Origin of the sequence: Pacificibacter marinus, from assembly GCF_018860665.1 — a bacterium.
Lineage (GTDB): Bacteria > Pseudomonadota > Alphaproteobacteria > Rhodobacterales > Rhodobacteraceae > Celeribacter > Celeribacter marinus_A.
Genome location: NZ_JAHKPK010000062.1, coordinates 1 through 57,671, shown reverse-complemented (window position 1 = coordinate 57,671; position 57,671 = coordinate 1). Strand labels below are relative to the sequence as shown.

The 57,671-nt window shown below is 53.3% G+C and carries 46 protein-coding genes (1 of these 46 running past the window's edge); 22 read left to right on the top strand and 24 right to left on the bottom strand.

Going from position 1 to position 57,671, the window contains the following annotated elements:
* The 3 genes in view from KO497_RS17270 to KO497_RS17260 are tightly spaced (at most 37 nt apart) and all read right to left on the bottom strand, a layout consistent with a single transcriptional unit that may run on beyond the window.
* A protein-coding gene (locus tag KO497_RS17270) for a fumarylacetoacetate hydrolase family protein (protein WP_215945207.1) crosses the window boundary here: on the bottom strand, window positions 1-717 show its 5' portion. The gene continues 435 nt to the left of window position 1, outside the view; only the first 717 of its 1,152 coding nucleotides appear in the window; its start codon is at window positions 715-717; its stop codon lies beyond the left edge, outside the window.
* Between the two features lie 10 nt (window positions 718-727).
* Complete coding sequence (locus KO497_RS17265) at window positions 728-2,107, bottom strand: FAD-binding oxidoreductase (protein ID WP_215945206.1); 1,380 nt, start codon at window positions 2,105-2,107, stop codon at window positions 728-730.
* 37 nt (window positions 2,108-2,144) lie between these two features.
* Entirely contained in the window at window positions 2,145-2,744 is a 600-nt protein-coding gene (locus KO497_RS17260) for a LysE family translocator (protein WP_215945205.1), read from the bottom strand.
* 173 nt (window positions 2,745-2,917) lie between these two features.
* Here KO497_RS17260 and KO497_RS17255 point away from each other — a divergent pair, with 173 nt between their 5' ends.
* Window positions 2,918-3,679 (top strand): SDR family oxidoreductase, encoded by a 762-nt coding sequence (locus tag KO497_RS17255; protein ID WP_215945204.1) that lies wholly within the window; start codon window positions 2,918-2,920, stop codon window positions 3,677-3,679.
* A gap of 49 nt (window positions 3,680-3,728) precedes the next feature.
* Complete coding sequence (locus tag KO497_RS17250) at window positions 3,729-4,652, top strand: NAD(P)-dependent oxidoreductase (protein WP_215945203.1); 924 nt, start codon at window positions 3,729-3,731, stop codon at window positions 4,650-4,652.
* A 61-nt stretch (window positions 4,653-4,713) separates the two neighbouring features.
* On the opposite strand, the gene KO497_RS17245 is transcribed toward KO497_RS17250, so the two are convergent.
* On the bottom strand, window positions 4,714-5,412 hold the full coding sequence (locus KO497_RS17245; RefSeq protein WP_215945202.1) for an RraA family protein: 699 nt from the start codon (window positions 5,410-5,412) through the stop codon (window positions 4,714-4,716).
* Window positions 5,413-5,446: 34 nt separating this feature from the next.
* Window positions 5,447-5,926, bottom strand: a complete 480-nt coding sequence (locus tag KO497_RS17240; RefSeq protein WP_215945201.1) for a hypothetical protein — start codon at window positions 5,924-5,926, stop codon at window positions 5,447-5,449.
* A 141-nt stretch (window positions 5,927-6,067) separates the two neighbouring features.
* On the opposite strand from KO497_RS17240, the gene KO497_RS17235 reads away from it, so the two are divergent.
* Window positions 6,068-7,849, top strand: a complete 1,782-nt coding sequence (locus KO497_RS17235; protein WP_215945200.1) for an IlvD/Edd family dehydratase — start codon at window positions 6,068-6,070, stop codon at window positions 7,847-7,849.
* A gap of 12 nt (window positions 7,850-7,861) precedes the next feature.
* Entirely contained in the window at window positions 7,862-8,596 is a 735-nt protein-coding gene (locus KO497_RS17230) for an SDR family oxidoreductase (RefSeq protein ID WP_215945199.1), read from the top strand.
* A gap of 61 nt (window positions 8,597-8,657) precedes the next feature.
* Here KO497_RS17230 and KO497_RS17225 read toward each other — a convergent pair whose 3' ends face one another.
* The 5 genes from KO497_RS17225 to KO497_RS17205 form a co-directional block, all read right to left on the bottom strand.
* Window positions 8,658-9,557: a DMT family transporter gene (locus tag KO497_RS17225; RefSeq protein WP_215945198.1), complete on the bottom strand. Its 900-nt coding sequence runs from the start codon at window positions 9,555-9,557 to the stop codon at window positions 8,658-8,660.
* 226 nt (window positions 9,558-9,783) lie between these two features.
* Window positions 9,784-11,289: a UxaA family hydrolase gene (locus tag KO497_RS17220; RefSeq protein ID WP_252729769.1), complete on the bottom strand. Its 1,506-nt coding sequence runs from the start codon at window positions 11,287-11,289 to the stop codon at window positions 9,784-9,786.
* A gap of 127 nt (window positions 11,290-11,416) precedes the next feature.
* Window positions 11,417-13,045, bottom strand: coding sequence for a TRAP transporter large permease (locus KO497_RS17215; protein ID WP_215945197.1), 1,629 nt, complete (start codon window positions 13,043-13,045; stop codon window positions 11,417-11,419).
* A 1-nt stretch (window position 13,046) separates the two neighbouring features.
* Window positions 13,047-13,817 (bottom strand): TRAP transporter small permease subunit, encoded by a 771-nt coding sequence (locus KO497_RS17210; RefSeq protein ID WP_252729768.1) that lies wholly within the window; start codon window positions 13,815-13,817, stop codon window positions 13,047-13,049.
* A gap of 141 nt (window positions 13,818-13,958) precedes the next feature.
* On the bottom strand, window positions 13,959-14,972 hold the full coding sequence (locus tag KO497_RS17205; protein ID WP_215945195.1) for a TRAP transporter substrate-binding protein: 1,014 nt from the start codon (window positions 14,970-14,972) through the stop codon (window positions 13,959-13,961).
* A 232-nt stretch (window positions 14,973-15,204) separates the two neighbouring features.
* Here KO497_RS17205 and KO497_RS17200 point away from each other — a divergent pair, with 232 nt between their 5' ends.
* Window positions 15,205-15,861 (top strand): GntR family transcriptional regulator, encoded by a 657-nt coding sequence (locus KO497_RS17200; RefSeq protein ID WP_215945194.1) that lies wholly within the window; start codon window positions 15,205-15,207, stop codon window positions 15,859-15,861.
* Window positions 15,862-16,289: 428 nt separating this feature from the next.
* On the opposite strand, the gene KO497_RS17195 is transcribed toward KO497_RS17200, so the two are convergent.
* Window positions 16,290-17,282, bottom strand: coding sequence for a LysR substrate-binding domain-containing protein (locus KO497_RS17195; RefSeq protein WP_215945193.1), 993 nt, complete (start codon window positions 17,280-17,282; stop codon window positions 16,290-16,292).
* Between the two features lie 506 nt (window positions 17,283-17,788).
* Between KO497_RS17195 and acs the strand changes: the two genes are divergently transcribed.
* The 7 genes from acs (at window position 17,789) to KO497_RS19225 (ending at window position 26,890) form a co-directional block, all read left to right on the top strand.
* Window positions 17,789-19,756, top strand: coding sequence for an acetate--CoA ligase (gene acs, locus KO497_RS17190; RefSeq protein ID WP_215945192.1), 1,968 nt, complete (start codon window positions 17,789-17,791; stop codon window positions 19,754-19,756).
* Window positions 19,757-19,919: 163 nt separating this feature from the next.
* Entirely contained in the window at window positions 19,920-20,177 is a 258-nt protein-coding gene (locus KO497_RS17185; RefSeq protein ID WP_215945191.1) for a DUF4212 domain-containing protein, read from the top strand.
* A 3-nt stretch (window positions 20,178-20,180) separates the two neighbouring features.
* On the top strand, window positions 20,181-21,905 hold the full coding sequence (locus KO497_RS17180) for a sodium:solute symporter family protein (protein ID WP_215945190.1): 1,725 nt from the start codon (window positions 20,181-20,183) through the stop codon (window positions 21,903-21,905).
* 103 nt (window positions 21,906-22,008) lie between these two features.
* A complete protein-coding gene (locus KO497_RS17175) occupies window positions 22,009-23,829 on the top strand; it encodes a DUF294 nucleotidyltransferase-like domain-containing protein (protein WP_215945189.1) in 1,821 nt (606 codons plus the stop codon).
* A gap of 13 nt (window positions 23,830-23,842) precedes the next feature.
* On the top strand, window positions 23,843-24,364 hold the full coding sequence (locus KO497_RS17170) for a hypothetical protein (protein ID WP_215945188.1): 522 nt from the start codon (window positions 23,843-23,845) through the stop codon (window positions 24,362-24,364).
* 38 nt (window positions 24,365-24,402) lie between these two features.
* A complete protein-coding gene (locus KO497_RS17165; RefSeq protein ID WP_215945187.1) occupies window positions 24,403-24,798 on the top strand; it encodes a response regulator in 396 nt (131 codons plus the stop codon).
* Window positions 24,788-26,890: a 3'-5' exonuclease gene (locus tag KO497_RS19225; protein ID WP_252729767.1), complete on the top strand. Its 2,103-nt coding sequence runs from the start codon at window positions 24,788-24,790 to the stop codon at window positions 26,888-26,890. The genes KO497_RS17165 and KO497_RS19225 overlap by 11 nt, the downstream gene beginning before the upstream one ends.
* Here the strand turns inward: KO497_RS19225 and KO497_RS17155 are convergent.
* The 10 genes from KO497_RS17155 to KO497_RS17110 form a co-directional block, all read right to left on the bottom strand.
* Entirely contained in the window at window positions 26,879-27,499 is a 621-nt protein-coding gene (locus KO497_RS17155; RefSeq protein WP_215945186.1) for an NUDIX hydrolase, read from the bottom strand. The genes KO497_RS19225 and KO497_RS17155 overlap by 12 nt on opposite strands.
* Before the next feature lie 20 nt (window positions 27,500-27,519).
* On the bottom strand, window positions 27,520-28,689 hold the full coding sequence (locus KO497_RS17150; RefSeq protein WP_215945185.1) for an HlyD family efflux transporter periplasmic adaptor subunit: 1,170 nt from the start codon (window positions 28,687-28,689) through the stop codon (window positions 27,520-27,522).
* A complete protein-coding gene (locus KO497_RS17145) occupies window positions 28,689-30,851 on the bottom strand; it encodes an ATP-binding cassette domain-containing protein (protein ID WP_252729774.1) in 2,163 nt (720 codons plus the stop codon). Before KO497_RS17145 ends, KO497_RS17150 begins: the two co-directional genes overlap by 1 nt.
* Before the next feature lie 671 nt (window positions 30,852-31,522).
* Complete coding sequence (locus KO497_RS19510) at window positions 31,523-32,794, bottom strand: TolC family protein (protein ID WP_215945184.1); 1,272 nt, start codon at window positions 32,792-32,794, stop codon at window positions 31,523-31,525.
* Between the two features lie 144 nt (window positions 32,795-32,938).
* Window positions 32,939-36,001: an Ig-like domain-containing protein gene (locus KO497_RS17135; RefSeq protein WP_215945183.1), complete on the bottom strand. Its 3,063-nt coding sequence runs from the start codon at window positions 35,999-36,001 to the stop codon at window positions 32,939-32,941.
* Window positions 36,002-36,336: 335 nt separating this feature from the next.
* A complete protein-coding gene (locus KO497_RS17130) occupies window positions 36,337-38,784 on the bottom strand; it encodes a heavy metal translocating P-type ATPase (RefSeq protein ID WP_215945182.1) in 2,448 nt (815 codons plus the stop codon).
* A gap of 421 nt (window positions 38,785-39,205) precedes the next feature.
* Window positions 39,206-39,553, bottom strand: coding sequence for an L-rhamnose mutarotase (locus tag KO497_RS17125; protein WP_215945181.1), 348 nt, complete (start codon window positions 39,551-39,553; stop codon window positions 39,206-39,208).
* 34 nt (window positions 39,554-39,587) lie between these two features.
* The gene (locus KO497_RS17120) at window positions 39,588-40,739 is read right to left on the bottom strand and encodes a mandelate racemase/muconate lactonizing enzyme family protein (protein WP_215945180.1); all 1,152 of its coding nucleotides are present in this window, start codon (window positions 40,737-40,739) and stop codon (window positions 39,588-39,590) included.
* A gap of 160 nt (window positions 40,740-40,899) precedes the next feature.
* Window positions 40,900-42,180 (bottom strand): ABC transporter substrate-binding protein, encoded by a 1,281-nt coding sequence (locus KO497_RS17115; RefSeq protein WP_215945179.1) that lies wholly within the window; start codon window positions 42,178-42,180, stop codon window positions 40,900-40,902.
* 59 nt (window positions 42,181-42,239) lie between these two features.
* Window positions 42,240-43,331, bottom strand: a complete 1,092-nt coding sequence (locus KO497_RS17110) for an ABC transporter ATP-binding protein (protein ID WP_215945178.1) — start codon at window positions 43,329-43,331, stop codon at window positions 42,240-42,242.
* 205 nt (window positions 43,332-43,536) lie between these two features.
* Between KO497_RS17110 and KO497_RS17105 the strand changes: the two genes are divergently transcribed.
* From KO497_RS17105 to KO497_RS17080, 6 genes are all read left to right on the top strand, one after another.
* Window positions 43,537-44,424, top strand: coding sequence for a carbohydrate ABC transporter permease (locus KO497_RS17105; RefSeq protein WP_215945177.1), 888 nt, complete (start codon window positions 43,537-43,539; stop codon window positions 44,422-44,424).
* A gap of 6 nt (window positions 44,425-44,430) precedes the next feature.
* On the top strand, window positions 44,431-45,255 hold the full coding sequence (locus KO497_RS17100; RefSeq protein ID WP_215945176.1) for a carbohydrate ABC transporter permease: 825 nt from the start codon (window positions 44,431-44,433) through the stop codon (window positions 45,253-45,255).
* A gap of 147 nt (window positions 45,256-45,402) precedes the next feature.
* On the top strand, window positions 45,403-46,074 hold the full coding sequence (locus KO497_RS17095; RefSeq protein WP_215945175.1) for a GntR family transcriptional regulator: 672 nt from the start codon (window positions 45,403-45,405) through the stop codon (window positions 46,072-46,074).
* Window positions 46,075-46,421: 347 nt separating this feature from the next.
* The gene (locus KO497_RS17090) at window positions 46,422-47,543 is read left to right on the top strand and encodes a helix-turn-helix domain-containing protein (RefSeq protein WP_215945174.1); all 1,122 of its coding nucleotides are present in this window, start codon (window positions 46,422-46,424) and stop codon (window positions 47,541-47,543) included.
* A gap of 109 nt (window positions 47,544-47,652) precedes the next feature.
* Window positions 47,653-48,876, top strand: a complete 1,224-nt coding sequence (locus KO497_RS17085) for a DUF1566 domain-containing protein (protein WP_215945173.1) — start codon at window positions 47,653-47,655, stop codon at window positions 48,874-48,876.
* Window positions 48,877-48,950: 74 nt separating this feature from the next.
* The gene (locus KO497_RS17080; protein ID WP_215945172.1) at window positions 48,951-49,481 is read left to right on the top strand and encodes an RICIN domain-containing protein; all 531 of its coding nucleotides are present in this window, start codon (window positions 48,951-48,953) and stop codon (window positions 49,479-49,481) included.
* Window positions 49,482-49,803: 322 nt separating this feature from the next.
* On the opposite strand, the gene KO497_RS17075 is transcribed toward KO497_RS17080, so the two are convergent.
* The 3 genes from KO497_RS17075 to KO497_RS19550 all read right to left on the bottom strand — a co-directional run bounded on the left by KO497_RS17075 (window position 49,804) and on the right by KO497_RS19550 (window position 51,977).
* The gene (locus KO497_RS17075) at window positions 49,804-50,232 is read right to left on the bottom strand and encodes a GNAT family N-acetyltransferase (RefSeq protein WP_215945171.1); all 429 of its coding nucleotides are present in this window, start codon (window positions 50,230-50,232) and stop codon (window positions 49,804-49,806) included.
* Window positions 50,229-51,314 carry a ribosome small subunit-dependent GTPase A gene (gene rsgA, locus KO497_RS17070; protein ID WP_215945170.1) on the bottom strand — a complete coding sequence of 362 codons (1,086 nt, stop codon included), beginning with the start codon at window positions 51,312-51,314 and terminating at the stop codon, window positions 50,229-50,231. The genes KO497_RS17075 and rsgA overlap by 4 nt, the downstream gene beginning before the upstream one ends.
* Window positions 51,315-51,692: 378 nt before the next feature.
* Window positions 51,693-51,977 carry an integrase core domain-containing protein gene (locus tag KO497_RS19550; RefSeq protein WP_215945169.1) on the bottom strand — a complete coding sequence of 95 codons (285 nt, stop codon included), beginning with the start codon at window positions 51,975-51,977 and terminating at the stop codon, window positions 51,693-51,695.
* A 174-nt stretch (window positions 51,978-52,151) separates the two neighbouring features.
* Between KO497_RS19550 and KO497_RS17060 the strand changes: the two genes are divergently transcribed.
* The 4 genes from KO497_RS17060 to KO497_RS17045 form a co-directional block, all read left to right on the top strand.
* Window positions 52,152-52,718 (top strand): ImuA family protein, encoded by a 567-nt coding sequence (locus KO497_RS17060; RefSeq protein WP_215945168.1) that lies wholly within the window; start codon window positions 52,152-52,154, stop codon window positions 52,716-52,718.
* Window positions 52,690-54,132, top strand: a complete 1,443-nt coding sequence (locus tag KO497_RS17055) for a Y-family DNA polymerase (RefSeq protein ID WP_215945167.1) — start codon at window positions 52,690-52,692, stop codon at window positions 54,130-54,132. The genes KO497_RS17060 and KO497_RS17055 overlap by 29 nt, the downstream gene beginning before the upstream one ends.
* A complete protein-coding gene (locus KO497_RS17050; RefSeq protein ID WP_215945166.1) occupies window positions 54,129-57,392 on the top strand; it encodes an error-prone DNA polymerase in 3,264 nt (1,087 codons plus the stop codon). The genes KO497_RS17055 and KO497_RS17050 overlap by 4 nt, the downstream gene beginning before the upstream one ends.
* Before the next feature lie 76 nt (window positions 57,393-57,468).
* Window positions 57,469-57,671 (top strand): transposase (locus KO497_RS17045; protein ID WP_215945165.1); only part of this gene is annotated, 203 nt, incomplete at its 3' end.

Genomic DNA, 57,671 nt, shown 5'->3' with positions numbered 1-57,671 from the left:
ACCCAAAAGCAAAGCAGAGCGCCCTTCAACATCGCGCAGGTTCACGTCATTGCCCAAGGTCGCGCCCACAACTTTACCCGTCGATGTGACAGCTAAAACGATTTCGGGTTCGGGATTGTTCCAACTCGACATCGGATGCAAACCAACAGAAGCGCCCCAGCCTACGGCTCCCATAGGCTGCGATTTGGTGAAAACCTCTGCGTCAGGGCCAATGCCCACTTCCAAATACTGTGACCACAGGCCTTCGGCTTGCAAGATCGTTTTGATCTCCATCGCCTTGTCAGACCCCGGCACGATACCCGACAGGCTATCCCCGATACGGGCTTTGACGCGCGTGCGAATTTCTTCGGCGCGATCTGCATTGCCTGCGGCCTGCTCTTCGATCACGCGCTCGACCATGCTTTCGGCAAAGGTGACGCCAGAGGCTTTGATCGCCTGCAAATCAGTCGGTGCCAAGAAATGCAACGCCGTGTCGCCCGCACCTTCTACAGAGCCTTTAGCAACATCACTCAATGTCGCAATAACTTCGCCTTTGGCCGCACGCACGAAAGCAAGCAGATCGTCACGCTCCAAAAGATCGCGCATGGTGGGCGCATCTTTTGACGTGATGTCGATCACCGCATCGCCGCGCAAGACAACAACACAAGGACCGATATTTGGGCGCCAAACGCGGCCTACGAATGTGGCGTCAGGCGTTGGGTTTGAAAAAGGTATCATAGATTTACTTTCACAGATCTACGGCAGGAAAAATCTTGCCAGGGTTCAGGATGTTATTGGGGTCCAACGCAGTTTTTACGGCACGCATAAATGCAACAGCAGGCCCATGCTCGGCCTCCATATATTTCGCTTTGCCAAGGCCAATTCCGTGTTCGCCAGTCACAGTGCCACCAAGGCGAAGCGCAAGCTCACACAGATTGTCGCTGAAGGCTTTGACCCGCGCGAGTTCCTCTGCATCTTCAGGATCGACACCAATGCCACAGTGGAAATTTCCGTCTCCAACATGGCCGACAAGTGTCGAGGTCAACCCCAAACGCAGGCTGCTGTCTTTGGCTTCCATCACGGCTTCGGCCAGTCGTGAGATCGGCACGCAAACGTCGGTGGACATCAAATGCTTGCCCGGGCTTAGCGCCCGTGATGCGTAATGGGCTTTGTGGCGCATCGCCCAAAGGGCTGTGCGTTCTTCAGCTTTAGACGTCCATGAAAAGGCCTGCGCTGAAAACTCGGCTGCGATATCGCCAAAGCCTTCCGCCTGTTCGGCAACAGATGAAGGTGAGCCATGGAATTCAACAAACAGATGCGGTTTCTCAGGCAGATCGCTTTTAGAATACATGTTAAAACCACGCACCATAACGTCATCCAACAACTCGATACGCGCCATCGGAATGCCCGATTGAATGGTCAAAATCACAGTATTCACAGCGTCTTCGATGCTATCAAAGTAACAGGTCGCAGCGGACATCGCCTCTGGGACACCGTGCAGTTTGACGGTCAGTTCTGTGATGATGCCGAGCGTGCCCTCGGACCCAATCAACAGATGGGTGAGATCATATCCAGACGACGTTTTGCGTGCGCCTGTGCCGGTACGAATGATTGACCCATCGGCCATCACGGCCTCGAGCGCCAAAACATTGTCACTCATGGTGCCGTATCTGACAGCCGTCGTACCAGAGGCGCGCGTCGCGGCCATGCCTCCAATCGATGCATTCGCACCGGGATCAACAGAAAAGAACAACCCCGTATCGCGCAAATGCGTGTTCAACTCTTCACGCGTCAATCCGGGTTGAACCGTGACGGTGAGGTCCTCGTCATGCACCTCTAGAACCTTGTTCATTTTAGAGAAGTCAAGCGTCACACCACCTTGGACTGGCAAGTGTTGACCCTCCAAACACGTCCCTGCGCCGTAAGCCACAATCGGGCAGGCGTGGGTGTTACACAGCTTGACGATCTGCGACACATCTTCGGTGTTCTCAGGGAAAACAACGGCATCAGGCGGCGTATGGGGAAAGTATGTTTCATTCTCGCCATGCTGTGCGCACACGGCGTCAGACGTCACCAAACGATCTCCCAAAAGTCGTTCAAGCGCCTTGAGAGCAGATTGAATTGTCATATGAAAGTCCTTGTCATGGCGCAGGTCAAAGGATGCATCACCCTATCCCGCGCATTGAAAGTATGGCCAGTGCAACGACCAACAACATGGAAGCCGCCATGGCGTAATTGATTCTGCGCTGGGTCTTTTCAGCCAAATCCAACCGGTGCAAAACAACCCCTGCATAGAGCCAGCCCAGATGAATCGGTATCCACAGCATCGCGATTAAGGCAAGCTTGACGCCCGCCTCCAAAATCAAGTTGTCGGGAATAAATGCAAAGCCCGAAAAGAACGCGATATTGACGCTATAGGCCTTGGGGTTGATAGCTTGCAATAGAATTCCTTGCCTTATGCCGGGCGCGTTTTGGGCCTCGATAAAGGCTATTTTCGATCCTGCAAAAGCAATTTTGGCTGCGAGATACGTCAGATAAACCACTGAGCACACCAATAACACTGTGCGCACGGCGGGTTGGGACAACAGCACAGCGGCGATGCCTGAAATGGCAGCCAATGCCACAAGGTTTGAGCCAATGAACAAGCCCACGACATAACGCAGACCAACACGGAACCCGAAAGCAGCGCCCACACCTGCGGCCGACAAAACGCCAGGTCCAGGTGTGACAATAAGGAAAAAGACTGCGCTTAGAAAAATCAGCATTTTGTAACAACCGACGTAAAATTGTTTTCCATGAGCGCCCTCTCTTGCAAAGTCAAAAACGGACTTCGCACATGCCTTGCATAACCCTCAAAATGGTATACCATTTTTGAGGAGCATCAAGACCAAGTTGCAACTTTACAAATAATAACTCACTCAAAGGACATCACACCCTTATGAAACTGTTCGATCTCACCGGAAAAACCGCCCTTATCACTGGCTCGTCAATGGGCATCGGCTTCGCGCTTGCACGCGGGCTATGTGAAGCAGGGGCGCAAGTGATCCTCAACGCGCGTGGCGCAGACAAACTTGACGCCGCAGCAGCAGAATTGCGCGCCGAGGGCCACACTGTTTTCACTCTGCCGTTTGACGTCACAGACCATGCTGGCGTTGCTGCTGCAGTTGACGGCTTTGAAGCAGACCACGGCCCTATCGATATCTTGTTCAACAATGCAGGCATGCAGCACCGCACACCATTGCATGAATTTCCCGCAGATAAATTTGAACAGCTGATGAAGACCAACGTGACATCTGTGTTCAATGTTGGCCAAGCCGTCGCCGTGCACATGATCAAACGCGGCACCGGTAAAATCATCAACATCGCGTCTGTTCAAACCGCGCTCGCGCGCCCCGGCATTGCCCCCTACACCGCCACAAAAGGCGCGGTTGCCAACCTGACCAAAGGTATGGCCACAGACTGGGCTCCGCTTGGATTGAACTGCAACGCCATCGCACCGGGGTATTTCGACACGCCACTCAATGCGGCGCTTGTGGCGGATCCTGAGTTCAGCTCATGGTTGGAAAAACGCACACCGGCTGGACGTTGGGGCCAGATCGAAGAGCTTGTGGGCGCGGCTGTGTTCTTGTCGTCCAATGCATCGAAATTCGTAAACGGACATACACTATTCGTCGATGGCGGCATCACAGCCTCGCTTTAAGCGAATATTACGACGATCCATTTCACTGATCCTTTGGGAGGAGGAAACGATGACAGAGAAACCAACAGTAGGCTTTATTGGTGTCGGCTTGATGGGCCACGGTATGGCGGCCAATATTCTTAAAGGCGGCTACCCGCTGTACATTAAGGGCAATAGCAACCGCGAACCCATTGATGATCTTGTCTCGAAGGGGGCCGTCGAAATCACCAGCCCCAAAGAAATGGCAGCGTTGTGCGATGTCATTCACTTGTGCCTGCCAAACAGTGATTCCGTTGAAGCCGTCATTCGCGGCGACGATGGCATTTTGGCTGGCGGTAAGGCAGGACTGATTGTTGTGGATTCGAGCACAGCCAACCCAACCTCGACGGTCATATTGGCCGAAGAACTGGAAGCCGCAGGAATGCACATGGTCGACGCACCTTTGGGTCGCACGCCGAAAGAAGCCGAAGCCGGCATGCTGGATGCCATGGTCGGCGCCGATGATGCGATCTTTGCCAAGGTCTTGCCCATCATTGACTGCTGGGCGGGGATCATCAACCACGTGGGCCCTGTGGGATCGGCGCATAAAATGAAACTCATCATGAATTTCATATCCATGGGCTATGCCGCCCTTTATGCCGAAGCCCTCAGCATTGGCGTCAAATCGGGTGTCACACCGCAGGTCATCAATGATGTGATCGGTGCATCGCGTTTGTCGAACGGATTCTTTGAAACCTTCATGGGATGCGCTGTTGGACGTGACATGGACATCCATAAGTTCTCGATCACCAACGCCTCAAAAGACGTGCATTATGCCTCCGCTATGGCTTCCAGCACACGCACATTGAACCCTGTCGGCGAAGCGGTGAAATCCTATTACACCTATGTCGAAGCCAACGGGCACGGTGCCGATTATGTGCCGCATCTGGCAGATCATGTCGCAAAAATGAATGGCTTTGATTTGGCCGAAGCCGTCCGAAAAGGCGCAAAATAAACACGCCGTTTCAAACCATAAAAACGCCGCCCCAACATATTGCATGGGGCGGCGTTTTGCATCAGTCGACGTATTTTACTTGATCGCTATCGAGCATATCCAGAATGTCTTGCGGCACTTTCAGTCCCTCTTCGACCTTTTGATCAAGCTCAGCTTCAAGCGCTTTAATATCGACAAGGCGCGCGATCACTGCGTCGATTTCGGCGAAAGGCACCACAACCACACCATCACGGTCGGCAACGATCATATCGCCTGTCTCAACCTGGCGCCCGCCAACATGAACGCCAAATCCAACCGTGCCTGGACCAGTGATCATAGGTGAATTGGGGGTCAGCCCCGTACACCAACACGGCAATCCGACCTTGGCCACGCCTTCAAAATCACGCATGGTACCATCGGTAACATAGGCCACAGCGCCGCAGTTTTTAGCCATGCCGATGACTCGATCCCCGACAGTGGCGCTGCCTTGAAAGCCATCAACACTCCCCACCAGAACATCCCCTGCTTGAATAAAGCTCAACGCAGCAAGTGTTGCCAGAACATCCCCCGGACCATTATAGGCAGTCAATGCAGGCCCTGCGGCTACGAAAGGCAGACCTTCAGCAACGCCCAGTGCCTGAATGCTGTGATGCATCGCGCCAATACCGTCCATAGCATCTGCGACAAAACCAGTGGGAACACCTTGAAACGCATCGATCTGTGCCTGACTGGGGCGCGGGTTCAGTCGTTTTATTTTCAGTTTTGCAGGTTGCTCAAGCATAAATAGATCCTTTATTTCAATCTACGGCGTTTAATCATTTCAAATTTTCAGATTGTGCGAACAGCTTGGCAAAGACCAACCCGTTGGCCGTCGCATCACAACGTGCCGCTGCGACTTGCGTCTGCTCGGTCGGTGCGTCTTGCAACATCGACAGCTCTGTCATCCGCTGGCATTGCAATTTGTTTTGCAACAGATCGAATTTCACTTCGATGCCAGCGATAGCGGCTATATCTTCGCCGCCTTTCTCTAACACAAGGTCCATGCGCGCGCTGATATACTGCGTCCATGTTGTTTGCGCCTCAAGAAAACACTGCAATGCAGCTTGCGGCGCATCTGCTGTGAACTGAATACAAGCTCCAAGCGCTTCGTTTACGCAGGCAATGACGGGACTGCCATTTTGCATCTGCGTTGCCAGACAGGTTTCAACCTGACTTTGCGATTGCAGCATTTCGTCTGCACTCAGTGGAGCGGTAGGGGCAAGATAAATTGCCGCGATCAAAGCCAGTCGTTTCATTTGATATCCCGATCTTCAATTGACGCAAGTGTCATCCATAATTGCTCTTGCATTTGGTATACCAAATCGCGATGCTATGCAAAGCAACAATAATTACGTGGCCTATTTTCGGGTCAAGGAATCACGACGGAGGGGCAAAAGATGAGCAATACGAGGGCAGGAAAAAGGTTCAGATCACAAGAATGGTTTGATAACCCGAACAACCCAGGCATGACGGCGCTCTATCTAGAACGCTATCAAAATCAGGCCTTTACCGTCGAAGAGCTGCAAGACGAACGCCCGATTATCGGTATCGCGCAATCTGGTTCAGACCTTGCGCCATGCAACAAAATCCATGTGTTTTTGATGGATCGGATCAAAGCTGGCATCCGTGACGGCGGCGGCATCCCGATGGAATTTCCTGTCCACCCGATTCAAGAAACAGGCAAGCGCCCGACAGCCGCACTTGATCGCAACCTGTCCTATTTGGGCCTTGTCGAGGTCTTACATGGCTATCCAATTGATGGCGTTGTTTTGACCACGGGCTGCGATAAAACCACGCCCGCGATGTTGATGGGAGCGGCTACGGTTGATATTCCCGCCATCGCTTTGAACGGCGGTCCGATGTTGGACGGCTGGTGGAAAGGCGAACGCGCGGGCTCGGGCACGATCATCTGGGAAAGCCGCCGATTGCTCGCTGAAGGCAAGATTGATTACGAAGAATTTATTGAACGCGCCTGTTCATCTGCCCCCTCGCTTGGGCACTGCAACACCATGGGCACGGCTTCCACGATGAATGCGATGGCCGAAGCATTGGGCATGTCTTTGACCGGAAACTCTGCCATTCCTGCGCCGTTCCGCGAGCGTATGAACATGGCTTACGAGACGGGCAAACGCATTGTTGGCATGGTTTTGGAAGACCTTAAACCCTCTGACATCATGACGCGCGAAGCATTCGAGAACGCAATTGTCACCAACTCTGCCATCGGTGGTTCCACCAACGCGCCGCCGCATTTGCAAGCCGTTGCGCGCCATATCGGTGTCGAATTGAATGTGAAAGATTGGGAAACCGTCGGTTTTGATGTGCCGCTCTTGGTCAACATGCAGCCCGCAGGCAAATATCTAGGCGAAAGTTTTTACCGCGCAGGCGGCGTGCCGGCTGTGATGGCCGAGCTGCAAAAGGCTGGTCGCATTCATCAAGGGGCGATGACCGCCACAGGCAAGACGATGGGCGAAAACCTGAACGGTTTGGCCTCAGAAGACACCGACGTAATCAAAACCTATGATGCGCCGATGCGTGAAAACGCAGGATTCATGGTGCTTTCAGGCAATTTGTTTGACAGCGCCTTGATGAAAACTTCGGTGATTTCAAAAGATTTCCGCGAACGGTTTCTGTCAGAACCCGGCAACGAAGGCGTCTATGAAGCCCGCGCTGTGGTGTTTGAAGGACCGGAAGATTACCACAACCGAATCAACGATCCAGCCCTAGAAATCGACGAGAAAAGCATCTTGTTCATCCGTGGCGTCGGCTGTGTCGGCTATCCGGGCTCCGCCGAGGTTGTGAACATGCAGCCTCCAGACGCGATCATTCGTCAAGGCATCAATCATTTGCCAACCGTGGGCGATGGCCGTCAATCAGGCACATCTGAAAGCCCATCCATTTTGAACGCCTCGCCAGAAAGTGTTGTTGGCGGCGGCTTGGCCCATTTGAACACGGGCGACATGGTCAAACTTGACCTGAATGCGCGTGTTCTGAACGCGATGGTAGACGACGCCGAATGGCAGGCGCGCATCGATGCATGGACCCCGCCAGAACTGCGCAATCAAACACCATGGCAAGAAATTTACCGCAAAAACGTCGGGCAACTGTCTGACGGCGGCTGTTTAGAGCTGGCGACAGCCTATCAAAAAGTCGGGCAAGATTTGCCTCGCGACAACCATTAGGAGCACCTTGAAATGCAAACAATTATTGTAACAGGCGCAGGCAGCGGCGTTGGACGCGCAACTGCTCATGCTTTTTTGAACGCTGGTTGGAAAGTAGGTCTCGTGGGACGCCGCGAAGCACCCTTGCATGAGACAGCCGAAGGTTACGAGCATGCGATGGTTTTGCCATGCGATGTCACCAACGAGGCCGAAGTCGAGGCACAGTTTGGCAAAGCTTACACCGCATGGGGCCGCGTTGACGCACTGTTCAACAATGCAGGTGTCGGCATGAAAGGCGCACCAGTGGATGAGTTGTCCGTCGATGGATTCCGCACCCTGATGGATGTGAATGTCAGCGGTGCATTCATCGCAGCACGCGCCGCCTTTGGCTTGATGCGCAAGCAATCGCCACAAGGCGGTCGGATCATCAACAACGGATCGGTGTCATCTTACGTGCCACGCATCGGTTCTGCGCCCTACACGATGTCGAAACATGCCGTTCTTGGCCTGACCCGCACGCTTTCCCTTGATGGTCGCCCATTCAACATCGCTTGTGGCCAGATCGATATCGGCAACGCCCTAACAGACATGGCGCAATCCATGACCACAGGCATGCCGCAAGCCAACGGGTCGATCGAAATCGAACCGGTGATGCATGTCGATAATGTTGCGACTTCTGTGCTTCATATGGTGACTTTGCCAGAGGGCGCGAACGTACAGTTCATGACCGTTATGGCCACCAACATGCCCTACATCGGGCGCGGCTAAACCACACAACAGTTCCTCCCTGAAGCGGGCTGCGTCGTTACGATGCGGCCCGCTTTTGTATTTAGGCCATCTTGGTTCTCTCGCGTTGCCAGATGTAGATACCTGAGCCGATAATGATCAAGCCTCCCACCAGCGTCCACAGCGTTGGCCATGTGCCAAATACCAAAAAGCTGGCGGCGGCGGCCAAGAACAGTTGGATATAAACAACAGGCGACAATATCGACGCATCCGCCAAACGGTGTGCATAGGTGGCGCTGATATGGCCAAACGCGCCAAACATCCCAATAAGCCCCAAGACAATAAAATCTACGATCTGCGTGGGCCAAACCCAAATCGGTAAAGCCACAGGCGCAAGGGACAGGCTGGCCAAACCAGAGGACCAAAGCTGCATCGTTGAATTGCGTTCAATCCCCGCCAACAACCGCGTCATCACAAAATACATCGCAGCCAATGCCAAAGCACCAATGTTCAAAAACATTGCAGGATGAAAGGCCGTCCCCCAAGGCTGCATCACGACCAACACCCCGATGAAGCCCACACAGACAGCGATAACACGGCGAATGCCGACTTTTTCTTTTAACACAGGAATAGCCAAAAGCGTCACCACCACGGGGGCTGCAAACATGATCGTCGTGGTCACGGTAATCGGCAGATATTTCAGAGAAGTGAAGTTGCAAATCGTCGACCCAAATAAGAACGCGGCCCTAAAGAACTCTTTCCAAGGATTGTTGGTGCGCAAGGCATCCATGCCTTCTTTGGGAAGGAAAAGCACCAAGGACACTAAGAAATGGACAGCGTATCGGGCGAACACGACCTGAAGTGCGGGCAAGCCCGCCAAGATAAGCCATTTCGCCGAAGTATCGATGCAGGTGAAAAAGAAAATTGCGAGCGCCATCATGGCCACCCCAAGTCCAACTTTATCTTCGCGCGGGGCGATCGTTTTCAACACAGAGCGAGACATACATGCATTCCTAATCCGACGCGTTCATAGCGCGTTGTCGTTAAAACCTTCAGGCACGCGGCCTAAATTGACTGTTCTGATATTTAAACAAAAGCATAGACAGCTTTGCCTCGACCAAGATCGACACACAGTTTACGCGCCGCAGCAAATCACGCAGGCAGCTGCAACGCGCATTGGACACGCCCAATAGGCCCTTTGCAATTCGCGCATAGAGGCGTTTAGGTCATTACATCACAGCGCCGACGTTCCAAGGCACGAACTCGTAATCGCCAAGCCCTTGCGCCTCTGACTTAGACTGCCCGCCTGATGCCATACGCAACCAAGCGTCATAGATCTCGCGACCAACCTCTTCGACAGAGGCGCCTTCGGTCAAAATACGACCCGCATTGACGTCCATATCCTCAGACATGCGCGTATACATTTCGGTGTTTGACGCGACTTTGAGCGTTGGCGACGGTTTGGAGCCAAACGCAGACCCACGCCCCGTTGTGAACACCACCAAGTTACAGCCAGAAGCGATTTGCCCAGTTACAGAGGCGGGGTCATAACCGGGGCTGTCCATAAAGACAAAGCCGCGCTCAGTGACGGTTTCCGCGTATTTATAGACACCATTCAAAGGCGTTGTGCCGCCCTTGGCCGCAGCGCCCAGCGATTTTTCCAAGATGGTGGTCAAGCCACCCTTTTTGTTGCCGGGGCTTGGGTTGTTGTCCATGCTGCCTTTGTTGATTGATGTGTATTCTTGCCACCAATCGATCAGGCCAAGCAATTTGTTGGCCACATCATCGCTTGAGGCACGCGCCGTCAAAAGATGTTCCGCACCGTAAATTTCAGGGGTTTCAGCCAGCACGCCCGTGCCGCCTTGCGCCACCAGCAAATCAACAGCATGCCCCACAGCCGGGTTCGCCGTGATACCAGACCAAGCGTCAGAACCACCACATTGCAGCGCGACCATCAAATCGGACGCAGGGCATTCAGTGCGCGTGTCTTCATTGACGATCGGCAACATGGCTTCGACTTTTTTGATGCCAAGCTCGACAGTTTTGCGCAGACCGCCAACGTCTTGGATGTTCATCGATTGAAAGCGCGGACCAGGCACCAAACCATAGGCTTCGATCAACCAGTCAATCTGCATCATTTCGCAGCCAAGGCCGGCCATCAAAACACCGCCAACGTTCGGGTTTTTCGCATAACCCCAAAGCGTACGTTGTAAAAATTCAAAGCCCGTGCCATCGCCACCCATGGCACAACCTGTGCCGTGGCAAAAGGCTGCGACGCCATCAACATTGGGATAATCGGCCAATTTTTCGTCGGTGAAATGCGCGGCAATCATTTTCGCGGCGGTGGCAGAACAATTCACTGAGGTCAAAACGGCGATGAAATTACGGGTTCCAACACGGCCGTTCGCGCGCTTGTAGCCCATGAATGTATCAGGTTTAGCCACGGGCGTCGCTGGCAACATATTGGTGCCAAAAGCGTGCTCTTGGTCCACGTTGCGGAAATCCAGATTGTGAACGTGAACATGCGAGCCTTTGGCGATATCCACCGCAGCATAACCAATGATTTGCGCGTATTTGTGCACGGCATCCCCTTTGGCGATGTCCGCAGTCGCGATTTTATGCCCACGCGGGATCAGCTCGATAGCCCCTTCTTCGCCGATTTGAAGGGCACGAACAGCGGTTACGACATTGTCGCGGTCTGAAAGTCTAACAGTATTGATGGGGGCAGTTGTCATAAGAATTCGCCTGAGATTTAGGGAGGTTACAGATCATCGGTCAAAAATGTGCCGGAGCGGATGCGCCGCTCCGGCAAGGTTTGCAACATCAGATTGCACGTTTAGGTATCTGTGCGCAGTGCGCGTATCACAAAAACACTTCAATCAGTGACGGCCACATGATCAAGACAGCCAAAGCGAACAATTGGATCGCGATGAACGGCAAGAAGCCTTTGAAAATATCGACCAAAGTGATGTGCGATGGCGCGACAGATTTCAAATAGAACGCTGCAGGGCCAAAGGGTGGTGACAGGAACGAGACCTGCATATTCATACAGAATACCACACCGAACCAAATCGCCACGTTCTTAGGGTCCAACGTTCCAAACAGACCAATCTCTTCGATTGGCAGTTTCAAAACGATGGGCAAGAACACAGGCATGATCAAAAGCACGATACCAACCCAGTCCATAAACATCCCCATGATGAGGAAGATGAACATCATCACAAGAATGACACCCATGGTTGGAAGGTCAGCCCCCAAAATCAAGCTGGCAACGTAAGTCGGGCCACCGGCCAGAGTGTACGCCGCAGCCAATGCAGCCGCACCGATGGTCACCCAGATGATGGTCCCTGTCGATTTCAATGTGCGCATCAAACTGTCGTAGACGATATCAAAGGTCATCTCGCGACGCAGCGCAGAGATAGTGAACACCGCGATAACGCCCATACCCGCTGCTTCGGTAATGCCCGTAATGCCGCCATAGATGGAACCAAGAACAACACCGATCACAACAGTTGGCGCGATCAAGCCTTTGCCCATCTGCCAACCCTCATCAGTCCGTTCTTTGCCAACGATGAAGCGCATCACAACATAAGACAATGCAAATGCAACCACGATAAAGGGCAGATCACTCACCATCCCAAGGAAGATCGGATCAACGCCTTCCGCCACTGTATTTTCACCTGTGAGCGTAAAGAACATCGCACGGACAAAGATGACACCTGTGATCCACATCGAAAACTTAGCCATAAAGCCAAGGAACATCAGCGATTTTTCAGACCCGTGTGGCGCTTCGGGATCAGGCTCTGGCAGCGGTGCCAAAGATGGATTCAACCGCACTCGGACGATGATGTATATAATAAAGAAACTCGCCAACATGAAACCAGGCAGGAATGACGCCGTGAACAGCGCTTTGATCGAGGTCTCAGTGATGAGGCCGTAGAAAATCAAAACGATAGAGGGCGGAATCATGGTGCCCAAAGACCCAGAGGCACAGATCGTCCCGATGGCCAAGTTTTGATTATACCCAAGACGCAGCATCTGTGGCAAAGCGATCAGACCAAGCAGCACAACTTCGCCGCCGATGATCCCAGACATCGCCGCCATAATCACCGCCATAACAGAGGTCACAACAGCAATACCACCGCGTGTACGCGCCAGCCAAACATTAAGCGATGAATACATATCACGCGCAATGCCGGTCCGCTCCAACAAGGACGCCATAAAGATAAACAGCGGCACCGATATCAGAACATAGTTCGTCATCTGTCGATAGACGGCCTGCCCCAACACGTTGAACGGGCCACGACCAAAGTCACTGAACATCAGCTCAGGGCCGAATTTCATCACCAAAGTTGCAACGGCCAAAAAGGCAGAGGCAAAGCCAAGCGGCATACCCAGCGCCAACAGCGCAAACATGCCAAGCAAGAGCAAGAGCGAAAGCGTGCCAATATCGGTCACTTTCATCCATGCGAAGGCTTCTAAGAATTCCATATCAATCTTCCCTCAACGTCGCGCGGATATTTTCGATTTCAGTCTCATCAATATCGTCATGCGCGGCGGGCTCTTTGTGCCAATCAGCAATGAGATTGGACAAGGCTTGCAATGCAACAAGACACATGATGATCAAAATGGCAGGTTTGAGCGTCGCAGGAATGGGCGGATCCCATGCTGTGCCAAATGTTTCCATGCGCATAAATTTGAGTTTCGCTTCATCAAAGCCGCCCCAAACAAGTGCGAAGGTAAAGACCCAGATCAAAAACAACGAAATAACGTCAGCCATCTTCTTCATCCAGCGTGGCAGGATGTCATAGATGACGTAGATACGGATGTGACTGCGTTGTTGCATGGCATAAAGCCCCGCAAGCAAGAACAAAAACGATGCCATCCATAAGGACATTTCATTGGCCCAAAGCGTTGGCGTGTTGAATCCGTAACGCGAGACGACTTCGTAGAACATCACCAAAACAAGACAGACAACACCAATCATCGAGATGCGTGAACACACCAGAGACAAGATATCAAAGAACCCTTGCGGTTTTGATTCAATCGGACCGACCGTGTCGGACAGGTAAATGGCTGTTAGTAAAACCGTGCCCGAGAATGTGAACAAAATCATCTGCGCCAAAAGGACACCAGACGGGCTGAGTAGATCGTACATTGTCACGGGCTCTGCTGCGACAAAAGTCTGAATCGCCATCCACGCAAAGGTGATGGCGGCAGCTATGGCAAATCCAATCATTCCAAAACGGATTGGTTTGCGCATCGAGCCGAGCCATATGCTCTCGCTTTCCATGTGCTTAGCACCCCACTATTTAAGTTTTTGATTTTTTTGAGAAAGAGAGGGCGAACCAAATTCTATTCAGCTCGCCCAAGTATTCCATGATCTTAGATCATTATGCCTGTCTTATTCGGAAAGCAGGCCCAATTGCTTAAGGTAACCACGGTGGCTTTCGACCAACGCAATAGCTTTTGGTGACCCTTCAGCAAATGTGTCCCACGCTTTTTGAGCTGTGGTACGGAACGCAGTTTTGTCTTCATCAGACCAATCGTGCAAAGTCACGCCTTGGGTTTTCAACTTTGCAGCTGCTTCAGCGTTTAGCTTTTCATTGGAAAGCGCTGTGTGCAGTGACAATTTTTGCATTGCCGTGTCCATGATGCGGCGTTCTTGCTCGCTCATGCCGTCCCAAACAGCTTTGTTACACGCAAGGTGGTCAGATGGCATGGAGTGGAAGCCAGGGTAGTTTGCGTGCTTAACGATGTCGTACAAACCAAGACCAACGTTGTTGGCAAGACCAGACGCATCTGCGCCATCGATGATGCCAGTTTCAAGCGCTGTAAAGATTTCAGTGAAATCCATCACGATTGGAGTTGCGCCCATTTCGGTGAAAATCGCTGTTTCAAGACCTGGAGGTGAACGGAACTTCCAACCTTTCAGATCTTCAGGACCTGCAAGTGGACGAGATGAGGCAAATGATTCTTGACCGTAAAGCCACCAACCAACAAGCTGCATACCTTCGGAATTGTAGAGGGCTTGTGCCGCGTCATAGCCGCCACCGTAGTAGAGCCAAGACAACTGCTGCCAAGGTGTGTCGTAGCCGCCCATGATGTCACCAACAAACTGGAACGCTGGGTCTTTACCAGTTTGGTAGGCGCCACCAGTCATGTCACAATCAAGAATGCCGTTAACGGCCGCATCGAATGTTTCAACAGTTGCCACAACAGATGATGAATAGAACATCTCGATGGTGATCTCACCACCAGACATAGTCTGAACATCGTCAACGAATTGCGCTGCAAGTTTGCCGGATGGGTGCTCAGTCGCGTAATGCGTCTGGATACGCAGGTGTGTTTGCGCATCGGCAGCGCCAGCCAGTACAGTTGCAGCAGCGGTCGCTGTCATGAGTGTCTTAAATTTCATTGTCGTCCTCCCTATCGGCGTTTCCGCCGCGTTATCTTCACCGACAGAATCCTCAAACTGTCGTCGAGATGGTATACCATCCAGAAAGAAGCTAACGATGTCGTTCTCGACAATCAACAGAAATTTGGTATACCAAATGCAATTAATTCACTTTTCTCTGGACCAAAGATCATTAATCGCGCAACAACATTGAGCTAGCCAGAACACATAATTACCGTAGGCTATAGAAACGATGACCGATAAAGCACTGCCAGACCAAATCGCCGATAAGCTGCGCCGCGACATCCTGAAAGGTGTCCTCGCCCCTGGTCAGCAAATAAAGGAACGCGATCACGCCACCGATTTGGATGTCTCACGGACCCCAATGCGCGAGGCGATTCGCATTTTGGCCAAAGAAGGTCTTGTCCTGCTGCGCCCCTCGCGCAGCCCCATTGTTGCAGATCCGTCTTTTGAAGAGATTTCTGATGTAATTGAAGTCCTTACAGCCCTTGAGTTGCGCAGTGGCGCTTTGGCCTGCCAGAACGCAACCGATGAAGACATCACACGCATTCAAGCCATGCAAGACCACATGGACAGCTGTCAGGGCAAAATCGATCGAATCGATTTTTTCGAACTTGATATGGAATTTCACATGGCGATTGCAGCAGCCTCAAAGAACGCAGTTCTTGCGGAAACGCATAGTGCCTTTGTGCGGCGCCTTTGGCGCGCACGCTACCTGTCAGCGTCCCGCAAGGACAGTTCCGACCGCGTCAAACGCCAACATCACGACATCATGCAAGCCTTTTGCGACCGCGACCCTGAACTGATGTGCGCAAAAATCAGCGTTCACCTTGATGCACTAATCGAAAATGTAAGAGACAAATACGCCAAAGAATCCGAAAGCAAATAGCTCTACCTCAGCCATTATTAAGCTGAGCTAAACTTATAGTTAAGTCATCATGATAGACATCATGCGTTTTCTACCCTTAGATAGTAAAACGCGTCCTCCCCCGCGACACTGTCAAAAGGAAGTCACAATGGCCCTGTCATCGTGCCTTCCTCCCTCAATTCTCAGCCTTGCGCGCAGCGCTTGGAAGTTCCTGCGATAGCCCTCCGCCCCGTCAGATTTGCCCTAAAAGCTCGACAATCTGAAGTGCATCGTCGACCTCAGCGATTGGCAAGCAAATGGAAATGATTTGAATGCGCAGATCACCGCATCCGACACAACGCGCATGATCAAGGTTGACTAACCGCTGACGCGATTGCGACCTGCGTCGTAGCTTGAGCGTGGAATTGATGTAATTGACGGATCGTAGATACACTAAAAACGCTTGGGCCTTATGGACGCTTTGATCCCCAAAACACTTCAGACGGAGCCTCGATCACATCAGATATCAAACCGTGTTGATCCATAAGGCGCGCGGTCAGAACACGATGCGCATCGGCTTGCTGCGCCATCCATGACACGAATGTGACCGCAGCACGCCTTTTCATATGGCGTGCAGGGCAGACCACCCAATAGGCTGGAAATTCGATCACAGGCAAAGATGGCGTGAGTGGCACAAGATCACCGCGCTCTAATTCTTTGGCAGCAACCGCCAATGATTCAAGCACAACGCCAGCTCCATCCACAGCCATTTGCAGCGCAAGCGACGAGCGATCTAACAAAATTGACTTGATGTTCGAGCTCACCGTCAGATCATTCCGGTGTAACCAAAAATCCCATTGGCAAATGGCCCGCGCACTGTCGATCAATTGCGCGCCATCCAATAGAGCTTCGGGATCAGTGCCAAAACGCGTCTGCAAGTCATCGCGTACACTTGGGCTACACATCGGCAGCACTTGATCAGGCAAAATCGGTTTGCAATGGAATCCCCCCCAATCAGACAGACCATAGCGAATATCAAAATCCATAATCTCGCGATCAAAATCTGTCGGATCGGGGGCTGCATCAATACGCAAATCCCAACCGGGATGATTTTGAACAAAGTCCGCCAAGCGCGCCCCAAGCCACCGCTCCCCAAAACTGGGGGTCACGCGCAAATTGAGCCTGCGCGCCTCATGTTGCTTACCCAAGTGACGCTCTGCGTCTTTCAGCATGCGGATGGCTGACGCACTGGCAAGAAACAATTGTTCACCTTCTAACGTCAGGCTTGAATTTCGCCCTTCTCTGCGAAACAATTTGATGCCCAATTGCTGTTCCAGAAGTTTGATTTGCTGACTGACGGCAGAGGGGGACACCAATAGCTCTTCTGCAGCGCGCGTGACAGATTTACGTCTCGCGACAGCTTCAAAAAATACGTAACTGTTCAGACTGTTCATGCGCGCCATTATCCGCTCCAACTTGGTATACCGTTTTAAACAGGCATCACGGGCAAGGGCAACTCTTCTCGCAAAAAAGAAAGCACCCTTATCTCACCCGTTGGAAAATGCCCCCAACTAACGCCGATACGATCAAACGTCAGACACCATTCAAAGACTTTGCGCGACCATCAGCCCCCTTACAGATGAGTCGTTTTGGAACGTTTACCTATTATTGCGTGTTGCCCCAATATGTCCTCAAAACCATCGTCAGAATTGATGTTAGCGCCCCCATTTGCCCACCTAAGACCCCTGCCCGCCACAGGACCGCAGTTGAGCCACGCATAAGCAATTGTAAAATAAATATTTTTCTCAGTCCGTAAATAAAATTTACAATATACAACTCACAATAGAAAAAATATTTACAAAAAAATATAGCGCTACCAGTAAGTTACAAGACCTTTGACACCAATAGCTGTAAAAACCCTGCAAGTAGCGGCCAATCGATATGAACCGCACAGTCAGGGAGGACGATCATGACGACGAAGACTTATTCACCTGATGCCGCATTTACGGCGTCTGCTCATGTTGATCGCGCGGGCTATGAGGCGATGTATGCGGCCTCTGTGGCGGATCCTGAGGCGTTTTGGGGGGAGCAGGGCAAAATCCTAGATTGGATCGAGCCCTACACGACCGTCAAACAGACCAATTTCAACTTCGGCCAAGTCGATATCAAATGGTATGCCGACGGTGTTTTGAACGTCTCGGCCAATTGTATCGACCGCCATTTGCCCACCCGCGCGCTGCAAACCGCGATCATTTTTGAACCCGATGATCCCGATGCCGAGGCGCAGCACATCACCTACAAAGAGCTGTCGGATAAGGTCAATCGCTTTGCCAATGTGCTCTTGTCCCAAGGCGTGATGCGCGGGGATCGCGTGGTGATTTACCTGCCGATGATCCCAGAGGCCGCTTATGCCATGCTGGCTTGCGCGCGCATCGGCGCGATCCATTCTATTGTTTTCGCTGGATTTTCCCCTGATGCCTTGGCCAATCGCATCAATGATTCCGGCGCAAAACTTGTGATCACAGCCGACACAGCCCCGCGCGGCGGCCGCAAGACAGCGCTTAAATCCAACGCTGACGCGGCGCTGCTGCATTGCTCTGACAAGGTGCGCTGCTTGGTGGTCAAACACACCGGCGATCAGACCACTTGGATCGATGGCCGCGATGTGGACGTCAAATACCTGATGCAGCACGCCTCGCCTGAGTGCCCGCCCCGTCCGATGAATGCCGAAGACCCGCTGTTCGTGCTCTACACATCCGGCTCGACCGGCAAACCCAAAGGCGTGGTGCATACGTCCGGCGGCTATCTGGCCTATGCGGCGATGACCCATAAATATGTGTTCGATTACCACGACGGCGATGTGTTTTGGTGCACCGCAGATGTGGGCTGGGTCACGGGCCACAGCTATATCGTCTACGGCCCGCTGGCCAATGGCGCCACAACCGTGATGTTCGAAGGCGTGCCGACATACCCCGATGCGGGGCGGTTCTGGGCCGTATGTGAAAAACACAAAGTGAACCAATTCTACACCGCGCCGACAGCCCTGCGCGCGCTGATGGGACAAGGTAATTCCTTCGTCGAAAAATACGATCTGTCCGCTATCAAAGTGCTGGGCACCGTGGGCGAGCCGATCAATCCAGAAGCGTGGAATTGGTACAATGACGTCGTCGGCAAAGGCCGCGCGCCGATCGTTGACACATGGTGGCAAACGGAAACCGGCGGGCATCTTTTGGCGCCTCTGCCCGGGGCTATCGCCACCAAACCCGGATCGGCCACCCTGCCGTTCTTTGGCGTGCAACCGGTGATTTTGGATGCCACAACCGGCGAAGAGATCGCCACGGTTGAGGCCGAAGGGGTGCTCTGTCTCAAGGACTCATGGCCCGGCCAAATGCGCACCGTTTGGGGCGACCACGAGCGCTTTCAAGAGACCTATTTCCAGCAGTACAAAGGCTATTATTTCTCAGGCGATGGCTGTCGCCGCGATGCCGATGGGTACTACTGGATCACGGGGCGCGTTGACGATGTGATCAACGTCTCAGGCCACCGCATGGGCACCGCCGAAGTGGAAAGTGCGCTGGTGGCCCACGCCGCCGTCGCCGAAGCCGCAGTTGTCGGATTCCCCCATGAAATCAAAGGCCAAGGCATCTACGCCTATGTCACTTTGATGAACGACCAAACCCCATCCGAGGCCTTGAAAAAAGAGCTGGAAACATGGGTCCGCACCGAAATCGGCCCCATCGCCAAACCGGACTTCATCCAATGGGCACCGGGCCTGCCCAAAACCAGATCCGGCAAAATCATGCGCCGCATCCTGCGCAAAATCGCTGAAAACGACACCAGCACAATGGGCGACATCTCAACTCTCGCCGAACCCGCCGTCGTCGAGGATCTTATCAACGGGTCGATTCATAACGTGCAAGCCACGGCAGACGCATAACATTCACGCCGCCTGCATTTGCGGGCGGCACAATTGGGCTGTTTGGCGCTGAAGCGTCAAGCAGTTTGGGAGGCGGAACACGCATGATGCGGGTTTCGTAAATCGATCTCGCAGGCAGCATCAAGCCGCAACGAGATCAGGGACAAAAAGGGGAGGACCCGCAATGGCGGAGAATTCAGAAAACAACGCATATTGGTCGGCAAACCTACGGATTATTGGCGTCAGCCTTGTCATCTGGTTTGTCTGTTCATTCGGGTTCGGTATCTTGCTGCGCCCAGCTTTGGCAGGCATCAAAATTGGCGGTACAGACCTTGGGTTTTGGTTTGCACAACAAGGCTCGATCCTTGTGTTTCTCGTGCTGATTTTTGCTTACGCGTGGCGCATGAATAAGCTTGATCGCGAACACGGCGTAGAGGAATAGGATATGGATCAGTTTACACTTAACCTGCTCTTTGTTGGCGCGACCTTTGCGCTTTATATCGGCATCGCACTTTGGGCCCGTGCGGGGTCCACTGCGGAATTCTACGCGGCGGGGCGCGGTGTGCACCCTGTGCTCAACGGTATGGCGACAGGCGCGGACTGGATGTCGGCTGCGTCATTCATTTCGATGGCCGGCATCATCTCTTTCGGTGGTTACGACACCTCTGCTTATTTGATGGGCTGGACTGGCGGTTATGTATTGCTCGCCATGTTGCTTGCGCCTTACTTGCGGAAATTTGGCAAGTTCACCGTGCCTGAATTTATCGGCGATCGTTTTTATAGCCCAACAGCCCGCATCGTTGCGGTGATCTGTTTGATTACAGCTTCTGTGACTTACGTGATCGGGCAAATGACCGGTGTCGGCGTAGCGTTTTCGCGCTTTTTGGAAGTGTCCAATTCAACGGGTTTGCTCATCGGTGCCGCGATCGTTTTCATGTATTCAGTATTGGGCGGCATGAAGGGCATCACATACACCCAAGTGGCGCAATATGTTGTGTTGATCATCGCCTACACGATCCCAGCGATCTTTATTTCGCTGCATCTCACAGGCAATCCTATCCCTGCTTTGGGTCTGTTTTCAGACGCAACTGCGACCGGTCAACCTTTGCTGGAAACACTCGAGGGCCTCTTGGCTGATCTTGGCTTCAAATCCTACACCGAGCAACATGACACGACATTGAACCTATTCTTATTCACTGTGTCTTTGATGATCGGCACAGCAGGTTTGCCCCATGTGATCGTGCGCTTTTTCACAGTGCCAACGGTTGCGGATGCGCGCTCTTCTGCGGGTTGGGCATTGGTGTTCATTGCACTTTTGTATCTCACGGCCCCTGCGGTTGGTGCAATGGCCCGCGTGAACCTGATCAACACCGTTTACCCTGATGGCGTGGCCTCTACGCCTGTGGCTTATGATGAACGTCCTGACTGGATGGTGAACTGGGAAAAAACCGGTCTGCTGACGTTTGACGACAAAAACGGCGATGGCAATATCCAATACGTCAACGGCGATGCCAACGAGCTGACTGTAAACCGTGACATCATCACGCTTGCAAACCCTGAGATTGCCGACCTTCCAGGTTGGGTGATCGCATTGGTTGCCGCTGGCGGCTTGGCGGCTGCTTTGTCTACCGCTGCGGGTCTGTTGATGGCGATTTCATCAGCTGTGGCGCATGACTTGATCAAGGCGCAAATCAACCCTGGTATTTCAGAGAAAAACGAGCTGTTAGCGGCACGGATTTCGATGGGAGTTGCCATCGTGGTTGCGACCTATCTTGGCCTGAACCCTCCCGGCTTTGCCGCGCAAACGGTGGCTTTGGCCTTTGGTTTGGCTGCCTCGTCAATTTTCCCTGCCTTGATGATGGGGATCTTTTCAAAGCGCATCAACAACAAGGGTGCCGTGGCCGGTATGCTTGCAGGTTTGATCGTAACGCTTGTCTACATTTTCTTGCACAAAGGTTGGTTCTTTATTCCGGGGACAAATGCATTCACAGACGCAGAGCCGCTGTTGTTGTCGATCAAATCGACATCCTTTGGCGCAGTCGGTGCGATGATCAACTTTATCGTGGCCTTCGCAGTGTCTCGTGCAACGGATGAGCCACCTGCGGAAATCCAAGAATTGGTCGAAAGCATTCGCATCCCACGCGGTGCGGGCCAAGCTGTAGACCATTAAGAATAAGGTTGGGCCTGACCCACACAGGCCCAACCTTCCTCTCGGGGCGCGTGTTTATTAACGATGACATGCGCCCCACCCCATTTTTCCAAGGACAAACGCAATGGATATAGCTGCGCAAAATGTGATCGCGTTTTTGCAAACGGCCCATCCCTATGACGTTTTGCCGCTCGAGCGTCTGCAAGACCTTGCAGGACAGTTTTCACGCAAGACCTTTCAAGCTGGTCAGACGATTTACACCCATGATGACTTGCTTGACGGGTTATACCTGATCAAATCTGGCACGGTGGAAATCACAGAGGTTAACGGCGCGCAGCTGTCTGTCTTGCAACGTCAAAACCATTTTGGCGAACGCGGGCTTTTGCGCACTGGGCGTGCCGCCACGACCGCCGTTGCCGTGACCGATGCTGTTTTACTGATACTTTCGCGCGACGTGTTCCAAACCGAAATTGCCCGCAACCCTGAATTTGCGCGCTATTTCAATCGCGGACAGATCCGCACGGCGGCGGCACCAAGTTTGATGACCCAGCACGTGTCTGATTTGATGGCCCCAAGCCCCATCACCTGCCCGCCATCCTTAACAATCAAAGACTGCGCTCTTTTGATGCGGGACAATAAAGTATCCTCCGTCGCGGTGATTTCTGAAGGTGCGCTAAAGGGGCTGGTCACACTGCGCGACATGACCAACAAGGTTTTGGCCGCAGGTCGCAGCAGTGATGATGCGGTATCAACCATCATGACAGAAAACCCCATCAGCCTGCCGTCAAACGCGCTTTGCAGCGATGTTATTCACACGATGTTGGAGGCCAAGATTGGCCACCTGCCTATCATCGATGCAGGGCAGTTGGTGGGCATGGTTACGCAGACCGATATCACAGGGTTCTTTGGATCCTCGCAAACCCAGATGCTGTTTGATCTGTCCCAGGCCAATACAATCCAAGAGATGGCGCAGGTCACAGCCCGTTTGCCAGAATTCTTGATGCAACTGGTGGGCGCGCATTTGGCCCATGATGTGGTCACGCGAAAAATCACTGATATCGCCGACTTAGTCACCCGTAAATTGATCGCGATGTTTCAGGCGGAAAACGGTCCTGCGCCTGTGGGTTTCGCATGGGCGGCTTGCGGCAGCCAAGGGCGGCGCGAACAAACAGGTGTGTCGGATCAGGACAATTGTTTGATCATTGCCTCTGCCGCCACCGATCAGGACATGGCCTATTTTCAAACCATGGCTAGTTTCGTCTGCAAAGGCTTAGATGCCTGCGGATATGTTTATTGTCCAGGTGATATGATGGCGATGAACGAACGCTGGTGTCAAAGACTTGATGTGTGGGAATCCTATTTTGCAAACTGGATCGCCGCACCGGATGCTGAGGCGCAGATGTTGGCCTCTGTCATGTTTGACCTGCGCGTCATAGCTGGCGATGAAGACCTGTTTTTGCCCCTGCATGCCAAGGCGCTTGAAGCAGCCCGCGACAATTCAATCTTTGTTGCGCATATGATTGCAAATTCGCTCACTCACGCGCCACCATTAGGACTGTTGCGCGGTCTTGCAACGATCAAATCCGGCGAACATCGCAACCATATCGACATGAAGCACGCAGGCGTTGTGCCCGTCGTCGATCTGGGACGCGTCTATGCCTTACAAGGTGGACTGCTGGCTGTGAACACCCGCGCGCGCATCGATGAGGCAAATGAGGCTGGTATCATTTCCAAATCTGGCGGCGACGATCTCATGGCGGCCTATGACACCATAGCAACGGCGCGGCTGGCACACCAAGCCGCACAGGTGCGCAATCAAACGGCCCCTGACAACTATCTCAGCCCCTCGTCAATTCCCGCCTTTGAACGCTCGCACCTGCGCGATGCTTTCGTTATCGTACGCACTATGCAATCCTCACTCAGCGCACAGGGCGCGCGATCTTAAACAAAGGCCTCACATGCTGTTAGAATTCTTCGCCACTTTGTCACTCGGTGCAGGTGCTGCTGGGATTAGTTTACTGATTCAAAAGCTAACACGCGGCACACTGCCCCGTTGGGCCATGCCTGCTGCCGCAGGTCTTGCCATGTTAGCCTTTGCAGTTTGGAGCGAATATTCTTGGAGCGCGCGATCCATGGAGGCGCTCGACCCAGAGGCGATTATCGCCACCGAGGTGACGCAAAAACAAGTCTGGCGCCCTTGGACATTCATTGCCCCTGTCACCACCCGTTTGATTGCCTTAAACGGCGCGCATGCGGTGGACATGGACGGCACAGTGGTCGTCGACATGTATCTTTTGTCACGCTGGCAGAGCGGCGCTGTGGTGCCCGCCGCCTTTGACTGCCTATTAAACCGACGCGCAGATTTATTTAAGGGACGCGGCGAAGATATCACGACCACCTTACAATCTGCAGACTGGCTGGCTGTTGGTGCAAGCGATCCGGTCTTGCGCGCAGCCTGTGACAGGTTACGGTCAAGTTAACCGTCGCCCCCATAAGACAGACCAAGGTGATCTAGGCAATGCACATGCACGGCGCTATCGACATTCTCATCGCAGGTTCAAACGCCCCACAGAGCACCGCGATCGAATTGATATTGACCCATGAAGGCCACCGCGTGACATGTGTCTCGTCAGGCGCGCAGGCGCTCGCGCATATCAAGTCCTTGCAGCCTAATCTGGTGCTGCTCGATCCGGAACTTGCCGAGATCTCCGGGCTAGAAGTCTGCCAACGCCTGCGTGCAGATGCGGCCACTGCTGAGTTGCCCGTGGTCATGATCACCCCAGATACGCGCACTGTTTTTCAACGCAAGTTGGCCGCTTTGGGTGCAAGCGCTGTGCTGTCGCCCCCCCTCGCCCCACAAAACATCATCGATCTGGTAGCTCAATTTAACACAGGGGAATCCGATGAGGTTTGAACACTGGTCCTTGCGCCTGCGCATGTTTTTGTTCTTTGCCTTTTTGGCAAGCAGCACTGTGGCCGCTCTCTGTTTGGGTCTTGTGCTAGGGTTTAATAAACTGGGAAACCCTGAGGCTTTGGATGGTTTTGTCTTTGCTGGCATCATCGCGGGCTTTGGGACACTCGGCCTCTCGGCTTGGGTCTGGATGCTGTTTGATGAACATATTGCCAAGCCCATCGGCGCATTATCAGGCGCGTTGCTGGCCGCGACACATACCGAGCAAGACGATATGCCCACCAAAACCGGTGCGCGCTATCTGGGCGATCTTGGCATTGCCGCACAATCGGCAAGTGATGAGCTGACACGTACCCGCAAAGCCTTGGCGCAAACAGTGGCGCTTGAAACCACGCAGTTGATCGAGACCAACGAAAAGCTGGGGGCCTTGGCCGCTGAAATTCCCTTTGGGGTCTTGCTGGTGTCGGGCATGCACCGCGTCGTATTCTACAACGGTGCCGCACGTGCCATGTGCAGTGGTGACCACGACCTTGGGCTTGGGCACTGTCTGTTCGACACATTGGACAGCGCTGCGATCCTGTCGGCCTATGCGCGATTATGTGCAGGGGACGGTGGGATTGGGCATGTGATTTCAACCACTGTCAGACTTTCGAACGGCACTGATTTCCTATCCGCACGCTTGCGCTTGGTTCATGCGCCAAACGATATAGACGCGCTGCCTGCCTATGTCTTGACGCTGGATGATCTGGCGCAAGACCATCACCTGCAACAAGCCCGCCTTGATCTGGGGACGCTTGCGGTTCATCAATTTGCCCAGATGGGGGCGACGCTTCAAACCGCTCAGATGGCCCGCCAATATCTTGGGGATACCGCCGAAAGCCGCGCCCTAAACCGTGCATGTGATGACGCGTTGGCTCAGGCTGCACATGACGCCTCCGCGCTGTTGAAACAGTATCGCGACTTGGGCGATGACTGTGAAACGACAGCCTTAATGAAGGTCACAGGGCAAGACATCTGCAACGCCATCACCGCGCGCCTCAAAGACAGCGGGATCACCATCATCGCGAGCGAAAGCACGCCGCTGTTTTTCCATGTTGATCCCGACAAACTGGTCGCACTCATAAGCTATCTTGCGCTGCGATTATCGCGTGACGGAGCAAAGGCACTGTCCTTGCTGATCAGTACCGAAGACACAGGCGTGATCATTGCCTTGGGTTGGATGGGAGAGCTTCTGTACATTGATCGGCTCGAGGCCTGGCTCAATGAGCCGACAAAGATGCTCGATCCAGATATCACTGGACGTGCCTACTTAAACGACATGAACACCGATATTTGGCCAGAATTCGGAATCGGATCACGTCGTGTTGTGAAACTGCCAATCCCGCAGGCATCAATTAAAACCGGATCAAGCGGCGGCCTTGCCTATGACTTTGATCTATTAACCCAACAAACGACAGACAACACCGCAACGACACCTCTCAAACATCTCGCCTATGTGGTGTTTGACACTGAGACGACGGGGCTTTCGCCCGAAGATGGCGACGAAATTTGCCAGATCGCAGCCACGCGTATCGTCAACGGACAGATTGTGCCGGACGAACAGCTCAATACCCTTGTTGATCCTGAGCGCACCATTCCGATGGCAGCGACCAAGATTCACCACATCACAAATGAAATGATCCAAGGTCAGCCCAAGATTGATCTTGCGGGGCGTGCGCTGCACAGCTTTGCCCGCGGTTCTGTTCTAGTGGCCCATAACGCGCCGTTTGACATGGCGTTTTTGCACCGGCACGCAGACAGGATAGGCGCACCGTTTGACCACCCCGTGATCGACACTGTGCTGTTGTCCGCTGTCGTTTTCGGGCAAAGTGCTTCGCATTCGCTTGATGATATCTGCCGGCGTTTGAATGTTACCATTCCGCCGGAGCAACGCCACACGGCCCTAGGCGACACGCTTGCAACAGCCAAAGTGTTTTTGAAAATGCTTTCAATGGCAGAGGCCAAAGGGCTAACCACATTCGAAGCGCTTTTAGCTGAAATGAAACGTCACAAACGTTTGCTGCAAGACCTCAACACAGCACCGTTACCCAAGTGATGTGATCCGCCCAACGGGGTCACGATGGTCATAGAACGGTACAACTTCTGGCGGGCCTGAAATGGCGGTAAGCGCGTTGACCTCAGCCAAGACGATCCGCGTCACAAACGGCAAATCAAGCGTCAGCGCCTCGGCGACACTCACCCATTGCAAATGCACCAGCTCGTCTTCGGCGCGTGAAAAATCATCAAGATCATCCAGCACATCACTGGCATCGCAGATCAAAAAACGCGCATCAAAACGCCGTGGTCGCATGGGCGGCGTGATCGCGCGAAAGATGAAGCGCATGTCAGCCGAGGGTTTCAGGCTCAATCCTGTTTCTTCATGCAACTCGCGGCGCGCTGCAACCAAAAGCGCCGTGGCCAATTCAGGTGTCGCCTCAATCGCAAGACGTGCGCGGCAAACGGGGTTGATCAAGTTAGGGTCTGAGGCGTCATAATCTTGCGGATCAACGCGCCCCCCGGGGAACACAAATTTACCGGGCATGAACACAGCAGATTTGCCGCGTTGCCCCATAAGAACGCGAGTTTCATCGCCGCATTTACGCAGCAAAATAACAGTCGCCGCGTCGTGAATGGGGGTTGGGGTATCTGAAACAGAGTGCGTCATAGGTTCAACCTAAACCGCATTTAGGGCTCGCGAAAGGCCTCGCGCGATTTATACAAAGGTTTAAGCAGGTAGCGCAAAAATGTTTTAGACCCTGTGTGCAACTCAGCCTGCGCGCGCATACCGGGGCGGATTTCGATCTGGCTTTGGCGTTCTGTCAAACTGTCGAGGTTCACAGACACAGTCACACGGTAATAGGGCAGTGCATTGGGGTCGCGTTCATCTTGGAACGTATCAGCCGACAAGACCTTAACCTGTCCAGATAGCGTGCCAAAAATAGTATAGTCGTATGCTGTCAGCTTGATCGTTGCCGCCTGCCCTGGTTCGACATGCGCGATGTCTTCGGGGCGCACACGTGCCTCGACAAACAGCTCCTCATCCACAGGAATGATCTGTACGATCTCTTCACCGGGGCGCACGACGCCACCGATTGTGGTCAGGCTCAGGTTGTTCACAATACCGCGCATCGGCGATGTGATGATGGTGCGATCCAATTGATCTTCGGCCAACGTCAGCGCCTGTTTCACCGAAGCGATTTCTTGCAGCGTTTCCGAAAACTCTTCGGCTTCTGACAAGTTCGCTTGGGTGACAATTTCGTTGTATTTTAGCTGCGCATCCAAATGGGCTTTGCGCGTGCGCGTCACTTCGATCAGCGCCACCACATTGCGTGTCAGCATGTCTTCCATCAACGAACGTTCGGCTTCGACCTGCTTAAGTACATTCAGCGCGCCTTCTGATCGCGCCAAATAATCAGCACTCCGCGCCTTTAAAAGCGCGCGTTCCGAGGCGATAACCCCTGCGGCACGCGCGGCCAAAGCTTCTGGCACGTCAAAGGAATCCTTATCATCCAGCTCAGCCTCTAAGCGCAGTTTACGCACTTCCAAAGCGTCCAATTTTTCTTGTAAATCTTCGGCTGATGTCCGAAATTCTGTGCCACTGAGCGTCGCCAAAATGTCGCCCTGCTCAACCACATCGCCCTCAGACACCCGCAATGACGACAAGATACCACCCTCAAGATTTTGGATGATCTGCGGACGCGAAGATGAAATCATTTCACCATCAGCGCGCACAATTTCGTCAACTGACGCAAACGAGGCCCAGACGATAAACACAACGATCACCAAAGCGACGATGCGAATGATCCAGCCGGGCCGGTCCATGTCTTTGTCGAGCAGATTTTCAAGTTTGGACATTAGCCTTGCCCGCCGTTGGGTCCGCCGCTGGATTTCGACAAATGCGCCAGCACTTGATCGCGCGGACCATCGACAACCAAACGGCCATCTTTAAGGACCATCGTGCGATCGGCAAGCCCAACGATGGGCATCCGGTGCGTTGCTATCAAAGCCGTGCGCCCTTCGAGCCATGGCCCGAGACGTCCTACCAGCCCTGTTTCCAAGGACTGGTCAAGCGAGGCAGTAGGTTCATCCAGCAAGCACACGCGCGGGTCTTGTAACCACAAACGCGCCCAGCCAATCGATTGACGTTGCCCAACAGACAGGCCTTCGCCACCATCACGAATTTCCAAATCAAGGCCACGATGATGTCCGCGCACGAAAGGGCCAAGTCCAGAGAAATCAAGGGCGTCGAGCAAACGATCATCATCACGCTCCAGCCCGCCCAAATTCAGGTTGTCGCGCAACGATCCGGCAAACAGACGCACATCTTGCCCCAAGTAACCAACGTTGCGACGAATATCGCGCGGGTCGATCTGGCTCATCTCTGCGCCATCCAGCAGCACACGACCACGCGTCGGTGCGTATAGCCCTGCGAGCACTTTCAACATCGATGACTTGCCCGATCCATTGGCGCCAAGCACCGCAATCTTTTGGCCGGCTTTGATATCGAGCGCCGAAATATCCAGCGTCGGCGCGCCCTCGTCATCGTAACGGAACTGCAATTCGCGCAAGGCAAATTCGCCCTCGATGTCTTCTCGGCGCAAGAAATTGCGATCTTCCCCTGCGTCTTGCGGTGCAAGAGCAATGGCGTTCAGTCCCTCAAGCGCGGTTTTCACATTGCTCCAGCGCGCCATCGTGCCCGACAGCTGCGTCAAAGGGGCCAAAGTGCGCGACGTCAAAATCCCTGTGGCGATGATTGTGCCTACTGTAAACTCGCCAGCAAAAACCAAATAGGTGCCTAAAACCACAGCAGACAAATAGGTGACCTGCTGGATGCCTTGGCTCCAAAACGTCAAGAAGCCCGCAAGTTTGCGTTGCTCCGACGATTTGGCAGCACCTAGCACGTTCAGCTCGTCCCAAATGCGACGAACACGGTCTTCGCCGCGCTGGGTTTTGATCGTGTCGAGTTCGAACACAGCCTCATGCAACAGGCGCGATGCTTTGGCAGAGGCCCCTTGGGATTCGACCGTCAACCGCATCATTTTCTTTTGAAAGAAATATCCAGGCACAACCATGATGAATGCGCCGAGCATCAAGACCCAAACAACAGGTCCCGCAATCGTTGCGACCAACGCGAAGAACAAAAAGATAAACGGAATATCGGCCACGGTGCCAATGGTAGAGGCTGTGAAAAATTCACGCACAGACGAAAATTCGCGCATCGCCGAGAACAAGCCAGAGGGCGATGAGGGGCGTGCATCTGAGCGCATCCCAAGCAATCGTTCCATCAACATTGATTGCACACGCATCTCAATTTGACGCCCCGCACCATCCATTAGGCGCGACCGCGCCAGCTTGATCGCAGCTTCCAAACCCACGGCCAAAACAGCGCCCAACGCCAAAACCCACAAAGTGGACTGTGACTTGTGCGGGATCACACGGTCATAGACTTGCAGTGAAAACAGTGCCACGGCGACGGCCAAAAGGTTGGCCACCAAAGACCCAAGCGCGATCTCACCGATTTGTTTGCGGAATGCGCCGAATTGCCCCCAAAACCAATGCTCTGCCATCGCGGCAGGGGCATAGGATTTGGTCAATGTCGCAAGTGATTTTCCCGCCCGCACAACAGTACCAGAAAAGAAGGGCGCGAATTCATACATCGGCACTTCGGCGGTTTGATCTGGGGCGCTGCGATCGAAAATCGTAATCACATCGCCTTTCTGCGACAGCACAAGGATCACATGACCAGAGGTCATTTTCGCCAAAGCCGGCCATGCTTTCGGCGTGATGCTGGCCAACACGGTGACATCGGCGTTGAGGCCGCAGACCTCAAGCCCTTTGACCATGGCCTCGACGCTGACGTCTTCGTCTGGCTGGCCAGAAAAGGCTTCCAAAATGTCCGACACCATCGCCGTCACGCCAAGTTTCGACGCATAGGTCGCAACAAGTTCGGCACGGTGCACATGTTTGGTCACAACAGAACGTTTTTTGGCGGGGGCTTTGCCCACTTGCGCGCGCATAGGAAGCGCAGCCGTTTTTGGCGCGGCAGTCTTAGTATCAGGCAGCGGGAGTTTCACCTCAGGTGTCGAAACAGGAGTGGTTGCAGCGCGGGTCGGCTTTTGCGGTTCAGACTTTTGCGGCTCAGGCTTAGTGACATCCGAAACAGCCTTGCTGTCGGACATATTCTTAGCAACGCTGTCGTGCTGCGACGCAGCGGCTGGCCTTTCAATGATCTTGTCGTTTTGCGCTGGCGCCTTTTGGGGTGTGTCGACTTTTGATGCCACAGCGGGCTTTGCAGCATCGCTGACGCGGCGGCGCACAGCCTCTGCTGCTGCTTTTTTCAAAGCGGCATTGGGATCTTCTGGCTCAACATTTTTGGGTGGCTCGGCCGCAGCAGGCGCTTCGACTTTCACCTCAGATTTAGAGGATTTGAGCGCAGATTTAACGACAGCATCCGGCAAAGTGACCTTTGCGCGTGGCTTGGGCTGGGGACGCGGTGCTGTTTTGGAAGTCTCTTGAGGCGCAGGCGTTAAAGCCTCTGTCCCTTTCGGAGCAGATTTTGGTTTGGCCATGCCGCCAAAATGCACGGTCAACGGACCAATCTTTTTGCCCCGCGGCGGCTTGGCCTCGTTTGAAACGTTTTTCGGCGTCTCAGGCGCAGTCGAGGTGAAGGTGAGTTTTGGCAAAAGGCTCAAATGTCCGCTCCATCTGCCAAAGCACCAGCAAGACGTGCCATTTCAAGCTGCGTGAAACTGATTTCGTATTTTAAATCGATGTGTTTCAATTCGCTTTGCACCATTTGTTCGTACACTGCGACCACATCCATAACTGTTTTTTGCCCGCCTTCAAACTGCTCTTGGAACAATCTGAAATTGGTACGATTTTGCTGAACCAAATCGGCTGTGTCGCGCTCTTGTCGCAGCAAGGCTTTCAATTCGTTTTGCAAACGTGCGGATTTTCGGGCTGCGGTTTCTTTGGCCAAAGCGACACGGGCAGCGGCAGCGCGTTCTTCTGCTTTGAGCGCTTCGATTTCAGCACCTGTGCCAACACCAAGGTTCGCCGTGCCCCCAAAAGTGACCTCAGCACTGTCCTTTTGCCCCAAAATGCCGCCAGCGCTTAAGCTGGGCAATAGGCCCGCGCGTGCCGCTTTCGCTTCTGCAACAGACCGTTTGGCCTCGGCCTCGGCGCGCAGAACGTCAAGCGGCACCAAAGATGTAGATGGGACAGATATAGCATAGGCTTGCGTCAGAGGTGTCGCATAATGCCCGCCTGTCATCGCGCTAAACTCGGATAAGGCAGCGCGTTCCGCTTCGCGATGGGTGGAGGCTTCTTGATCCATATCCGCAAGTTTGGCACGGATGACCCGTTGATCTGATAGGCTGGACAGTCCGCCCGTCACACGCACAGACACCACGCGATTGAATTCTTGCATCCGCCCCAATCCACGTTCGGCCATGCCCGCCTTTTCGTGCGCCTCAGCTGCCGTAATGTACAACGTCAGGCCCGCGTGCAGACGATCATTCATGTCTTGAGACAGAGCCACCGCAGACACTTCGACATCGGCAGCCGCAAATGCCCGTTCAGCTTTGCGCTTACCGTTGTCATAGAGCACCTGATCTACGATGAGACCTGCAGCTAAGTCGCCAAGGGCGCTTAGTGTGATCGACGGACCAATTGTGGGAAGCCAATTTTGGTCACGTGCAATCGAGCGCATCTTAGAGGCGCGCAGTTCGGCTTGGGCCAAACCAGATGAGGTTTCCAACATCGTTTTGGCAACCGGCGCGTATGGAGAAGAAGATGACAACACGGACTGACGCGCGAGCAAGCCGTCGATGATATCTGATGAAGCGTCACGGCCCGCAGTGCTGAGACTTGGCTCGTTTGGGTCGACCTCGGCACGCGCATGACCACCGGCCAAACCCTTAATAAAGGCGACAGGTTTTACATCTGAAAGTTTTGACACACCAGACGCACCATCACTGCAGCCGCCCAAAAATGTGGCGCCTCCAATCAGAATGCAACTTAGTAACCCTGCTCTTTTCACTCTCTACCTCACCTTTTTTTCTCTTTATGCGAGGGCAGAACGCCGCCCTCGCAGTGAGTAGGTTTAAGGAAGTACAACGTCGATATCTGAATCCACGAACAAGACGCTGTCGTCGCCGAGTGTGTAGATGTCGTAAGATTGACCATCAATGTCTGTAGAGCCACCTGCAGTTGCGTCATCTGTCAACACAACCCGATCATCGCCACCGCCATGAACTGTCAGCGTGCCGTCAACGCCTGTTAAACGATCCAGATCAGCCGCAGACAATGTCAGCTCGCCGCCATTGACGAATTGCAAGTCAATCGCGCCCAGATCAAAATCGCCCAATCCAGAGTTATCGGTATCAACGCTGAAATAGACGCCCTCAGGACGCGAAGATCCAGTGTCGAGCACGAAGAGCGTGTCAGAGGTATTCCCTGCGTCATCCAAAGAGGACACAACGATTTGCGACCCGTTGGGGACTTCACCTGCAAAGTCCAACATGGTGGTCGAACCAAGGTCATATTCTGCATCAACAGAAACCTGTGCCGTTTGCCCTGTTTCGCTGATAGAAAAGACCGAAACACTGTCGTCACTTTCTTGCACGCGTACAGAGTCAACACCTTGAACCGAGCGGGAGAACCCTTCGATCATCGGCGCATCGCCAATGGTGTCGATTTCAAAGCTGGTGGTTTCAGTGGCCGTGTTGCCTGCTGCATCAGTCGCATCAATGGTGACAGAGGCTGTGTAATCTCCAGTCGCCAAAGTGCCTGGCGCGTAGGTCACGGACCAATTGCCTTGCCCGTCAACGGAGGCTTGTTGAGACACACCCTCAACCGTCACGAACACTGTGGAACCGGCTTCCACAACCCCTGTCAATGTCACGCCAGAGGTGCTCATTTCAGTCCCGTTAAAGATGCCATCACCACCAACGCCGCTGTCCATAGACAGCTCGTTGACCAAGGTGTCATAAGTCACGGCTTCGCTCAACGTGGCGCGGTTGCCTGCCGGATCGATCGCAACGACTTCGACGTCAGTTGAGCCTTCACCTCGCGGAAGTGCGCCCGATGGGACATCCAACGTCCAAGACCCATCCGCAGTCGTGGCCACAGAATAGTTCGCGCCGCCGATAGTAACGCTGACAGTCGAATTCGGCTCGACAGTTCCTGACAATGTCAGACCTTCCGCTGTCTCGGCTGAGTTCATGATCATGTCACTGCCGCCCGTGGTCGATGTGACCGCGAAACCATCAACAAAGGTATCAACCTGAACACCGGTTGTAACGCTCATCGTGTTGCCAGCCGCGTCAGAAATCGTCGCAGTCGCTGTAGTATCGTATTCACCGGCAACCACTTCTGATGCCGCGAACAAGACAGAGAAGGTTCCCGCGGATGTCGATGTCACAGTCTGTGTAGCGCCCCCCAAAGTCACTTCGACTTCGTGGTAAGGTGTGGCTGTACCCGTCACCCAAACACCATCAGACGCTTCAACAGCGTTGATGACATTGTCGCCCTCGATTGGGTTGGTCGACAAAGCAACTGTACCAGCAACAGTATCAACCCCAACAGATGTCACAGAGGTCGCCGTATTGCCGTATTCGTCGGTTGCGACAGCTGTCAAAGTTGTGTCGTATTCGCCAGCGGCCAATGTGCCCGCAGGATAAGTGACCGACCAAGTGCCGTCATTGCCCGCAACAGTTGTTAAAGACGATGTGCCGAGCGTCACAACAACAGTCGAACCCGCATCAGCCGTACCTGTAAAGGTCATCGGCGCGGCGCTTTCGCTCAAGTTGATAACTTCGTCACCACCTGAGTGACCTGCATCGATTGCAACGCCAGCTTCGGTATCGATGTGGAATGTGCCAGAAGAGGACACCACGTTTCCAGCCGCATCTGTTGCCACAGCCGTCACGGCCGCATCGTATGTGCCGCTTGGCAACGTGCCTGCCTCATATGTCGCAGACCAAGAGCCGTTGTCGTCGACAGTCACAGTGCGCGATACGCCCTCGACCGTTACGACAACCGTGGACCCCGCTTCGCCCGTGCCCGTGATCGATACGTCTGATGCAATTTCAACACCGTTCACTGTGCCGTCACCGCCAACCGTGCCAGTGCTGATGGTCAGTGAGCCTTCAAGATCGACATGCACGTCATGCATATACGTCGCCGCATTGCCCGCCGCATCCGTTACAGTCGCCCGAACGATTGTGTCGTAAGTACCCGCAGGCAAAGCGTCGGCATCGAATGCGACACTCCAAGTGCCGTCTGCGTTCACTGTGGTTTCAACGATTTGACCTTCCAGATCGACGCTCACTGTGGCGCCAGCCTCGGATGTACCAGAAATCGTCAAGCCATCGCTGGCCTCTTCGATATTGACAACATCGTCACCTTCAACGGTATCAAATGTTAGGTCTTCTGCTTCGGTGTCGACGACAAGAACGTCAGTCACAGTCGTGCTGTTGCCCGCCTCATCCGTCGCCACAACGGTCACGTCAGTGGTGTATTCGCCTTCGTCCAGATCCGCGCTATCGAAGTCGCCAACCCAATTGCCGTCATCATCTACGGTTGTCACAACCGTCGTGTCGCCAATGGTCACTTCGACTGTATTGCCTGGCTCACCTGTGCCCACGATTGTCACAGTACCTGTACCATACTCATCACCATTGACGATGTCGTCAGTGCTTTCGACACCATCCGTGATAGACACAACGGGCGGCGTTGTATCGGGCTCCTCGCCATCGCCGTCGCCGTCGCCCGTCAAAAGGCCAAGGCCGACAACACCTGCCGTTGCTGCAGCCGCTACACCTGCGCCACCAAGCCCCAAAAGGGCTGGCGCCAACGGAGCCACAACAGGCTCAACACGGTCCAAATCCAAAAAGGCCAGCTGGTCGTATTCGCTCCACTTGCCAGTTAAATCGACATCGTTATACGTCGCGATCAACTCGCCTTGACCCATATCGTCCAACTCGACGTGAGTCATCATGCCGCGCTCAGAAAGCAGCAGGTCTTTATCGCCGCCCTCGAAATAGCCGTCCAGCACAACCGTCTTGCCGCCAACAAGCGTCACGATCAAATCGCTGCCGCTGCGCGAATAGCTCGCAATCATCGCAGAAGATGTGTTCAAAGACACATCCTGAACACCACTCATAGAGAGGGTTTCGGACTCCCCAGAAAGAGACAAAGTACCCTGCTCGATATTGCCCGATGAATCGCGGAGAAAAAATTGAATGCCCAACATAATACTACTTTACTTTACCCCAAGGAACACACGACTGTTTTTGCGTCGCATCTTTTTCGTTAATTGCTCACTGTGAATCTACACGAAAGGCGAATCAGTGACTAGAGTCAAAATGAGCCTCGGACACAAAAATGCCCTATTTCACTACCAAATACCCCCATCGTGACTGGGGAAATGGGTACATATGGTTATCACTGCGAGATATTGGTCGCTGGATGCAACCGAGAAATTCCCTCAGATATCCCTTATGCCACGCCGCTCACGCGCCGCAATCGCAAGGCATTGGCAAGCACAAAAATTGAACTCAGCGCCATAGCCCCTGCGCCAAGCATCGGCGATAATAAAAGGCCAAAACCGGGATAGAGCGCCCCAGCAGCCACAGGAATAAGAATGACATTGTAGGAAAAGGCCCAAAAGAGGTTTTGCTTAATGTTGCGCATCACAGCGTCACTCAACTTAAGCGCCGTCAATACGGCTTGTGGATCGCCAGCCACCAAAACCACATCGGCGCTCTCAATCGCGACATCAGTGCCTGTTCCAACGGCAAGCCCCACATCAGCCTCAGCCAGCGCGGGCGCATCGTTGATCCCGTCGCCAACAAAGGCCACCGGACCATAGGTGCCGCGTAAGGCCACAAGCGCCTCAGCCTTGCCCGCAGGCAAAATCCCCGCCAGTACAGTATCGACGCCTAAGATTTGCCCAACGGCTTTCGCGGCAGACTGCGTATCGCCGGATATCATCGCCACTTTGATGCCGCGGCGTTGCAATGCCTGCACCGTGCGCTTCGACGATGGGCGCAGTTGATCTGAAATCCCCAAGACCATCACTGGCTCGCCACCGACAGCCACCAAAACGGGCGTCACACCGCGCGCGCCCAGCGCATCTAGCGCCTCTTGAAACGCTGAGGTCTCAACGCTGTTTTGCTCCATCAAGGCGATATTGCCGATTAAAACGGAACGACCGCCTGAGGTCGCCTTCAAACCAAATCCTGTTAAAGACGTCACCTCTTTAACCTCAGGACGCGCCCCACCGCGCGCATCAGCTGCCCGCTCAATCGCGCGCGCAAGCGGATGTTCGGACTCCGCTTCGACAGCTGCGACCAAAGACAAAAGATCAACCTCATCCCCATCGGAGCCCCCCTTGGCGAGCATCACAATATCGCTCACCTCAGGGCGGCCTACTGTCAGCGTACCTGTTTTGTCAAAGGCCATAACCGCGACATCTCCCAAGGCCTGCAGCGCATCGCCCTTGCGAAACAGCACGCCAAGTTCCGCCGCTCGCCCCGTGCCCACCATAATAGAGGTGGGCGTCGCCAAACCCATGGCACAAGGACAAGCGATGATCAAAACGCAAACGCCCGCCACCAACGCGTATTGTAGTACCGGTTCAGGTCCCCAAAAGAGCCAAGCGCAAACGGTCACAAAGGCCAGCGCCATAACGACGGGCACAAAGACCCGCGTGATTTTATCAACAAGCGACTGAATAGGCAGCTTTGCCCCCTGTGCTGCCTCAACCATGCGAATAATCTGCGCCAATTGCGTGTTGGCCCCGACACCTGTGGCGCGATAGACCAATGCCCCATTGCCATTGATCGTGCCCGCACGCACAACCGCGCCGATCGATTTGACCACAGGCACAGGTTCGCCCGTCATCATACTTTCATCCACATAGCTTTCGCCACTCACAACAATGCCATCGACGGCAATTTTTTCGCCGGGACGCGCATGAATAATGTCATCAAGACTTAAAGCTTCAAAGGGCAACTCAACCAGAAGCCCGTTCTGTTCGACTCGTGCAGATTTTGCGCCCAAGCCAACCAGATGCCGAATAGCCTCGCCCGTGCGCCCTTTGGCGCGCGCTTCAAAATATCGCCCCAATAGAATGAGCGTTGCGATCACACAGGCCGCTTCGAAATAGACAAATCGCGCCGTAGCTGGCAGCAAAGCAGGCGCAAAGGTCACGACGCTTGAATACGCAAAAGCCGCGCCAGCCCCCATTGCCACAAGGGTGTTCATCTCAGGCCCTCCGCGCAACAGTGCTGGAATACCTTTGACAAAGAACACTCGCGCAGGGCCGATCAACACAACCAAGGTCAAAGCAAACTGAACAAACCGCCAGATTTGCACAGGCACAAGCATCGCAAACCAATGGTGGAATGCGGGGATCAGATGCCCGCCCATCTCGATCAAAAACACAGGCAGGGTCAAAGCCAGCGCCAAAATCAATTGTGATTTCAAATGTCGCGCTTCATCGACCTTGCGTGCCTCCCGTGCATCACCTTCGGCTAGAACGGCTGTGTATCCAGATGTTTTAATGGCATCGATCAGCTTTTGCTCCGAAAACAAACCCGCGATGACAACAACCTGAACCGTCTCGGCTGCCAAATCCACCGCTGCGCGCACCACACCCGGCAAGGCCATAAGCGCGCGTTCAACACGTCCCACGCAAGACGCGCAACTCATGTCGCTGACATTGAACGTAAACGTCTCGATTTGCGCAGGATATCCCGTACGCGTCAATATATCAGACAGGTCCAAAATGGTCGCGGGGGCTTCAAATTGGACTTCGGCGGTTTGCGTCGCCAGATTGACCTGCGCCATCTTAACACCGCCATGCGCCAACAGCGCGCGCTCGACTCGCCCAACACAGGACGCACAATTCATGCCTTCAACAGACAACCGCACATTTTGCATGTATATATCCTCGTCTGCTCGGAAACCTGCATAAATTTCACTTCTGTCTCTATATAAAATTTACTCGATTACCATACAATGCGGCAAAGACGGCCAAGCTTTTGTTGCCAACAACAAAGAACACCGCAGCCTTACCGAAACATGGCTGAACGACCTTCGCACGCGAAATATCAGCGCCAGCGCGGGCTCTCATCTTTCAAAATAAAGCCGAAGCTACCTTTGATCTATTTGAGAAGCGGCGGGCACCTATGGAACGCGGAACATCCCACCTAAAGCAAGACGCCTTCTAGATCATCTAAACAAATCCCTAAGGTCGTACATTCAGACTCCCAAGCAGATTGAGCGCTCAAGCAGACTCAAAAATCGATCCATCATTGCGGGTCGAAGCGAATTTTAACGTCATGACTTGCAGACTTAATAGTCAATCAAGATGGAAGACTTCAATCATGTCTGCCCAACCGTCATCGTCACTCGACAGGCCGATCTGCATGGGGCCACAGATCGCCAACCATCTCTGCATGGCCGCAGAGGCATCCAATGCCGCCTGATCGGTGGTCCAGTCCTGTCCATGATATTCCCAATGGCCAAACAATATGTTCTCAGGCCGACGTAGGTATATTGTATACTTTCGAATGTTTGCCGCACTGAGCGCAGCCAAAACATCAGGCCAAACCTGCGCATGTATATCTGTATACGCTACCACCTGATCCTCGCGTAAGCGCACCACCATTCCGCGTCGCTGCGGCGTGATCACTGACTGTTCTGACATGTCTTCACCCCAAAAGTGGCAGTTGAATTCGCGCTCACGCCCTTAATCTAGTGAGAGCCTGACAGTCAGGCCCCGTTTTGATGTCCACATCCGCAACGGGATCGGGCGCGGCCCAAACCGTGCGCGCCTCATCCGACAAGCCAAAGCCAAGACCTGGCCTGTCGGACACATGGGCAAAACCGTCGCGCATTTCGACAGGGGCATCGACCAAGTGATCATAGTTTTGGAAGGCAAACTCCATCCATGTCGCCTCCGGCAAGGCGCAGGCCGTATGGACACCGGTTTCAAGCGTTGTATTGCCAAGCGCGACAGGCAACCCATGTTCGGCAGCAAGCCAGCCCAGCCGCATCACATCACTGACACGGCCATGCAGGTTCACAATATCGCACGCCCGCGACATCAAAAGTTCAGCGCGCCCCGACACATCCAAATATTCGCCGGAATTGATCTGTGTCCAAGGCGTCGCGGAACAAAGCGCCCGAAGCCCAGCTAAATCACTGCGCAAAATCGGATCTTCGACCCAGATGAAATCAAATCCGGCACGTCGAAACATATCCAAACGCATCATCGCTTGCTTCGGCGACCACGCCTCGTTTGCGTCAATCATGATACCCGCATCCGACCCGACCGTTTTACGAAGCAATTCGAGCCGGTTCATATCCCAAGCGGGGTCTGTGTGGCCTAGCTTGATCTTGAAAGTTGTAAACCCGCAATCTGCCGCATCCTTGAAAAAGGCACAAAAATCTGCATCCGAAAGATGAAATTCGATCCCGCTGGCATAGGCTGGAACCGACCTGCGTTGCCCCCCAAGATAATCGGCCAACGGCAACCCTGCCTGTTGCGCTGCCAAATCCCAAAGCGCGATTTGCAAAGCTTCACCAAAACCGTAAGTCGCGTCGCGTTGATTACCACCCCGCGGACGGGTCACACGGTGAACAAGCGCTTGCGGATTTTGCCCATCTAGATCGGGCCAAACGTGGTTTGTAAAAATCGAGTTAAGCTGCAAAAGCGGAGGCACAGCATCCCAAAGCGCATGGCCGAACCCCAAGCCCACATGCCCCGCCCCATCGCTGATTTCTAACGCGAAACCATAGAACCGATCAAAGCCGACCTGACTGTCCCCGATGATACGGTCGCGTTTGAATTCAAACCGTGTGATCTTGAAATCTGAAATCTTAGTTTTCATTTTGGCCTATTAAAACTATCCATTTGTGGATCAATTGGAAACAATGGCACCCTCTCCCACGCAGGCTGAACTGTTCAGGCATGGGCGCAGGATGTCATGGAATGAAAAAGGCCACGGTCAAAAAAATCTGTGGCCTAATTTCACGATGTAACGTTCGGCGTTACTGCCAAGCAGGGTCGCCAGCTGGGCCAGCCATGCTTGCGCGACGCTTATCAATGTTACGCAAAATGTCGTTCGCCGAGAACATGCCAGTCATCATCGCTGTCATATCCTGACCGATATCCATCCACTGCGGGTTGAAATATGTTACGGCCGTTTGCATCACAACGCGCTTCATATCTTCGCTCTCGTCTATCGCCGCTTGGATGCCATCCGGCAGACCGCTCGGCGTGCCAATGAACGGCAGGTTGGACGGCGCGCCCGGAAGGGACATATAGGTTTCAAGAACATCTTCACGCATCAAGTACGCCAAGTATTGCTTCGCCGCATCAATGTTATCACCGCCAGAGAATACGAACTTTGTCGGACCTGCAGGGTTGATCGTAACATATTGATTGTCGCTCAAAGGCACAGGGAAGACGCCGATGTTCGACACATCATAGTCAGGGTACTCCCCGAGGACAGCCGAGAAAAAGGACGCGCGGTCATGAACAATGGCAACCTCTTCGTTAACAAATTTCTTCGGAGTAGCAGCATATAGATCGGACAACACATTATCGCCAAAGCAACCAGCATCGTAGAGCGTCTTGATCTGCTCAAGGTTCTCGATCATTGCCTCGTTGCCCTCGAAGACAGCTTCATTGGCATTCAGCAGATCAAACAAGCCTTCGGTCGCGTCTGCCACCTTCGGGCCAGAATGCGCAAACATCAGCACGTGATGCCAGCCATCACCGAAAGGCTCATAGATCGGCGTAATGCCAGCATCTTTGAACACTCCGCAGACCTCAAGCAACGCATCAAAGCTACGCGGAATTTCAACACCGTGAGCTTCAAACAACTCTATGTTGTAGTTGTAAATAAATGGCGCGACCCCTGATGGCCAGTATGTCAAACCATAGAATTCATCGCCCATTGACGCGGCTTCGCGCACCAGCGGTTGAACACGATCCACCCAATCCTCTGCGCTAAGATCCACAGCCGTTTCCGTGATATTATAGGACAAAAGATCACTATACCCGCTCTGCCCCATGAAGATATCAGCAGCCTCACCAGAGTTCAGGCGCGCCTTGAGCACAGAGTGATACTGATCATCAGGAATGGCCTGAAAATCAACTTTAATACCTGTTTCAGCCTCAAACTGACGCGCGATCTCCAATTCTGGTTCGTTGATCCAATTCTGGCTGCCCATAACGCTGATCGTCACATCCTGCGCGAACGCAGCAGTCGTGGCGAGAGTGAGTGCAGAAATAGCCGCCCCACTGAGTAATTTAGATAAATGCATGATCCCTCCAGTTTAAATTTTGATATATCAGTATGAACATAAGATAAATCAGTCAATAGCTATTTTTTTACCCCAGCATCCAAGCGCTGCTCAGTTCGCGCATCGAACAAGTGCAAGCAATCAGGATCAAAGGAAACGATCATCGCATCCCCTTGCTGTTCGCTCAGCCGTTCATTGATGACGCATTGAATAGCATGCCCCTGCAGGTCCAGTTTCAACATCGTCTCAGAGCCTGTATTCTCCAAAAATGCGATCTTTGCTTGAAGCGCCCCTTCCCCGCCTAAACGCGTGCGATAGACATGACTCGGGCGAATACCGAGCTGAACAGCCAAGCCGTCATGGTTCGCATAAGCCGCCGCAATTTCGACATCGACCCCTTCTGCCTTAAAGAAGCATTGCCCTCCTCTGGCTTCGATCACTCCCGGAATAAAGTTCATCTGTGGAGACCCGAGAAACCGTGCAACGAAGATATTTTGTGGCTGATCGAAAAGATCCAAAGGCGTGCCGACCTGCTCAACGCGCCCCGCCCGCAGCACAACGATCCTGTCGGCCATTGTCATCGCTTCGACCTGATCGTGTGTAACGTAAACCGTTGTTGTTTTGTATTTTTTCTGCATCAAAGTGATTTCCGCACGCATTTGCACACGCAACTGCGCATCCAAATTCGACAGCGGCTCATCAAACAGAAAAGCGCGCGGGTCACGCACGATAGCACGCCCCATAGCAACCCGTTGCCGCTGCCCGCCCGAAAGTTGACCGGGCTTACGGCGCAGCAACGGCGTAAGCTCCAAAGCCTCTGCAGCTTCCGCCACCTTTTTGCGAATCTCGTCCTTTGGACGACCGTCAATCCGCAGAGAAAACCCCATATTCTGCTCGACATTCATATGGGGGTACAAAGCATAACTTTGGAAAACCATAGCGATGTCACGATCTTTGGCCGACACATTATTAACCTGCTTATCGTCGATCATGACCTCACCCGAAGAAATTTCTTCAAGCCCTGCGATCATGCGAATGAGAGTAGACTTTCCACAGCCTGAGGGACCAACCAAAACGACGAACTCTCCGTCTTCGATGTCAAAACTCACATCTCGCATGACCTCCAATCCGCCATAAGACTTGCAGACATTACTCAACTTAATCGAAGCCATGATATCCTCCCTCATTGTCCACGATGCGCTCACCAAGCGTAAATCTGATGATATAGTATATTTATAATGCTTATTGATATTTCAACTTGCCATCAAGATAAATGATGCCTAACTTTAGCCAACACCGAACACAGGCGCATAGCACAAGACAACAAAGTTTCAGGCGCCGCCACCAAGCACGTGTTTAATATCGAAGGAGTTTAGCTTGCTGCCCTGGTTCAAGAACAATTCAAGATATCCACTGCTCTTTGCGTTGCCCGCATTGACGATTTACTTGACCTTTACGATCGTACCTACAGTTCTTGGCGTCGGCTTTGCCTTTACAGACTGGAACGCATATCGCAGCGATATCAATTTCGTTGGCCTCAAGAACTTCCGCGAGGTGTTATCACCCGACGAGCTGTATTTATTCTATCTGAAGAACACGCTGATTTTCACCATCGCCACCATCTTTTTCAAGACAGTTTTCGCGCTGGCATTTGCCTTGCTGCTGAATGGTACGATCAAACGGTTTGTAAACCTTTACCGGATCATGATTTTCCTACCGGCGATCCTGCCGACCCTCATAGTGGCCTTGGTGTTTAAGTCTATCCTCCATCCGAGTGAGGGAATTCTCAATCTTGGACTGGATGCCGTCGGGCTTGGATTTTTGGCTCAAAAGTGGCTCGTCGACCCCTCAATTGCTCTTTATTCAATTATCGGCGTCGATACATGGAAAGGTGTTGGCTACATCATGGTCATTCTTTTGGCCGGACTGCAAAGCATCCCCAAAGACTATTACGAAGCAGCAGAAATTGATGGCGCCAATGCCTGGCAACGGCTTCGATTTGTGACAATTCCCATGTTGATGCCTGCACTTGCTGTGGTGACTGTCTTGAACGTCATCTATGGGTTGCGGGTGTTTGATATGGTGTTTGCCCTCACAAACGGCGGCCCAGGTTTTGCAACAGAAGTCGTCTACACCGTTATTTTCAAAGCTTTTTCGCAGGGACAATATGGCCTCGGAACGGCACTTTCGACTGTTCTTCTCGTCATTCTTCTGATCGTCGGCGTGTTCGTTGTGCGCCTTCTTGACCGCAGCCCAAATAGGTAAATCGATATGATCAAATCCAGCAGAACACGGTTGGGCTTTGCGCATCTTGCAGCCATTACAGCCAGCCTTATCATGTTCACCCCCGTCTACTTGGTGATCGTGAATTCCCTCAAAACCCGTGCAGAGGCGAGCACACTCAGCGCGAGTTTGCCTGCAGTCCCACAATTCGGTAATTTTGCGACCGTAATAGAGAAGGGCAATCTCGTAGAGGGCTTTCTCAACTCTTTGATCTATTCGTCGATCTCAACGATTTTCGCGACACTGCTGGCGGCAATGGCAGCTTTCGTCCTGTCGCGTCACCGATCGCGATTCAACCGTTTTCTATATTTTTTCCTGATCATGGGCATTGCCCTGCCGGTAAATTTTTTCACCCTGACATGGGTCCTTCAAGCATTGGAATTGATTAACACTCGTGGCGGGATGATTTTTCTTTACACCGCGATGAATATTCCATTCTCGATCTTTCTGATTTACGGGTTTGTCGAAACCATCCCAACCGAACTCGATGAAGCCGCGACTATGGACGGCTGCGGCACGTTCCGCGTATTCTTTTTAATCGTCTTGCCACTCTTGACTCCCGTGCTGGTTACGGCCGGAATTCTGAATTTTCTGGGAGTTTGGAGCGACTTCCTCTACCCTCTCTACTACCTGAACGATTCAGGAAAATGGCCGATGACATTATCCATCTACAACTTCTTTGGCCGATTTAGCTCTGAATGGAATCTCGTCTCAGCCAACATTCTGCTGAATATTACGCCAGTGGTTATCATCTATTTGCTAGGCCAAAGGTTCATTTTAGGAGGCATGACCAGTGGCGCTGTAAAGGGGTAATACCGCATGGTCTACGGACTCATTTTGGCCACTAGCGATGCTTGTCATTTCTCGGTACAAGCGCACGCAAAAACGGACCTGACCATCAATGTGGTTGGTCACAACGAAAAGGCGATCTAAATGGCACGCAGTGCAAAGCGAACAAAGATGGCAGCCAACAAAACGCATGCTTCAACGCCTAGTTTAGGCGATGTCGCATACAAGAAAGTTCTGGAGGGTCTCTTTGACAAGTCCATTCCAACGGGCGCGTTTGTCTCTCAAAGCGAACTCGTAAAATTACTGGACGTGGCCGTTCAGCCCCTCAGAGATGCTTTGAAGATTTTAGAGACGGAAGGCGTTGTGACGATACACCCCCGCTCGGGGATCGAGTTTCTAAAGCTGGATCTGGAATTGACTCGTTCAACTTATCAGTTTCGAACCATTATCGAGCGCGCTGCGGCCATGCGCTACGCCGAAACCGGCGATATGAGCGAATTCAAGGACCTTAAAGAACGCCATGAAATTCTAATTTCTGACATTAAATCTGGCCAATTTGACGACGCCATTCTGGACAGAGTTGAAGATCTAGAAGAAGAGCTTCACGGTAACATGGTTGCCAGCCTGCACAATCCACTTGTGACCACCACCGCTGCGCGACTGAAAAATTATGTGCGCCTTATACGCCTCGATCGCCTTATGACCCCGCCTTTGGCATTAAAGACGCTTGAGGAACACATCGTTATCCTTGAAAACTTGGAGAAACGTGACCTATCTGGGGCCGAAGCCGCCGTTTCGGCACATTTCCAAGCGGCTCAGCAACGGCTCTTGGGCATGTTCTAGCGTTAGCTGGGTTTGTTTAGCAAATCGACGAAAGGCCAGACTGAAGTGGCTCAACGCATTTCCACAGTATGCTAAGGTGCATCCGACATCGATGATCGGATGCAAAAATGGTTCCCAAAACGTAAATTTTCTGACTGCACAATCAGTAACTGATCCAACTTTGTAAAAAGCGATGGAATGCCTCATCGCGCGTATCAATCGTGACAAGAGTAAAGTGCAACATATCGGCCCATCAAATCGCTCAAGCCGAACACCTGTAGCATAACAGTCAGTTTTATTGCGTTTTCTGCATGTGAATGATACAGGCTGCAAAACTGTAATTATTTTTCCATTCTGATCGAGGTTACATGGAATACTTGCTCGTCGTCGGCAGCGTGCAATCACTTTTCACCACCGTATTCCTATGGACCAAACGCGCCAAGAAACTGCATGATACGATTTTAGCGGTTTGGATGGTGTTTATGGCCATGCCCTTGATCGCAGCAATAGCGGTTCAGATATGGCCGAGTTCGCACATTCCTATTTTAAGTGCCGATCTGATTTATCCACTGACCTATGGTCCATTTTTGTGGCTCTATGTTAGCTCACTTACAGCGGTGCATGAAAAGATCGCCCTACGCCAAATCTTGCATTTCCTGCCTTTCGTCACAATCAGCCTTTTTCAACTTTTGAGCGGATGGGCACCAGCACCACCGAACCCGGACAGTGTAGCTTTTAACACATCAATCCGTGTGATTGGCGGGGTCAACTGCGCTTTGCTCATTACATATTCCATAGCTGTGTTTCGGCAGTTGCGTGACCACGACCAAAAGGTATTGGAACGGTTTTCAAACTTGCAGGGTTATCTCACCTTGGCTTGGATACGATGGATGTCTGTGGGGATAACAAGCGTCTTTTTGCTCCTGTTTCTGGCGGCGTTATTGTCCCAACCAAGTATAATGGATTTGCACTTGGTGTCATTGATCATTGCTATTCTTATGCTCAGCTACTTCGGGCTACAGCAAGATCAGGTGTCAGATACTGTCGAGACACTTGATGAACCTGAGCAGGGCACTGATGCGACACCCGCAGTCACCGCCCTCACCGCCGAAAAACCAAGCTATGATAGATCAGGCCTCAGTGCAGAACTGGCCGATGTCATTCAACATCGTCTAGACTGTTACATGCAGTCCGAACGGCCCTATTTGAACGCAGACTTAACCATCACAGCCTTAGCAAAACGAATGGCAGTGCCGCGCCATCACTTGACCGAAGTCATCAACGCCCGTCATCAAAAGAACTTCTTTAATTTCGTCAACGAGTACCGAATTCAGGCCGTCAAACAAGCTATGCAAGACCCAGCGCGAGCCAAACAAACCCTGTTGGACATGGCCTATGCTGCAGGCTTCAATTCCAAATCGTCGTTCAATACCGCATTCAAACAGCAGACAGGTATGACACCGTCGCAGTTCCGCCGCCAGTTGGAGTGAAGTCGCGTTTTATCGACACTTAAACGTTCGAGCTTAGCGGCTGGGACGATTTCGTCGTACCAGCATGCAAAAAATCGGACATCAAGACGTTCCTGAAAGGTTACCTACAATGGCATCTGGCGTATCAATGAAATCTCTTGCCGTGCATTTCGCCTCAGTTTGTTTCATCTTCTCTGCCCAGCCTAGCGCGGCGCAGAATGTGACATACTCTTTGGTCGATACAATGCAGGATGCTTGTTTTGATCTCACGGGGAATGAAATCACCTGCCCTGCCGCCGGTGAAATCCTTTACGGTCAGGATGCTCAACACCCGCGCCTCCCAGCCTCTTATACAGACAATGGTGACGGCACGGTGATCGATAACAACACGGGCATGCTCTGGCAGCAGACACCGGAGTATGATCGTAAGCAATATACAGACGCTCTTGCATATTGCGGCAGCTTGGAATTGGGCGGTCGTGACGATTGGCGTGTCCCCACGATCAAAGAGCTTTATTCACTTGCCGACAACCGCGGTGAGTTGCTTATGCCAGAGGAAGGCGAACCGACGCCCTATATTGACACCAGTGTTTTCGACTTCGAATACCCTAAAGGTTTGATGTTTGCAGGCCAATACTGGAGTTCAACACTGTACATCAAAGGCCCCGTAATGAACGGCCTGAACCAAGGGGCATTCGGGTTCAACTTTGCGGACGGTCACATCAAATCTTACGGCACAGGCTTGGACTTTTACACCGGAGCAGCAGCCGCCAACAACGGCTTTTCCGGCGACAACGCGGGCAGCGACGCACCGGGTAACTACGTACGCTGCGTAAGCGCGGACGAAGGCATATATGGCGTGAATGACTTTCGTGACAACGAAGACGGCACAATCACTGATGAGGCCACCGGACGTATGTGGCAACAATCAGATGATGGAATCCGCCGCGAATGGGCTGAGGCACTGGCATATTGTGAGGCATTGGATTTGGGCGGTTATGACGATTGGTACCTGCCGAACTCCAAAGAACTGCAAAGTATCGTCGATTACCGTCGCACCGGCTTTCCGGCGATTGACGAAACTGTCTTTACGATCACCGAAGATGGCGAGACCCTTGATTTCTGGACAAGCACGACGTTCGGGGACTGGAAAAACTATGCCAACGTAATCGCCTTCGGCAAAGCACTTAGCAAGGCAGGTGAACAGACCGAATTTACAGATTGGCATGGTGCGGGCGCTCAACGTTCGTCTATCAAAACAATTATTGGTCAAGCCATGACAGATGATACAACATGCTCGATCAATGCATGCGATTTCAACCGTTCGGACAATCTGGTCCGTTGTATCCGCTAACCTTCCTCGATCGAAGCAGGCCATTTTAGCCCTCTTCGTTTCAAAAAATACTCTATCAAAACTGGAGAAAGACAATGTTTAAATCGACCCTTTCAGCAACCATGATGGCTGCCATCTTATCCGCAGGCACAGCTCAAGCCGACTCTGTTGAGGTTTATCTAACCGACATGCTCGACAATACTCAGGCCGGCTACTGCCTCGACATCGCGGGCGGCAAAGGTGCCGACGCCGACCCTGCCAATGGCCTTCAAGGGCATACCTGCTACAGCCCGTTGGGCGAGTTATTGGTTGATCAGATTTTTGACATTGACCGCTTCGCAGATGGCAAGCTTTACATGACCGAATTCGACGTTTGCGCGCAGGTTACGGGCTTAGAGGCCGGTGCACAGATTGAGCTGGCCGACTGCGATGACAGCGATGTGCAAAGCTTCATCTTTTCTGGCGAAGGCGTGATCAGCCCCAGCGCCGCGCAGGATATGTGCCTCACCGTCGGAGAAGACACGAGATCAGGTCGCAGTGACACCAACCAGATCAAGACTCTGACACTGCAACTTTGTTCAACCGAACAAGCTGCGTTTCAAAATTGGGCGACCCGCAGCGAATGATAAGGCTAACGTTGCACCTTATCTGAAATGATCTGCCCCCTTAATGGACTAAATATATGGCGCCAATCGCCAATTTAGCTGGGGGCAGACATATCGCAACTTACGGCAAGGCCCCGCGACAGTTTTTTAGTTTGCCGCCCATGTCGATCGGCATCAACCTGACAAGCTTGGTGTGATTAACGGAGCCCGCCGCAAGCTGTATTTCCCAGCGAGGCCCGCTTGACGGACCTTGCTGCTGCTCGCCCAAGCCATACGAATGCCACCTAAAGGCAAAGCCTGAGAGCTTGGAAGGCACCAACTTAGGGCGCCTTCCACATGATTGTTATGAGACTGGCATAGCCATCTTGAATGTTTCATCGCCGGTGACATCAAATATGTCTTCACCGGTTATCTCAAATCCATACCGCTCATAGAACGGCAGTCCGATTTTGTTGTCCTTGAACACTTCCACTTTGAGCGGCCCTTTCAACGATACGACGTGATCGATCATTTGGCGGCCCATGCCCTTGCCGTGTTGGGAAGGGTCAAGAAACAGCCCGCCAATTTCTGTGTCGATCATTGCAATGAAGCCGACTGGGGTCCCGTCATCTTCCAGCACCCATGTTTCGGCATTCGGGAGATACATGTTACGCATGTCTTTGCGCACTTGGTTTCTGACGTCATCCGACAGGAAAGGATGCGCAAGTGCCTCTGCGTTGTTCCAGATTGCAATCAGGGCATCGGTGTCTTCAGTTTTATACTTACGGATCATTTTTTCGGCTTTCTGCTTTTTTGTTGAACTGTGTTGATCATTTTTTGAAATGACTTTTCAGCGGATTTGCGTTCGGCCAGTGAGGAAGAGTTGAAACGATCTTCCGCAGTCAACTTGGTCCATCGTGCAAGTCTGGCGGTGTCGATGTCCCCGCGCTCCAATGCGCTTTGAATGGCACAACCGGGTTCGGTGTCGTGTTTGCAATCGTTGAAACGGCATTGGCCCGCTAAAGCGACCATGTCTGCAAACACGTCAGCAATCCCCGCCTCTACATCTGTAAGCTGAAGCTCTCGCATTCCAGGGGTGTCCAACACCGCGCAGCCATCGGATGTGAAGTGCAATTGTCGCCGTGTCGTTGTGTGACGACCTTTGCTGTCATCTTCGCGAATGGCAGCCGTTTCAGCGACACCGTCCATAAATAGAGCGTTGACCAATGTGGATTTTCCAACACCTGACGACCCTAGAAACGCAACCGTTTGTCCAGGCTTGCACCATGGAGCGAGCTTGGCAATTGTCTGCTCACCCAAGGCATTAAGCACTTCCACCAGAACACGATTTGAGATTGCGCTTGCTTCGTCAGCGTAGCGATTAGGATCATCACAGAGATCAGCTTTTGTGAGCAAGATTACAGGCGTTACTTCAGCGTCGAATGCCAAGGCAACATACCGCTCAAGCCGCGCGATATTGAAATCCTTATTGCATGAAGACACTATGAAAACCGTATCCACATTAGCAGCAATCAGTTGCCTCTTGCGGTCTGATCCGGGCGCACGGCGCTCAAAAACGCTCATGCGTTTCAAAACCTTGCTGTTGGATGGGTGTTGCCGATCATAGAGCAACCAGTCACCGACTGTCGCGTCCGGCCTTGGGGGAATAACGGCATCAAAACCTTCGCCCAGTGCATGCAGGCCTGTTCTGTGAACTTCAACCACTCGAACGGGCTGCATATCAGCAACGGTATCTATGCTGGTTTGCTGGCTAAAGAAAGGCTTCCAACCAAGGTTTTCCAATGGAGAACGCTCGCGTGCTGGAAGCTTTCCTGAACGCGCAGATGGCAAAAATTGGGAATAGTCCCGTGTCATTGTTGTGAACTTTCATATTCTGGGCGCAGGCTAAGTCCACGCCATAATGTGTAGATTAACTAGATCGCAAAAAACCAATCGCCACCGACAATAGAGCGAGGCGTGAGCTTGGTTTAAATTTGCACCGGGAGGGCGCTTTGCCTCCCCACATTACCGGGACATAGAATCTCCATGAAAGTGCGGCATGCGTAGCTCTAATCGGCAATTTTTGCAAGTGACCTGAGCCCCAAGTTTCCTCCAGCTTTGGACGGCGTCCTTGGGGTTAAATCTTTGGCGTTAGGCCGCCATCTCGTCCATTGTCTTTCTGTGCAAAATTTCCATCGGTGTCGGGTTGCCCAATGCTGAATGAGGTCTGCGGCAGTTGTAACCCTCCTACCATTATTCAAGCGTGTTGCGGACATCGCGCAATGTTCCAAATAGCATTTCGTTGAGACATTCGTCCCGCAGTTTTCCGTTGAAGCGCATCATGAAGCCGTTCTGCTGGAGCTTTTCAGGCGCGATATAATGCCAATCGATGCCGAGAAGTGAATGATCTGCTCGTCTGTGAAGCCTGCCTTCATTTGTCCGTCCTTTTGTTGAGCGGGCTCTACACAAATTTGGAGGCGTTTTCAGGGCGCAGATCAAGCGCAACATCGCATACAAACCACCTAAACAATCGGCCACGGAAAGCCTTGGGATTTTTGTCGTCTGCACGGAAGCTAGAACAACTGTGGCAATGGTAACCGATTGGATTGCTACTTCGCCGCATTAGCGCCAATCTCGAAGGTCGATTTTGAGCCGCATATTCATTTTGATGAAGACTGATCCCCCAGCCCCAGTTTTATGTATAATCCCCGCATGACTGCTTTCGAATCTCAATTCCCCCCAATGGCATCCCGCACCCATGAGGTTTGCGGCCCGTCTGCGATGACCTTTGCCGTTGCACTTGGCGCTCGGTTGGGCGGTAAGGTGCTTTGGGTGCGAGAGGCTTGGCGGAGTGAACAGATCAATCCTGTGGGTATTGCCCCCTATCTTGATCCGCAGCACCTGCTTTTGGCGCAGGCTCAAAATCACTTGGATGTGCTTGCCAGCGCCGAAGAAGCACTGCGTTCTGGCAGTGTCGCCTTAGTCGTCATGGAAGTCACGCAGCCCGTTGGCTTAACCGAAGGGCGACGCTTGCAGCTTGCGGCTCAAAGCGGAAAAACCATGGGCCTTTGCGTGCTGCCCGAGGGGATGGGTAGCAATGCCGCACAGACTCGGTGGCATTGCGCGCCTATCTTTGATGCCGCAAATGCGGCAGAGGACTCGACTCTGCAACGGTGGAAAATTATAAAGAACAAATCAGGAACAAATAAAGCATGGTCGGTGAGGTGGAATGCGCAAACGCGTCGTATCAATGTGGTTTCCGAGATTGCCCAGCGATAGGGTTCTGCGCGCAGGCCTGCTGCACACCGCCAATGACAATCGCCCGTTTGCGCTCATCCATCATGAGAAGAACACTGACCGCATTTATTGCTTGAACGACGCGGCAGAGACGCAATGCCTACATCGAGGCATGGTTCTATCGGATGCACGGGCCTATTGCCCTGACCTTCAAAGCCAACCCGCCGACAGGATCGCAGATGCAAAGTTCCTCCACACGTTGGCGCGGTGGAGCAAGCGGTACTGCCCGTGGGTTGGCTTGGATGGCACGGATGGGTTGATGCTTAACATCACGGGATCAGCGCATCTGTTTGGTGGCGAGGCGGCGATGCTTGACGACATGCGCCACCGCCTCGCGCGTGCGGGGCTAAGCAGCCATATCGCGGCGGCCAACACGCGTGGTGCGGCGTGGGCGCTCACCCATTACGGACATAAAGCCCATGACGACATCCGCGCTCTGCCCGTTGCCGCCCTACGCATTGATGCCAAGACGGACACTGCCTTGCAACGTCTTGGGTTGCGCAAAATATCCGACCTTCTCGCGCTGCCCCGCGCCACGATTGTGCGCCGTTTTGGCCCCGATGTGGTGCTGCGTCTGGATCAAGCAATGGGAGCGCAAGATGAGGTCATTTCGCCCTTGGGCGAGACCCCGCACTACGGCGTTCGCCTGACGCTGCCCGACCCGATTGGGTTGATCGAAGACGTGATGATGGCCACCGATCGTCTTTTGGCGCGGCTATGCGACAAGCTCAAAGATCAAGAAATGGGGGCGCGCCAATTGCAACTGACCCTGCGCCGCGTCGATCAAGGCGCACAACAGGTCGAGCTACGTTTGGCAGCCCCCATGCGTGATGCTGCACGGATCTTGCCGCTATTCGCGCGCGGCGTTGATACGGTGGACGCTGGCTATGGCATTGATCAAATGCGCTTGGAGGCCACACAGGTCGAACGTTTATTGAACGCACAATTCACTTCGACCACGACCTCGAACCCGGATGATTTGAACGATCTCATAACGCGTCTGGGCAACCGCATTGGGCTAGACAATATTCACCGTTTTTTACCAGCCGACAGTCACATCCCTGAGCGCAGTTTTCAAACCGTGCCTGCGGCGTATAGTACCGCGTCGGGATCATGGGCCAGCCTGCGCCCACGCCCCTTACGCCTATTTGCTCCCGAACCGATTGCTGCGGGCGGATCAAAGCCGCCCCAAAAATTTCGATGGCGGCGCATGTCGTTGACAACGGGGCGGGCAACCGGCCCAGAGCGCATCGCCCCCGAATGGTGGCTGCCCGATGACAACTGGCGCTCAGGGGTGCGCGACTATTGGACAGTGGACACCCGCGAAGGGCGGCGGTTGTGGCTGTTTTACACCCCGCAAGATCCCGGCTGGTTCGTACATGGGGAATTTGCATGAACGTCCGAAACCCCTCTCTCGATCCCGGCTACGCCGAGCTGTGTTGCACCTCGAACTTTACGTTCCTGCGCGGCGCCTCGCATCCAGAGGAATTGATCACCCGCGCTGCGGCGCTGAAACTAACGGGCGTGGCCATCACTGATCACAACTCATTGGCAGGTGTGGTGCGGGCCTATTCCGCGCTCAAGGAATTGCGCCGCGAGCTTGGCGACGGTCGCTCCCTGCCCAAACTGATCATTGGGGCGCGTCTGATCCTGCGCGACAGCGATACGCATTGGATCGCCTTGCCGCATAATCGCGCCGCCTATGCGCGACTGACGCGATTGTTGACCCTTGGCAAGCAACGTGCCCCCAAAGGAGCGTGCCACTTGGAGTTGCGCGATGTGGCACAGAGCTGCGTGGGAATGAGCCTCATTGCCTTGCCGCAACAGGCGCTAAAGGACAGCGTGACTGAAATCACCACTCTCAAAAAGCACTTTCCCGCAGATGTCTTCGTCGGGGCGACCCCGCGCTATGATGGCAGCGATCAGCGGTATTTTGACGCCTGTGCCGCCCTCGCACACCGCACCGCCGCGCCAATGGTGGCCGTGGGCGATGTGCTTATGCATCACGGATCACGGCGTCAATTGGCCGATGTTCTGACCTGCCTGCGCGAACATATCACCATCGATGAGATCGGCACACGCGCCCTACCCAACTCTGAGCGCCGCCTCAAAGACGAGGCCGATATGAAGCGCCTGTTCGCGCGTCACCCTGCCGCCCTGCGCCGTACAGTTGAGATTGCCGCCAAGTCGAGCTTTTGCCTGTCCGAGTTGAGCTACGAATACCCCGATGAGATTGCGGATGATGAATCGCCTCAAGATCGCTTGGCACGATTGGCGCGTGAGGGGTTGAAAAACCGCTACCCAAAGGGCGCGCCCGACACCGCGATTGCGCAGATGAACAAAGAACTGGCCTTGGTTAAAACGCTCGACTTTCCAGCCTATTTCCTCACGGTACATGACATCGTGCAATTTGCCCGCTCCCAAGGCATCTTATGCCAAGGCCGCGGCTCTGCGGCAAACTCCATCTTATGCTACCTCTTAGGCATTACCGACGTCAGCCCTGAGACCATCACAATGGTGGTAGAGCGGTTCGTCTCGGAACATCGCGGCGAGCCTCCCGATATCGATGTGGATTTCGAACATGAGCGCCGCGAGGAGGTCATCCAGCATATCTATGCCAAATATGGCCGCCATCGCGCCGGACTATGCGCCACCGTGATCCATTTTCGCTCACGTGCCGCGATCTCGGAGGTGGGCAAGGTCATGGGACTGTCCAAGGATGTCACCGCCAATCTCTCGGGACAAATTTGGGGATCGGGCAATGGCGGCGCAGACCCCGAGCGCATCAAGGAGCTTGGCCTCGATTTGGACAATCCGCGTCTGGCGTTGACCATTAAACTCATCAGAGAAATCATCGGATTTCCGCGCCACCTTAGCCAGCATGTCGGCGGTTTTATCATTACCAAAGGGCGACTTGATGAATTGTGCCCAATTGAGAATGCAGCGATGGAGGACCGCACAATCATCGAATGGGACAAGGATGATATCGACGCGCTTGGCATTCTCAAGGTCGACATCCTCAGCCTCGGGATGCTCACCTGTATCCGCAAGAGCTTTGATCTGATTGCACAGCATGGTGGCGCGCAATTTTCGATTGCGACTGTACCTCAATCTGACGCGCCGACCTTTGATATGCTGTGCGTGGCCGATGCGATCGGGGTATTCCAAGTCGAAAGCCGCGCGCAGATGAATTTTTTGCCGCGCATGAAGCCACGCGTATTTTACGATCTGGTGATTGAGGTCGCCATCGTACGCCCCGGCCCGATCCAAGGCGGCATGGTACATCCCTACATCAACCGCCGCCAAGGCAAAGAGCCTGTCACCTTCCCGTCTGATGCGTTGGCAAAGGTGCTTGGCAAGACCCTCGGCGTGCCATTGTTCCAAGAGCAAGCGATGCAAATTGCCGTGGTTGCGGCGGGGTTTTCCCCCTCAGAGGCCGACAAACTGCGCCGTTCCATGGCGACGTTTCGGCGAATGGGCACCATCGGCCAGTTGCGCGAGAAATTCGTCAAAGGCATGTTGGAACGCGGCTACGAGTTGACCTTTGCTGAGAGCTGCTTTTCTCAAATCGAGGGTTTTGGCGAATACGGTTTTCCAGAAAGCCATGCCGCCGCTTTTGCAATGCTCGCCTATGTCTCCGCGTGGCTCAAGCGCCATCACCCCGCCGCTTTCGCTTGCGCCTTGCTCAACTCCCAACCAATGGGATTTTACGCTCCCGCCCAAATTGTGCGCGACGCCCGCGAGCATCAGATCGAGGTGCGCCCCATCTGCGTGAACAACAGCGCATGGGACAACACGTTGGAACGCCGTGCCGATGGCACGCTGGCGCTCAGGCTCGGATTTCGTCAAATCAAGGGCTTTCGCGAAGAAGACGCCGCATGGATCGTGGCCGCGCGTGGCAATGGCTATCCCGACCCCGAGGCGCTGTGGCTGCGCGCGGGGATTTCACCTACGGTGCTTGAGCGTCTGGCCGAGGCGGACGCCTATGCGGGCCTCGGCATGGGGCGGCGTGATGCACTTTGGGCGGTGAAGGCCATCACGGGCCCCAAACCACTGCCTCTGTTCAACGACCCAATTGAGGGAGAAGGCATACATGAGCCATCTGTGACTCTGCCGACAATGCATCTGGGCGAGGAAGTGGTCGAGGATTACGTCGCCATGCGCCTGTCGCTCAAGGCCCACCCGATGGAGTTGCTACGACCCGATATAGACGGTCTGACACCCCATGCCGCCCTACCCGATGTACCGCTCGGACCGATTGCGGGGCGAGCCATTTCTGTTTGCGGCTTGGTGATCACCCGCCAACGCCCCGGTACCGCCTCAGGCGTGGTGTTTCTAACACTAGAGGACGAGACGGGCGTATCAAACGTGGTGATCTGGAAAACCGTCTACAAGAAATTTCGCCGTGCGGTCATGGGCGGCCGATTGCTCCGCGTCACGGGCGTGGTGCAGCGCGAAGGCATTGTGGTGCATATCATCGCGCAAACCGTTGAAGACGTCTCACACCACCTCAGCACGCTCGGCCACCCAATGGATGAGGCGATAGGCATCACCCAGCCCCAGGCCGACGACGCTCCTAGACCGCCCCCCCAACCCCGCGCCATGCACCCGCGAGATCAGGCCAAGCGCTTGTTTCCAAGCCGGGACTTTCATTGACTATTGCGAGGGCTAAAATCTTGTCTTGGCCCCCTAAAACTGTGCCACTATTTGTTGACAACATGAGTTTAGAGACATGGCACGCAAACGTTATTCTGATGAAGACGCACTGAGGTTGTTGCGCGAAATTGACGTACATTTGCATGATGGAATGGATGTTGCAGGCGCAATTCGTAAGGCCGGCATTTCAGACAAGACCTATTATTATTGGCGTAAGAAGTTCGGGGGGATGGCGAGGCCTCAGCTGTCGGGGGGGAAAGGTGGGGGGAAAAAAAAGGG

What these genes read in the sequence shown, in the direction of transcription:
- KO497_RS17265 (WP_215945206.1), bottom strand. Translation starts at nt 2,107, where the DNA reads ATGACAATTCAATCTGCTCTCAAGGCGCTTGAACGACTTTTGGGAGAT.
- KO497_RS17260 (WP_215945205.1), bottom strand. Translation starts at nt 2,744, where the DNA reads ATGCTGATTTTTCTAAGCGCAGTCTTTTTCCTTATTGTCACACCTGGA.
- KO497_RS17255 (WP_215945204.1), top strand. Translation starts at nt 2,918, where the DNA reads ATGAAACTGTTCGATCTCACCGGAAAAACCGCCCTTATCACTGGCTCG.
- KO497_RS17250 (WP_215945203.1), top strand. Translation starts at nt 3,729, where the DNA reads ATGACAGAGAAACCAACAGTAGGCTTTATTGGTGTCGGCTTGATGGGC.
- KO497_RS17245 (WP_215945202.1), bottom strand. Translation starts at nt 5,412, where the DNA reads ATGCTTGAGCAACCTGCAAAACTGAAAATAAAACGACTGAACCCGCGC.
- KO497_RS17240 (WP_215945201.1), bottom strand. Translation starts at nt 5,926, where the DNA reads ATGAAACGACTGGCTTTGATCGCGGCAATTTATCTTGCCCCTACCGCT.
- KO497_RS17235 (WP_215945200.1), top strand. Translation starts at nt 6,068, where the DNA reads ATGAGCAATACGAGGGCAGGAAAAAGGTTCAGATCACAAGAATGGTTT.
- KO497_RS17230 (WP_215945199.1), top strand. Translation starts at nt 7,862, where the DNA reads ATGCAAACAATTATTGTAACAGGCGCAGGCAGCGGCGTTGGACGCGCA.
- KO497_RS17225 (WP_215945198.1), bottom strand. Translation starts at nt 9,557, where the DNA reads ATGTCTCGCTCTGTGTTGAAAACGATCGCCCCGCGCGAAGATAAAGTT.
- KO497_RS17220 (WP_252729769.1), bottom strand. Translation starts at nt 11,289, where the DNA reads ATGACAACTGCCCCCATCAATACTGTTAGACTTTCAGACCGCGACAAT.
- KO497_RS17215 (WP_215945197.1), bottom strand. Translation starts at nt 13,045, where the DNA reads ATGGAATTCTTAGAAGCCTTCGCATGGATGAAAGTGACCGATATTGGC.
- KO497_RS17210 (WP_252729768.1), bottom strand. Translation starts at nt 13,817, where the DNA reads ATGCGCAAACCAATCCGTTTTGGAATGATTGGATTTGCCATAGCTGCC.
- KO497_RS17205 (WP_215945195.1), bottom strand. Translation starts at nt 14,972, where the DNA reads ATGAAATTTAAGACACTCATGACAGCGACCGCTGCTGCAACTGTACTG.
- KO497_RS17200 (WP_215945194.1), top strand. Translation starts at nt 15,205, where the DNA reads ATGACCGATAAAGCACTGCCAGACCAAATCGCCGATAAGCTGCGCCGC.
- KO497_RS17195 (WP_215945193.1), bottom strand. Translation starts at nt 17,282, where the DNA reads ATGGCGCGCATGAACAGTCTGAACAGTTACGTATTTTTTGAAGCTGTC.
- acs (WP_215945192.1), top strand. Translation starts at nt 17,789, where the DNA reads ATGACGACGAAGACTTATTCACCTGATGCCGCATTTACGGCGTCTGCT.
- KO497_RS17185 (WP_215945191.1), top strand. Translation starts at nt 19,920, where the DNA reads ATGGCGGAGAATTCAGAAAACAACGCATATTGGTCGGCAAACCTACGG.
- KO497_RS17180 (WP_215945190.1), top strand. Translation starts at nt 20,181, where the DNA reads ATGGATCAGTTTACACTTAACCTGCTCTTTGTTGGCGCGACCTTTGCG.
- KO497_RS17175 (WP_215945189.1), top strand. Translation starts at nt 22,009, where the DNA reads ATGGATATAGCTGCGCAAAATGTGATCGCGTTTTTGCAAACGGCCCAT.
- KO497_RS17170 (WP_215945188.1), top strand. Translation starts at nt 23,843, where the DNA reads ATGCTGTTAGAATTCTTCGCCACTTTGTCACTCGGTGCAGGTGCTGCT.
- KO497_RS17165 (WP_215945187.1), top strand. Translation starts at nt 24,403, where the DNA reads ATGCACATGCACGGCGCTATCGACATTCTCATCGCAGGTTCAAACGCC.
- KO497_RS19225 (WP_252729767.1), top strand. Translation starts at nt 24,788, where the DNA reads ATGAGGTTTGAACACTGGTCCTTGCGCCTGCGCATGTTTTTGTTCTTT.
- KO497_RS17155 (WP_215945186.1), bottom strand. Translation starts at nt 27,499, where the DNA reads ATGACGCACTCTGTTTCAGATACCCCAACCCCCATTCACGACGCGGCG.
- KO497_RS17150 (WP_215945185.1), bottom strand. Translation starts at nt 28,689, where the DNA reads ATGTCCAAACTTGAAAATCTGCTCGACAAAGACATGGACCGGCCCGGC.
- KO497_RS17145 (WP_252729774.1), bottom strand. Translation starts at nt 30,851, where the DNA reads ATGCGCGCGCAAGTGGGCAAAGCCCCCGCCAAAAAACGTTCTGTTGTG.
- KO497_RS17135 (WP_215945183.1), bottom strand. Translation starts at nt 36,001, where the DNA reads ATGAGTGGTGTTCAGGATGTGTCTTTGAACACATCTTCTGCGATGATT.
- KO497_RS17130 (WP_215945182.1), bottom strand. Translation starts at nt 38,784, where the DNA reads ATGCAAAATGTGCGGTTGTCTGTTGAAGGCATGAATTGTGCGTCCTGT.
- KO497_RS17125 (WP_215945181.1), bottom strand. Translation starts at nt 39,553, where the DNA reads ATGTCAGAACAGTCAGTGATCACGCCGCAGCGACGCGGAATGGTGGTG.
- KO497_RS17120 (WP_215945180.1), bottom strand. Translation starts at nt 40,739, where the DNA reads ATGAAAACTAAGATTTCAGATTTCAAGATCACACGGTTTGAATTCAAA.
- KO497_RS17115 (WP_215945179.1), bottom strand. Translation starts at nt 42,180, where the DNA reads ATGCATTTATCTAAATTACTCAGTGGGGCGGCTATTTCTGCACTCACT.
- KO497_RS17110 (WP_215945178.1), bottom strand. Translation starts at nt 43,331, where the DNA reads ATGGCTTCGATTAAGTTGAGTAATGTCTGCAAGTCTTATGGCGGATTG.
- KO497_RS17100 (WP_215945176.1), top strand. Translation starts at nt 44,431, where the DNA reads ATGATCAAATCCAGCAGAACACGGTTGGGCTTTGCGCATCTTGCAGCC.
- KO497_RS17095 (WP_215945175.1), top strand. Translation starts at nt 45,403, where the DNA reads ATGGCAGCCAACAAAACGCATGCTTCAACGCCTAGTTTAGGCGATGTC.
- KO497_RS17090 (WP_215945174.1), top strand. Translation starts at nt 46,422, where the DNA reads ATGGAATACTTGCTCGTCGTCGGCAGCGTGCAATCACTTTTCACCACC.
- KO497_RS17085 (WP_215945173.1), top strand. Translation starts at nt 47,653, where the DNA reads ATGGCATCTGGCGTATCAATGAAATCTCTTGCCGTGCATTTCGCCTCA.
- KO497_RS17080 (WP_215945172.1), top strand. Translation starts at nt 48,951, where the DNA reads ATGTTTAAATCGACCCTTTCAGCAACCATGATGGCTGCCATCTTATCC.
- KO497_RS17075 (WP_215945171.1), bottom strand. Translation starts at nt 50,232, where the DNA reads ATGATCCGTAAGTATAAAACTGAAGACACCGATGCCCTGATTGCAATC.
- rsgA (WP_215945170.1), bottom strand. Translation starts at nt 51,314, where the DNA reads ATGACACGGGACTATTCCCAATTTTTGCCATCTGCGCGTTCAGGAAAG.
- KO497_RS17060 (WP_215945168.1), top strand. Translation starts at nt 52,152, where the DNA reads ATGACTGCTTTCGAATCTCAATTCCCCCCAATGGCATCCCGCACCCAT.
- KO497_RS17055 (WP_215945167.1), top strand. Translation starts at nt 52,690, where the DNA reads ATGTGGTTTCCGAGATTGCCCAGCGATAGGGTTCTGCGCGCAGGCCTG.
- KO497_RS17050 (WP_215945166.1), top strand. Translation starts at nt 54,129, where the DNA reads ATGAACGTCCGAAACCCCTCTCTCGATCCCGGCTACGCCGAGCTGTGT.